This is a genomic window from Streptomyces sp. NPDC052042 (assembly GCF_044548345.1).
Classification (GTDB): Bacteria; Actinomycetota; Actinomycetes; order Streptomycetales; family Streptomycetaceae; genus Streptomyces.
Map to the genome: position 1 here is coordinate 1 of NZ_JBIUBU010000025.1, position 57,195 is coordinate 57,195.

Genomic DNA, 57,195 nt, shown 5'->3' on the forward strand with positions numbered 1-57,195 from the left:
GGTAGATGCCCGCATCGAGCTCGGCCCGGATCCCGGGCCAGTGCACCAGCAGCCACGGACGAAGCTCCGCCGTGGTCATGCCGTCCACCCCGGGAACACCCCGGTTCACTTCGACGCGGTTGAGCGCCGCGAGCAGATTCTTCTTCGAGAGCATCCGCTCCCACAACGAGGACTCCTGTTCGCGGTGAACGTCTCCCGCGGGGCGCGCCGACCGGCCACTACGCACCGCCGTGGGCTCTGCCGGATGCACCGGCTCCTCCCCCCCGCGGCCCCGCCGAAGCGGATTTCCTGCGGTCCACGTGACCGGCACGAGCAACCACCACATCACCCGTTCCACTCGATGTTCGGCCCTTCCCAGCCCGCCGCACGACGGCAGCCATCCCGACTGGTACTACGACCTCTGCTGACTTCTGCCCGGTCAGCCCGCACCTTCCAGCGCGGACCGTCGGCGCGGCGACATCTTCAGCACAACCGACACCCGAACAGATCTCCCCAGGTAAGAACGATCACTGTCCCTGGATTCCCGCCGCGTTTACGCACTGGCCTTCTTGGCAGTGACGGGCTTCGCCTTACCGTGCAGGCTCACCCGACCAGCACGCCTCATACGCGGTTCGTGTTCCTCGGTACCCAGGTCTCGCCTCGGGCTTCCTCCAGACCCCACCTCACGATGACGCCCTTGCCTCCAGCTCGGGGTTAGCACCACCTCTTCCCCCAGGGGACTTCCACCCCCAAGCAATCGCCCATGCTGGGCGCACACGGTGGCGGGCGGGCCCGTGGTTCGGGCCCGCCCGGCACGTCGGTTCCGTCCTCGCCCGCGGAGGACCGCGGACCGCTCACCGGGGGCGCACCCGAGGTCTCGCACCGGTGACACGTCACGGATCCGTCACCGGCGGCAGGCCGCGGGCCCTTCGCCGGTGACGTGCCGTGTGCCGCTCACCGATGGGCGGGGAACTCCACCACCTGCTGGTACGTGGGGCGGTTCTGCCAGTGGATGGTCTTCTGGGAGATCCCGCCGAGCGGCCGGTGGACGATCGCGTCCGCGCACCACTGGTCGCCGGCCTTGCACGTGTCGTCGCCCGGGTAGACCTGCGCGGCCGGCTGTGCCGCAGCCTCCTTCAGCGAGGTCAGCAGCGCGTCCCGGCAGCCGCCGAGGTCACCGCCGCCGCAGTACGTGCGGGCCAGCGGGCCCTTGACCGGCTGTCCGAGAACCGTGCGCAGGTCCTTGTCCACGAAGCCCCACCAGCCGTACTGGAACGCCGAACCGCTGTGCGCGCCACTGGCCCCATGACTGGCCGCCGGGGACTCGTCGGTGGCGAGGGCTGCGGTCAACGCCTGGTAGAGGTCGTCACCGAGACCGGGCCTGAACTCGGCCTCGACCAGCCGGGGCCACCATGCGTCCATGACGCGGATCGCGTCGGCGTGGGCGTAGACGTGCGAACCGGCGCCGTTCTCCGCGCGCCGCGCACCGGCCGCCCGCCACGACTCCAACTGCTGTACGACACCGTTTAGTCCGGGGTCGGTCACCGGCCGGGACCGGATCACCTTCAGCAGCTCGGGCAGCAGTTGCTCACCGCGCAGGTCGGTGACGGCGGCCTCGGCCATGGCGCGAGTGAGGGAGGCCCGGGTCACCCCGCCCTCCGCGACCAGCTTCGCCACCCGGTCGTCCAGCAGATCGCCCCGGTGCACGGCGCCGAACCCGAAGCCCGCGGCGGAGTACCCCTCGGCCTGCTTGTTGTTCCAGGAGATGTAGTAGTCCTGGCCGCTGGAGTTCGGGTGCTCGGCGAACGAGGTGTACGCGGCGGTGTTGGCGGCCGGGTCGTAGTCCTTCCACTCGTAGGCCCGCTCGGCCTTCACCGGAAGCGCCGGGTCGACGCCCGCCGCGCGCACCGGGTTCATGCCGCTGTTGTAGTACGCGGCGGTGCGGGAGTCCGCGTAGAACCAGTTGAACGCGTAGTCGATGTTGCTCGCCGCGCGCTGGAACGAGGCGGCGTCCTTGACGTAGCCCGGGTCGTTGAACATCTGGAAGCCGGTGATCGAGTCGGCCTCGTGGCGGTAGGTGCTGCGCAGCGAGGTGTACGCGACGGGCTTCCCGTCGACGGTGGCCCGGTGGGTGACGATGCCGTAGTGCGTGCGCCGGACCTGCATCCGGTAGGAGCCCTTGGCGGTGGAGTCGGCGACGGTCGGCTTCCAGGAGTTGGTGCGCTCCAGCGTCTCCATGGCGGTGCAGGTGCCCCGGTAGAGGTAGTGCGTGGAGTCCTTGGAGGGCGCGGAGCCGTCGGGCTCGCACAGTTCGATGGCGTAGGTGTCGGTGATGTCCTGGCCGGCCGAGGTGGCGCTCCAGGCGTAGTCCTGGCCGCGGCCCATCTGGACGTACATGCCGACGCCCGCGAAGGAGACGCCCCGGGCGCTGATGCCCGGTCCCTGGAGCTCCTGGAGCATCATCAGCTGCGGGGCGAAGTAGCCGGTCTGCGGGCCGAAGACGGCGATCGGGTTTCCGCCGGCGGTGTGCGCGCCGGAGACCAGCAGCGCGTTGGACATGCCGCGCTGCTGGGCGCCGGGGCCGGAACCGGGCAGCGCCCCTTCGGGGATGACGCCGTCGTCGTAGATGCCCTGAGCCTTCTTGAGGTTCGCCGGGGCCTTGACGGGGGCCTTGCGGTCGGTGCCCGCCGAACCGGTGCGGTCGTGGACGAGCGGTTCGACGGTGACGGATCCGGCGTCGGGCAGCGCGGTGCCGCGCGCCTTGCCGGGCTTGTCCGCGTACGGGAACGCGGTGCCGTCGTGGACGGTGAGGACCGTCTCGGGGTCGTTGCGCTGGCGGAACGACTCCCAGACCTTGGTCCCCTCGGCCACCCCGTACTTCTGCTGGGCGGCGAGCAGCGACAGCGCCGCCTGTACCTCGCCGCCGCCACCACCGCCGAACTGGCCGCCGACCACGGAGGCGATCGAGATCAGATCGGTCAGCTTGAACGGCTGTATCTCGCCGACGTTGGTGATGGCGTCGATCTTCCCGGTGAGCACGTACTCGCCGGGGAAGTACCGGCCGTTCTTGGCCTTCTCGCGGTACGCGTTGATGCCGTCGACATACGCCTGGGCGTCCGCCATGGCCTGTTCGCCGCGGGGGCCCTCGTGGGTCCGGATGTATGCGACCTGGGCCTCGAGGTCGGCCTCGGTGTACGGGGCCATCGGCCAGAACTGCTGCTCCAGGCCCTGGTTGGCGAGCGCACCGCCGGCGAACGAGGTGAGCTGACCGCGCCCGATGTGCCGGAACAGGTCCATCAGCCAGAGCCGGTCCTGCCCGGCGGCGTACCCGGCGCCGAACTCGGTGCCGTAACGGGTGGTGCCCTTGATGTGCGGGACACCGGTGGCCCTGTCCCGGGTGATGGTGACGTCGGCGCGCGGCGAGATGACGGACTCGACCCGGTCCTTCGGCACGCCGAACGAGGCGTCGTTGAAGAAGTCGGTCAGCTTCTTGTCGGTGAGCGCGGTGTGACCGGCCACCAGGCCGTTGTAGCGGTCGAGCTGGTCGTCGCTGTGGGCGGGGTGCGTACCGAACGCCTTGTTGCCGAGGATCTCGACGAGCGTGGCGTTGCCGTTCTCTCCGGGCGTCAGAATGTCGTCGCACTGCGCCCGGCAGTAGTCGTTGACGGGTTCGGGTTCCGCCGCCGCGGCGCCGGGCTGCGGTGTCGCGGCCAGCAGCGTGGTGCCGAGGGCGAGGACCGCCGCCGCGGCGGCGGCTCTGGACATGACAGTGCGTGGGGGCATGCGCGCTCCTCCTGGTGGCCGTTGGGCCGGAGGTTACCGACGGTATGGACCGTCGGTAAGGTGAACAACGGTCACCTTCCCCGAATCGCCACATGCCGTGCGGGTCGCTCGATGTGACGCTCGCTCATCTCACTTTCCGGACACTCTTGCCGGTCGCGGGATCGCATTCGGGTGCCCGTTCGTCTAACCGTTGACGCCGAAGTACGAGCGACGGAGGTGAGGGCGCAGTGGCCGGATTCCGGAGTCTTGCGAGACAGGTACGCGATCCCGGTAACGACTTGGCACTGCGGCGGTATTCGCTGCGCAAGTGCCTGGAACGGTTCGCCCCTTACGGGCACCGGGCGACCTGGGACCATCTGTGCACCCGGCACGGGATCGAACCGGAGGACCGTTCCCCCGATCCGGCGGGGCTGGTGGGCGCGCTGGACGAGCTGGAGGCGGCCCGGGCCGTCTGGCTCGGCTACGAGACGTCCTTCGCAGCCCGCCGCAGACGCGAGAAGCACGACGGGCTGCGCAGGCCCGCCACGTTCGGCGACTGGCACCGGCGCGCCTGGGGCGGGTACGGAGTCGCCCGCTGCGCTGATCCGGCCGCCCATCCCTCGGCCCCGCTCGCCGAGGTGCTCGGCCGGCTGATCGCGGCCCTGGACACGGGTCCGGGCACGGCCTGCCCGGTGTGCGGATGCGACGACCTGGAATGGCGGCCGGATCCGGTGCGCGAGGAGTGGACCGGCCCGGTCTGCTCGGGGTGCGGCATCCTGGTGCCCCGGCCGGTGCTCACCCCGGGGGCGCTGGCGAGGTCGCGGGGCGCGCGTCGACGGGATCTCGCCTCGGCGGCGTGAACCGCGCCCGCGGGTGATCCTCCGCGGCCCGCCCTTCCACGCCCCTTCTACACCCCGTCCTTCCGTTCCCCATCCTTCCGCTCCCCGTCCTTCCGTTCCCCGTCCTTCCGTTCCCCGTCCTTCCGTTCCCCGTCCTTCCGTTCCCCGTCCTTCCGTTCCCCGTCCTTGCCCGTCCCGCCACCCGTACGGCGCTCCGGCATCAGGCGCGAGCCGCTCATCCACTGGCCGGAGACGTCGTTCGGATTGGAGAGCACACAGGTCTCCAACGACAGGCAGCCACAGCCGATACAGTCGGTGAGATGGTCCCGCAGCCGCCCCAACTGCTCGATGCGCTCGTCCAGTTCGGAGCGCCAGGCGGCCGAGAGCCGCGCCCAGTCGTCACGGTTCGGGGTGCGCTCGTCGGGCAGTTCGGCCAGGGCATCCCTGATGGTGGCGAGCGGGATGCCCACCCGCTGCGCCGCACGCACGAACGCGACCCTGCGCAGCGCGTCCCTGGTGTAGCGGCGCTGGTTGCCGCTGGTGCGACGGCTCCTTATCAGCCCCTTGGCCTCGTAGAAGTGCAGGGCGGAGACGGCGGCTCCGCTGCGCGCGGCGAGCTGACCGACCGTGAGTTCCTGAAAGGTCTGTGGAATCTGGGGCACTCCCCCAACCCTACGTGGCCGCCCTGACGGCGGTCCGTCGTTGACAGGAACGCACCCGCCAACCATGCTGAGCAAGCGCTTGGACAGAACGGAGTGGAGGGTGCCGCCCACCGGCCCGGCTTCCTTCCACGGGCGCGCGGTCCAGGGGCGCGCGACACCGTACGGCCGAGAGCGGGAAGGCAGGACCAGGGACATGGCGGAGCCGAGGATCTTCACGTCCGCGCAGGAGCTGCGTGACGCGGTGGGAGAGCAACTGGGGTACAGCGACTGGCTGGAGGTCGAGCAGAAGAGGATCGACCTCTTCGCCGACGCCACCGGCGACCACCAGTGGATCCACGTGGACCCGGAGCGGGCCGCGAGCGGGCCGTTCGGCACGACGATCGCGCACGGCTACCTCACGCTCTCCCTGCTGCCGGCCCTGGTGCCTCAGGTCATGCGGGTCGAGGGCATGAAGATGGGGATCAACTACGGCACGGACAAGGTCCGCTTCCCGTCCATCGTGCCCGTCGGCTCCCGGCTGCGCGCGACCGCCGTGCTGCGGAACGTCGAGGAGGCCGGGGGCGGCGTGCAGGTCACGGCCCTCGTGACGGTCGAGCGGGAGGACGGCGACAAGCCGGTGTGCGTGGCCGAATCGGTGTCGCGCTACTACTTCTGACGCCCGCGGGCTCCCGGCCGGTCACGGACTTTCCGGCGGTTCCCGGGCGCCGTGCCGTCCACCGGCTCCCGGCCGCTCATGTGCCCCGGCCGTCCACGGCCGCCGAAGCCGGTCCGCCGGCTTCGGCCCGCCGGGACCGCCTCCCCTTCGCGGCCGGAGGCCCCCGAGCCGCCCGCCGCGGGCCTCCGGCCGCACGCGCCGCCCCGGCCGGACGGCACCCCGCCGCCCGCTACCGCGCGGCGCCGACCATGCGCAGCACGAGACCGGCGTAGAGTTCACCGACCTCGTCCGGCGTCCGGCTGCCCCGCGTGTTGAACCAGCGCGCCACGTCGATGCAGAGCGAGAGCACCGCGAGGGTGGTGCCCGGGACATCGGGGACGTCGAACTCCCTCGCCTCCACGCCCTCGTTGATGATCCGCCGCACCACCGCGTCGGTCCTGCGGCGCAGCCCCACGATCTCGGCGCGGCGCTCCTCGCCGAGCGCGTCGAGTTCGTACTGGACCACACGGGCCGTGGTGTGCTGCTCGGCGTGCCAGCGCACGAAGGACCGTACGGCCTCGGCCAGCCGCTCGGCGGCGGTGCCGTCCCCGTCGGCGGCGGCCTCCAGGACGGACAGGGCCCGGTCGTGGCCGATCCTGCTGATGCGGTGGAGCAGCTCTTCCTTCGTCTTGTAGTGGATGTAGAGCGCGGCGGGGCTCATCCCGGCCCGGCCGGCGATGTCGCGGGTGGTGGTGGCGTGGTAGCCGCGCTCGGCGAAGGCGTCCACGGCGGCGACGAGGAGCCGCCTGGCCGCCTCGGGCGTCACCTCGGCCCACGGCGCGCCGTCGCCGTGGGTCTCCTCCGCCGTGCTCATGATCACTCGCCCCTCTCGTCAGCAGGACGAACACCATACCGCGAAGCTGAGCAAGCGCTTAGCCTCCCTCCCGCCGGGAACCCGGTCCGCAAGGCCCCGGGGCGCCGGCGCTCCGGACGGCAAGGGTCCCGGGACACCGGGCCCCGCCGGCGCCTCGTGACCACCAAGGCTCCGGACCGCAGGGGCGCCGCAGAGCTGTCGGGCGTTCCGGCATCGCGCCCGGCGCACGCTCAGAACGCGGAGACCCCCGTGAGCGCGCGGCCAATGATGAGCTTCTGGATCTGACTGGTCCCCTCGTAGAGGGTCATGACTCGGGCGTCGCGCAGCAGCTTGCCGACCGGGTACTCGTCGATGTAACCGTAGCCGCCGAAGACCTGGAGGGCGTTGTTGGCGGCCCGGACGGCGGCCTCGGAGGCGAAGAGCTTCGCCTTGGAGGCGGCGGTGGCGAACTCCTCGCCGCGGTCGATGAGATCGGCCACCCGCCAGGTCAGCAGCCGGGCCGCGTCGACGTCCACCGCGATGTCGCTGATCAGCTCCTGGACGAGCTGGTGGCTCGCGATCGGCCTGCCGAACTGCTCGCGCTCGCCCGCATAGCCCACGGCGGCGTCGAGCGCCGCCCGCGCGATCCCGACGCATCCCGCCGCGACCGACATCCGCCCCTTGGCCAGGGCGGACATCGCGATCGAGAAGCCCTTGCCCTCCGGGCCCAGGAGTGCCGGGGCGGGGACGCGCACGTCTTCCAGAACCAGCTCGGCGGTGGCCTGGCCGCGCAGGCCGAGCTTGCCGTGGATGGCGCGGCGCACGAGGCCGGGGGTGTCGGCGGGCACCAGGAAGGCGGATATGCCGCGGTGGCCGGGGGCGTCGCCGGTGCGGGCGAAGAGCAGCACCACATCGGCCCAGGTGCCGTTGGTGATGAACATCTTGCTGCCGTTGATGACGTAGGTGTCGCCGTCCCGCACGGCCCTGGTGGCCAGGTTCGCCGCGTCCGAGCCGGAGCCCGGCTCGGTGAGGCCGAAACAGCCGACCGCCTCACCCGATGCGAGCCCCGGCAGCCAGCGCCGCTTCTGCTCCTCGTCGCCCCAGGCCGCGATCGTCTTGGCGACCAGCCCGAGGGAGACGGAGACGATGCCGCGGACCGAGGAGTCGCCCCGGCCCAGCTCCTCGGTGACCAGGCAGTAGGAGAGGTGGTCCCCGCCCGAGCCGCCGTACTCCTCGGGGACGGTGAGCCCGAGGAAACCGACGGAACCGAGTTTCTTCACGATCGACTTGTCGACGTTCTCGGACCGGTCCCAGTCCACGACGTGCGGAGCGACCTCCCGGGCGACGAAGTCCTCGGCGAGCCGCCGGACGGCTTCCTGCTCCTTGCTGAGCGTCAGGTCCATGCCTCGCCCTCCCTCTTTAATTAGCACTGCTAGTTTCGGGTTGGCAGCCCTACTATGTGCCGCATGGCCCGACCGCGCAAGCCTCTTCTCAGCAGGGACCGCATCGTCGAGGCGGCGAGCGCGCTCGTGGACGCCGAGGGGCTCGACGCCGTCTCCACCCGTCGGCTCGCCGCCGAACTCGGCGTCAGCGGCCCCTCGCTCTACAACCACTTCCGCACCAAGGACGAGATCCTGGACGCCGTCGCGGACGCCGTGTCCGCCCAGGTCGACCTGTCGATGTTCGACGCGTCGGACACCCGCGACTGGTTCACCGCCCTGCACGACTGGGCCCTCTCCTACCGCGCGGCGCTCGCCGAGCACCCGCAGATCGTCCCGCTGCTCGCACGGGGACCGGGGCGCCGCCCGGCGGGTCTGCGGGTCGCCGACGCGGTGTTCGGGGCGATGGTCAGGGCCGGCTGGCCACCCGCCCAGGCGACGCACATCGGCGCCCTGATGCGCTACTTCGTCACCGGCTCGGCCCTCGGCTCGTTCGCGGGCGGCTTCGTCGACGACGTGACGGCGTACGACCCCGCCGAGTATCCACACCTGGGCCAGGCACATCTGCTGGCGGAGCACCGCCGGCAGGTCGACGAGGGCGCGTTCGAGACCGGGTTGCGGGCGCTGCTCGACGGGCTCTCGCTCCAGCACGAGCGACTGGCCCGCGCCGGGACGCTTCGGCCGGCGCCGAAACGTCCCTGACGCATCCTGGAACACATGACACGCACGGCACGCGGGGCATGGACGGCACGCGGGGAACGCCCCGACCCCGCCGCGCCCCGGCCGCGCGCCGCATGGCCGACACTGTCGCCTGTCCTGCCGCGGGGTCGGCGTGGGCTGCGGGGCCCGCGGGGGCTACGGGAAGACGACGAGCGCGCGACCGCCCCTGCCCGCGACCATGTCGGCGAAGGCGGCGGGGATGCCGTCGAGACCGATCCGCCCGGTGACCATCGCGGAGAGGTCGAACCGGCCCGCCCGGATGTGCTCGGCCAGGACCGGCAGATCGCGGGCGGGGTCGCTGTTGCCGTAGACGCAACCGCTCAGCGAACGGCCCCAGTGGAAGATCTCCAGGGCGTTGAAGGACACCAGTTGGTCCTTGCCGCCGATGCCGACGACCGTGGTGCGTCCGCCGCGCCGGGTGGAGTCCCAGGCGGCGCGGATGGTCGCGGGGCGTCCGACGCACTCGATCGCCACGTCGGCGCCCAGTCCTCCGGTGAGGCGCCGGACCGTGCGCGCGGTGGTGTCCGAGGCGATCACGAAGTCGGTGGCGCCCGCCCGCCGGGCCAGTTCCTCCTTCTCCGGGGACACGTCCACGGCGACGATTTTCGCGGCCCCTGCGATCCGGGCCGACTGGAGCACGGCGAGGCCGACGCCTCCGACGCCGAGGACGGCGACGGTCTCCCCGGCGCGGACCCGGGCGCTGTGGTGCACCGCGCCGTACCCGGTCAGGACCGCGCAGCCGAGCAGCGCGGCGTCGGTGAGCGGCACACCGTCCGGGGCGGGCAGCACGCAGTTCACGGGGACGACGGTCTCCTGGGCGAACGCGGCCACGTTCAGGCCGGGATGGAGTTCGGTGCCGTCGGCGGTACGGGCGTGGATGCCGGACGCGCCGGTCAGGGCCTCGGCGCAGAGCCAGACCTCGCCGATCCCGCAGTGATGGCAACTCCCGCAGGATGGAGCCCAGTTCAGCACCACACCATCACCGGGCGCGAGATGGGCAACGCCTTCGCCGACCGCGACCACGGTGCCCGCCCCCTCGTGCCCGAGCACGGCGGGAACGGGCACCCGCATGGTGCCGTCGGACAGTGAGAGGTCGGAGTGGCAGACGCCCGCGGCGGCCAGTCTGACCCTCACCCGGCCGGGACCGGGCTCCGGGAGTTCGATGTCGGTGACCTCCAAGGGGGCTCCGATTGCGGGGAGGACGGCGGCACGGACCACGAAGGCGCTCCTTGACGGTCGCTGGGAATCGGGGTGGGCGGGGCGGATGAGCACCAGGACGGAAGAAGGACAGGAGAAGGACAAGCGTAGGGACGAGGGGAAGGGGCGGACGAGGGGGCGGCGCCCCCAACGGCCGGACCGGGACGGTCGAAGGGCCGGACCGTCTCCGGCGCGGGGCGCCGTTCGCCCGTGGGACACCGGGCGGGACGGGCCGGGCACGACGCGGGAGGCGTACAGGAGCCTCGGCGCGCCGCGACCGGACGGGCCCGATCCCCTCAGAACTGGAGGGACTTGGTCTGGAGGTACTCGGCGAGCCCGTGCACGCCGAGTTCGCGCCCGACGCCCGACTGCTTGTACCCGCCGAACGGGGCGAGCGGGTTGAACCGCCCGCCGTTGATGTCGACCTGCCCGGTGTCCATCCGGCGGGCGAACGCCACCGCCTCGGCGTCGTCGCCCGCCCAGACCGCGCCCGCGAGCCCGTACACGGTGCCGTTGGCGATGCGCAGGGCGTCGTCCTCGTCCTCGTAGCGGATGACCGAGAGGACGGGTCCGAAAATCTCCTCCTGGGCGATGGTCATCTCCGGGGTGACCTCGGCGAACACGGTGGGACTGACGAAATAGCCGCGCTCACGCGGGGCTTCGGGGCCGCCGACGACGAGGCGCGCACCCTCGGCGACGCCCTTCTCGATGTAACCGCGCACCCGCGCGCGCTGCTCGGCGTTGACGAGAGGGCCGATGCGGTCGGCGTATGTGGCCGCGGCCTCCGCGGCGAGCGCGACCGCCTCCTCGTAACGGGAGGTGTGCACGAGCATGCGGGTCCAGGCGCTGCACGTCTGGCCGGAGTTGCCCATGACGTTCGCGACGCCTGCGGCGACGGCCTTGGCGAGGTCGGCGCTCGGCAGGATGACGTTGGCGGACTTTCCGCCGAGTTCGAGGGCGACGCGCTTGATCGCGGCACCGGCCGTGGCGCCGATCCGCCTGCCGACGGCGGTCGAGCCGGTGAAGGAGACCAGGTCGACGCCGGGGTGCTCGACCAGTGCCTGTCCCGCGACCGGGCCGAGGCCGGTGACCAGGTTGAACACCCCTGCGGGCAGGCCCGCTTCATGGACGGCCTCCGCGAAGAGCCGGGCGGTCAGCGGGGTGTCCTCGGCGGGTTTGAGGACGATCGTGCAGCCCGCCGCGAGCGCGGGCGCGACCTTGGCGACGATCTGGTGCAGCGGGTAGTTCCACGGCGTGATGGCCCCGACGACACCGACCGGTTCGGCGTGGACGACGGAGTTGCCGACCTTCTCCTCGAAGGGGTGCGAGGCGGCGAGTTCGGCGTACGAGCCCGCCACCAGGATCGGCAGGCCCGCGTGGACCACCTGCGAGAACCGTGGCGGCGCGCCGAGTTCGGCGGTGACGGTCGCCGCGATCTCGTCCTTCCGGGCCGCGAGCGCATCGCGCAGGGCGGCGATCCTCGCGGCGCGCTCGGCGGGCGGGGTGGCCGCCCAGGCGGGAAGCGCCTCGCGCGCGACGGCCACGGCGGCGTCCACGTCCTCGGCGGTGCCCGCGGGGACATGGGCGATGACCTGTTCCTCCACCGGGTCGACGACCGCGATGGTCTCCGTGCCGGCGGCGGGCCGCCACGCGCCGCCGATGTACATGCCGTCGTGGGCCTTCATCACGATCCTCCCGGGGTGCCGCGGTCGCGGCTCGGCCGTGCGTTCCGCACCCCAATCTAGTGCCGCATCAAGCAACGTTCGCCCCGTCGCGACGCCCGGCACGCCCTCTCGCCGCACCGGCCGAAAACCCGAGTACGTCCAGTACGAGGGCTTCCGGCCGGCACACCGAGAGCACACACCGGACGCGCTCCTTGACAGGCAAACGTTGCCTGCCGCGGCACTAGCCGTGACCGGCCATGTCTGCCCGGAAGGAGCGTTGTCCGGTGCGCGCGACCGCATGGCGGCCGGAAGCCCTCGAACGGGGTCTCCCCTGCTCGAACGAAGTCGAGAGCCCGGAAAGGGCTACGTGGGCCTTTGGCCGACGCCGCGAGCGTGCGTGCCGGACGACGCGACGGGGCGAACGTTGCCGGGAGCGGCACCGGTGCCGTGGCCCGGAAGGTCCGCCGGGTGGCTCGCGCCGCCCGGTGCGGTGCACCGCAGGGTGGAGCACCGCCCCGCTTCCGGGCGCGGCTCCCCCCGACCCGTCCGGCCGGACCGCCCCGGCCGACGGTCCGCGAGGGGCGGCCCCGGTCAGCCGAGACCGACGGGCTCCGTGCCGGGGGTCCCGATCCCGGGGCTGCCGGACCCCGGGTTCTCGGCCCCGGGATCCTGGAACTGGGTGCGGTACAGCTCCTCGTACCGCCCTCCGGCCGCGAGGAGTTCGTCGTGGGTGCCCCGCTCCGTGATCCGCCCGTCCTCCACCACCAGGATGAGATCGGCGGACCGCACGGTGGACAGGCGGTGGGCGATCACGACGGCGGTGCGTCCGGCGAGAGCCTCGGCGAGGGCCTCCTGGACGGCGGCCTCGGACGTGTTGTCCAGGTGGGCGGTGGCCTCGTCGAGGATGACGACGCGCTGGCGGGCCAGGAGTAGCCGGGCGATGGTCAGCCGCTGGCGTTCGCCGCCGGAGAGCCGGTAGCCGCGTTCGCCGACGACGGTGTCCAGTCCGTCGGGCAGCGAGGCGACCAGTCCGTCCAGGCGCGCGCGGCGCAGCGCGCCCCAGAGGTCCTCCTCGGTGGCCCCGGGCCGGGCGAGCAGCAGGTTGGAGCGGACCGACTCGTGGAAGAGGTGGCCGTCCTGGGTGACCATGCCGAGGGTGTCGCGCAGGCTCTCGGCGGAGAGGTCGCGTACGTCGACGCCGCCGACGCGCACCGCGCCCGCGTCCACGTCGTAGAGCCGGGGCAGCAGTTGCGCGATGGTCGACTTGCCCGCACCGGACGAACCGACGAGCGCCACCGTCTGTCCCGGTTCGGCGCGGAACGAGATCCCGCGCAGCACCTCTCCGCCTTCCCGGCCGTCGAGGACCGCGACGTCCTCCAGTGAGGCGAGGGAGACCTTGTCGGCGGACGGGTAGCCGAACCGCACCCCGTCGAACTCCACGGACACCGGACCCTCGGGGACCGCCCGCGCGTCCGGCTTCCGGCCGATGAGCGGTTCGAGGTCGAGGATCTCGAAGACCCGCTCGAAGCTGACGAGGGCGCTCATCACCTCCAGGCGCGCCCCGGCGAGCGCGGTGAGCGGCGCGTAGAGGCGGGTCAGCAGCAGGGCCAGCGCGACGACCGCGCCCGCGTCCAGTTGCCCGCGCAGCGCGTAGTGGCCGCCGAGGCCGTAGACCAGGGCGAGCGCCAGCGCCGACACGAGGGTGAGCGCGGTGATGAAGGCGGACTGGGCCATGGCGGTGCGGACTCCGATGTCGCGGACCCGGCCCGCCCTGGCGGCGAATTCGGCGGACTCGTCGGCGGGCCGCCCGAACAGCTTGACCAGGGTGGCGCCGGGCGCGGAGAAACGCTCGGTCATCCGCGTCCCCATCGCGGCGTTGTGGGCCGCGGCCTCCCGCTGGAGCCTGGCCATCCGGGCGCCCATGCGCCGTGCGGGCAGCACGAACACCGGCAGCAGCAACAACGCCAGGACGGTGATCCGCCAGGAGAGGGAGAGCATGACGCCGAGGGTGAGCAGCAGCGTCACGGTGTTGCCGACGACGCCGGACAGCGTGTTGCTGAAGGCGCGCTGGGCCCCGATGACGTCGTTGTTGAGCCGGCTGACGAGAGCGCCGGTGCGGGTGCGGGTGAAGAACGCGACCGGCATGCGCTGCACATGGTCGAAGACGGCGGTGCGCAGATCGAGGATCAGTCCTTCGCCGAGGTTCGCCGAGAGCCGGCGTCCGACCAGCGCGAGCGCCGCCTCCACGAGCGCGATCGCGGCGATGAGCAGGGACAGGCGTGTGACGGTGCCGGTGTCCTCGCCGGTCACGATGGCGTCGACGACACGTCCGGCGAGGACCGGGGTGGCGACCGCGAGCAGCGCCGTCGCCACGCTCACGACCAGAAAGAGGGCGACCCTGCGGCGGTGCGGGCGGGCGAACGCGGCGACGCGCCGCAGAATGGCGCGGTCGAAGGGGCGCCGGTCCGCTTGCGCGTTCATGACGTTGTGGAGCTGTGCCCACGCGGTGGTTTCCATGCTCATGGCGGAAACGTACGACCTCCAGCGGACTTGAGGTCAACGCCCGGCCGTACGGCGCCCGTCGCCGCTCCGAGGCGCATCCACGGTGTTTCGGTCCGGTCCGCGCGGCGCCTGCCGGACCGCGCCCCGGCAGGGCCCAGCGGCCTCGGTGCCTCGGGGCCCCGAGGCACCCCGGTCCGGGCCCGGCAGGCCCCCTCATGAGGCGCCCCGGAGCGGGCCCGTCCAGTGGCTCGGACCGGGCCCGCGCGGCGGCCCGGACCGCGCCCTCACGGTCAGTCCAGGAGCCGCGCGAGATACGCCCGGAGCAGGACCCTGGTCTCGGCGATGACGGCCTCGTCCCCCGACGGGTCGGTGCGGAACGCGAGGCGGAGAAGGGCGTCCGCGGCCTCGACGCAGATCAGGACCGTCCGGTGCGGATCCGCGCCGGGAAGCGGGCCGAGGTAGCGGGAGAGAAGCACGGCGAGACGGGCGGCCACCCGGTGGTTGGCGTCGTCGGCCGGGCCGGCCTCGGGGGCGGGGGCGCCGCCGAAGTCGACGAGGGAGAAACCGGCCACCAGGTACTCGTCCAGGACGGCGTCGATGGCGCTGCGCCAGTCGCTCGCCGGGATGGCGGCGAGCCGGGCGGCGACGCGTTCGGCGTAACCGTCCACCAGGTTGCGCCGGGCGAGCGCGTCGGCCAGCGCGCGCTTGTTGGACAACAAAGTGTGTAAAACACCTATACCAGGTGTGTACCGTCACTCGGCGACGGTCCCCGCGCACGCGGGGATGGTCCGCTGCACACGGCGGAGTCCGGGAAGGTGCTCGCATGGTCCCCGCGCAAGCGGGGATGGTCCCCGCGCACGCGGGGTTTCGCCTCTTCCCGCAGCGCGCGGGGAGGGGCTTTTTCGCGCGTCCGGGGTCAGCCCTTACGAGCTGCCCCCTCCGGCCACACCACATCCACGGGCAGCCCCGCGGCCAGGGCCGCCTCGACCGTGTCGGCTGTCCCCCCACCCTTCCCCGACGGAGGGCATCCGTCCCACACAGCAACAAGGCGATCGGCCCGCCGCAGCAGCTCGGCATTGGCAGCCTCGTACGCCCCCCGGTGGGCAGTCTCATGAGAGAGGACCAAGACGTCCTCGGCGGCCCCGACCAGACGGTCAAAGACCGGCGCGTGATCAGGCTTGACCTTGTTCTGTCGGTAGTCCTGGGAGGGGATGACGACAGTCAGACGCCCACCAGCCGCAAGGACGGCCTCGGCGAACAAAGAGTCAGCGCCCTTGGCGATGCAGGAGACGCCGACAAGATCGGAACTGTACTTCGTAAGCAGGCCGGCCAGGGCTGCGCGGACTACAGGAACGGCGTCCTCCGTCAGATCCATGTGCCCGGTCACCGCAAGGGTTGTCACGTCGCTCTCCTTCAAGTCGACAGCAGGTCGCGGATACTATCCCGCGCCGCACGCACAGAGCGTGAGGCGCTGTGGCCCACCGTGTACGGGTAGAGACGCTTGAGCTGCGACCGGACACGCGCCGATTGGGTACCCCTGGCCGCCTCGACCGCGCGGACCGCTTCGGCCGCGCCGCCCACCACGTCGTTCGCCAGGAAGTGGCACTCGGCGAGGCCGATGCGGTCCAAAGCATGGGATCGACCGGCCTCCGCACCACGCGGAGACAGAGCTGTCCGAATCTCGGCGGCAGCCTGGTCCGCGTACGTACGTGGATCGCTGAGAGCAAGGTCGAGCAGACGCCCGCCGGTCACCCCCGCAAGCTCGGCTTCGCCGAAGTAGGCAATCCGTGACGCTCAAGGTGTACGAGGTCGACCGGTACGGGCGGACGGTGCGCATAGTCCGCCCGAAAGCCGAGGTCAAACCGCTCAAAGCCCCGCCGCCGACGGACGCCTACCCGGCCTGCGAGTGCGACCGGTGCAGCACGCGCCGCGAGCCGTCCGGCCGGCCGGTGGTGGCGGGTGCGGCCCGGTGACGCGGCGCACCTGGCAAGAGCCGGTGATCGAACTGCCGCACTGCGACCTTCCCGAGGATCCGGCCCCGGTCGGCGGCTGCGATGTCTGCGCCGCCCTGGCCGACCAGCGGGCGACGGCGCGGCAGATAGACGACTCGTCGAGGGCGACGGACTGCAACATCGAGATGCGGCAGCACCCGCACCGTCGGGGGAAGCGATGACCGTCACCCGACACCGGTTCGTGAAGCACGGCATCGGCACTGCCCCGGGCAGCACGCGGATGATGTCGGCCTCGTGCCTCACCCCCCGACTGCGGGTGGACCCTCGCCGCTACCGCCGACGAGGACGCGGGCGGCGCTGCGTGCATGACCCACGCGGCCATGGCCCCCGGGCACTCCCGGTTCCGCCGTCAGTGGGCCGACGAAGCCGAGGTGCGACCGGTGGAGGGCACGTGAGCGCGCGGGCGGTAGCCGTCGTCGCCCATGCCGCGTGGGTGCTGACCATCGCACTCCTGGTCGGCCGCGGGGCGCACGCCCGTAGCCCCTGAGACTCCCGCTCCGGGCCCGGTGGGGACCGTCATACCGGAGCGGGCCCCGCTGCCCGTGCGGCGGGGCGGGGCGCGGCGGCCCCGGCCGAGCACCAACCCCCCGTGTGCCGGCCGGGCCCGCCGACGAGACGACGGCAAGCACCCTCCGCAGAGACCCCATGCACGAACCCCCGCAATGCCCCCGCTGCCCGGACCGCCCCGCAGTCTGGCGAGACACCACCCACACCACCCCGGCGCTTGGCATTGGTATTGCACCGGATGCGAGGGGAGATGGGCCCCCACGGCAACCGGCAGATGAACAGATGAGCAGGGCCGCCGCAGGAGAGATGTGCGGGGACCCTCTCACGCGTTTCCGCAGATCAGCCGGTAGGGGTTTTACACGCGTTGTACGAGAAGAACCGGTAGACGGAGCCGATGGGCACCCCGGCCCGGACCGCGACGGCCCGGGTGGAGAGCTGCTCGTACCCGGCCTCGTCGAGGAGTTCGGCGCAGGCGTCGAGTATCCGGGCGAGGCGTTCGGCGCTGCGCCGCTGGACCGGGACCCGGCGGAGGTGGCTATTGGCTGGGGGCACGGGCTCCATGATGCCGCCCACCGCTCCGGTGAGGGGCTCCTGTGCCGCAGGTGGTGCGCCTCCGGAGGTCCTCCCCGTTCCGTGGCCCGTGTCCGCCGTCATTCACCTCGGGGTATGTCACCGAGTGGCGTTGACGCGCCACGATCCGATTCCTACGGTAGTCCATAGGATTTCTTCTCACCGGGAGCGCGCATGAGTGGCATCGAGCAGGCGAGGAAGACGGCACAGGGGCTTGAGCATTCGCCCGGCTTCGGCAACGAACACAGCTCGGAGGCGGTTCCGGGGGCCCTGCCGCACGGTCGCAACTCGCCCCAGCGCGCCCCCCTCGGGCTCTACGCGGAGCAGCTCAGCGGCTCGGCCTTCACCGAACCGCGGGTGCACAACCGCCGCTCCTGGCTCTACCGGATCCGCCCCTCGGCCGCGCATCCCCCGTTCGTCCGCATGGGCGACGGCGCGATCCGCACGGCCCCGTTCACGGAGACCGTGCCCGACCCCAACCGGCTGCGCTGGGATCCGCTGCCCGAGCCTCCGGCCGGGACGGACTTCCTGGCCGGCCTGTGGACCCTCGGTGGCAACGGCGACGCGGCACAGCGCGCCGGCATGGCCGTACACCTTTACCACGCCAACGCGTCCATGACGGACCGGGTGTTCAGCGACGCGGACGGCGAGCTGCTGATCGTCCCGGAACGCGGCGGTCTGCTGCTCCGTACCGAACTGGGCCTGCTGCGCGCCGAGCCGGGGCATGTCGCGCTGATCCCTCGCGGGGTCCGCTTCCGGGTGGAGCTGCTCGACACCACGGCTCGCGGCTACGTCTGCGAGAACTACGGCCGTCCGTTCGTCCTCCCCGATCTCGGCCCGATCGGCGCCAACGGCCTGGCGAACGCGCGGGACTTCCTCGCGCCCGTCGCCGCGTACGAGGACGACGACCGCCCGGTGGAAGTGGTCAACAAGTTCTGCGGGAACCTCTGGTCCGCGACCTACGACCACTCGCCGCTCGACGTGGTCGCCTGGCACGGCAACTACACCCCGTACGTCTACGACCTGCATCGTTTCAACGTCATCGGGTCGATCAGCTACGACCACCCCGACCCGTCGATCTTCACGGTGCTGACCTCGCCGTCCGACACCCCCGGTCTGGCGGGCGTCGACTTCGTCGTCTTCGCGCCGCGCTGGCTGGTCGGCGAGGACACCTTCCGGCCGCCGTACTTCCACCGCAATGTGATGAGCGAGTACATGGGTCTGATCGAGGGCGCGTACGACGCGAAGACGGCCGGGAAGGGTGGATTCGTGCCGGGCGGCGGCTCGCTGCACAACATGATGTCGGCGCACGGTCCGGACCGGGAGACCTTCGACCGGGCGAGCACGGCGGAGCTGAAGCCACAGAAGATCGACGACGGCCTCGCTTTCATGTTCGAGACCCGCTGGCCGGTGACGGCGACCGCGCAGGCGGCCGGAGCCGACCATCTGCAGCACGGCTACGACGACGTGTGGCAGGGTCTGAGCCGCAACTTCAGGCCGTAGGCGACGACAGCCACCCCGCGGCCCACGCGTCGTCGCGTCCGCAGTGTCGCAGTACGGAGAGACCAGGTGACTCAGGTGCACCAGAAGCCCAGGACGCCGCCGGGGCCGGCCTTCGCCCCCGACTCGCTGGTCCTGAACCGCAAACTGCCGCTGTGGTACCAGGTCTCGCAGTCGCTGCGCGCCTCGATACTGGGGCGCGCGGCGGACGCCTCGGAGCGGCTGCCGACCGAGGAGCAGCTCGCGGCGCACTACGGCGTCAGCGTGCTGACGATGCGCCAGGCGCTCAAGGAGCTGGAGAACGAGGGGCTGATCAGCAGGCACCGGCGGCGCGGCACGTTCATCGAACCGCGCGCCCGCCGGGTGTCCCCGGTCCGGCTGCTGGGCTCGATCGACGCGATCGTGGCCCAGCAGTCGGGCGAACTGACCTCGGTCCTGGACCACGGCCCGACGGCCGTGCCGTGCGAGCTCGGCGAGTACTTCCCCGACTGCGCGGAGGTGGTCGGATACCGCAGGCTGCGGCGCGACGAGGACAGCGGTGAGCCCACCAACTGGGCGGAGAACGCGGTGCATCCCGAGGTGGCGTCCCGGCTCGACGTCACCGACCTCGAACGCTGGCCGATGACCAAGGTGCTGCGCGACCGCGTCGGCGTCCGGATCGCCCGGATCACCGACACGGTGGAGGCACGCCTCGCCGACCCGGTCACCGCCGAACTCCTCCAGGTGCCGCTGCTCAGCCCGATCCTCTTCTACACCGGGGTGACGTACGAGGAGAGCGGCCGAGTGGTGGACGTGGCCCGGATCCGCTACCGGGGAGACCGCTTCGCCTTCTCGGTCACGGTGGAGGCGCACTGACGTTCCCCCACACCGCCGTGCCCCGCCCTCTCCGGGAACGCCCACGGCCGGGCCCGTACCGGGTGCACGCCCGCGCCGGGCCCACCCGTGTCGGGCCCACCCGTGTCGGACCTACCCATGGCGGACCTGCCCATGGCGGGCACACGGCCGTGCCCGGCACACGGCTGTGCCGGGTGCGCCGGCGCCGGACCCGCGGCCGTGCCGGGCAGGCGGCACCGGCCGCGCCCCGGCGGGCACGGCTACGATGCCGGGGCAGGCAGGCAGGCGGACGTGGCGACGGGGAGGACGACACGGTGGCAGCACGGGCGGCGGGCGGCTCCGGTGGCACCCGGGGGGACGGCGCCCCGCTCCTCGACGACCTGATGCCCTGGTCCGTACAGCCGTTGCGCACCGGACGCCCCTGGGTGACCGCCCCCGACGCCGCCTCGCTGAGGGCGCGCTGGGAACGGTTGGTGAAGGCCCCCGGGGACGAGCGCGAGCGGCTGTTCCGGGTCACCCGTTCACGTGATCCCCGCAGCCGGGTGGCGGCGCTGCCGGGGCAGTCCACCGGCACCGGTCCGTTCGACCGCGAGGACGGGCCATGCCCGGAACCGGTACGCATCGCTCACGGCCCGTTCGACGAGCAGTGGCTGATCCCCGACCACCGGCTGATCGACGCCGCCCGCCCCGAGCTGTGGCGGGTGGCCGACGGGGAGCAGTTCTTCGTCGTCGAGCACGGGTACCTCCCGCAGGACACGGGCCCCGCGCTGTCCGTGACGGCGCTGCTGCCGGACGGCCATGCGCCCGCGGGCCGCCCGGGCCGGATCCGGCCGCTGTACCGGCGCCCCGGCGGCCTCGAACCCAATCTGGCCCCCGGGCTGCTCACCCTGCTGCGCAGCCGGCACGGGGACTCGGTCACGCCACGGTCCGTGCTGGCGTGGATCGCGGCGGCGGCCCGCCACTCCCCCACCGGATGCGTGGTGCCGCTGCCCGCCGACACGGCGCGCTGGTCGGCGGGGGTGGAGCTGGGGCAGGAGCTGCTGCGGCTGCAGTTGCGTGGTGCCCGGGGCGGGGAGCGCCCCCGGCTGCCGGGCGGGCGGCGGCCCTATGTGCGGGCCTCGGTGCCGCCCGTGCCGACCGCCCCGGAGTACGACCCGGTGGGCGAGGCGCTCCTGCTGGGCACGGGCCGTATCGCACCGGTGCCGGCCGGGGCGTGGGAGTTCCGGGTGGGCGGGGTCCGGATGCTGGATCTCTGGTTCGGGCGCCGCATGGCAGCCGGGATGAGCGGCGCCGAGGGCGCGGAGGGCGCGAAGAGCGCGGAGGGCGCGCAGGACGCGGACGGCCTGGAGGCGATCCAGCCGCGCGTCTGGCCTCAGGAGTGGACCTCGGAGCTGCTGGAACTGATCACGGTGCTGGCCCTGCTCGCCGGACTCCGGCCCCGGCAGGAGGAACTGGCCGAGGGTCCGCACCTCACGGCGGACGAGCTCCGGGCCGCGGGCGTGCTGCCCGTCCCGGACGCGGCCCGCCGACCCGCTTCCGTGCTCGACCACCGCGAGGAAGGCCCGGACGGGCAGTTCGCACTGCTGTGACCGGCATCCGCGAGGACACGGTGCAGGGACACGAGGCGGCATCACCGGGCCGAACCACCGGGCGGACGGTTCCGGGTCCTCGTGGCCACCGCTGACCGCCGCTGACCGCCGCTGACCGCGCCGAGCATCGGCTCGTACAGGTCCTTCTCACGCAGCGCTTGGCTGTGGACGCGGCTGATGAGCGGCATCGTACGGCGGCCTGGCTCCGCCGCCATCTACCGCATGGACACCGTGCCGAAGCCCTCCGCATCGGCGATACGTACCGCCGCCGCGGTGCCCGCCCTGCTGACCGCGATCCACCGCCCGTGCCGACGCTTGGCGGATACACCAAAGCGCCGCTGCGGGCCCCGGGGATGACGGGAGGGCTGCAGCGGCGCATGGCCGGTACGGAACGGTCGTCCGATCGGCCCGGGCACGGCCGACGAGCGGTGGTGACGGCGTCGGGTCAGTGGCGGCTGCCGAAGAGCGAGCGGCGCAGTCGGTTCAGCGGCGCGATGAGCAAGACCCGCGCACTCCGGCTCCTACGGCTGTGTCCGGCCTCGCGCGAGGTCAGCTCACGCATCAGCAGCGTCGCCTCGGCGGCCTCCCGCCGCGGCACGGCGGGGCCGCCGAGCACCGCGAGATGGCGGTCGAGGCGCGAACTGGTCGCGCTGCTCCCGCAGGTGATGGCAGGCACACGCGGCCTGCTGCGGATCGATATCTGTTCCATGTCACTCCCCACCCGTACGAGGGCACCCGGCCCGGGCAGGCTAACCCTATCCTCCCGCGATGACACTCGTGTATCCCGCCTGCGGAATCGGACGCGTCGTCCGGCGGTTGACGAACGCTCTCCGTGTCCGGTCGGCCCCGGGGCCGACCGGACACGGAGAGCGGCTGCCGCGCCCTTTACCGGCGTGAAGCCGGACGGAGCCCCCTGCGCACGGGGGCTCCCGCCCGCCGGACCGGCCGGCGGGTCCGGCGTTCCGTCACCGCCGCTCAGGCCGCGGAGTTGAGAACGGGCAAGTAGCCGCCGGACTGCCCGGCCGCCGTGGGATGGTAGGACTCACCGATGTTGAGCCAGTTGACACTGTGCAGCCAGGCGTCCCCGGAGCAGATCTCGTGTCCGCCGAACCTGCCCGCGACATCGGCGAAGGTGAACCCGTGGTCGGCGGCGCGCTTCGCGGTCGTCGCGTTGAGGTAGTCGGCGGCGTCGTTGATCGCGGACCGCACCTTGTCACTCAGACCGACGACACAACTGCCACCGACCTTGTAGAAGCGCGGGTAACCGAGGACCACCACACGGGCGGACGGCGCCTTGGCACGGATCGCCGAGTACACCGAGTCCAGGTTGCCGGGCAGGGTCGTGCCGACATAGCTGCGGGCCGTGGCGATCCGGTTGAGACAGGTGGCCTCGGACTGGAGGACACAGGTGGTCATCACATCGGCGAAGCCCGCATCGTTGCCGCCGATGGAGAGGGAGACGAGGTCGGTCGAGGAGTTCAGCGGCCCGAGCTGACCGGACGTCACATCCCCGGTGCGGGCGCCCGAGCAGGCGGTGAAGGCGAAGGACGAGGGCGCGTGGGAGGCGGCCCAGAGTGCGGGGTACGCCTTGGTGCTGCGCTTGCAGGATCCGCTGGCGCTGTCGTAGCTCCCGGCCCCGACGCCCGAGGAGTACGAATCGCCGAGGGCGACGTAGTCGACGCCCTGGGCGGACGGTGCGGCGGAGGCGGTGGCTGCTCCGGTCAACGCGAGGACGGCACCGAGCAGAAGCGAGGACGAGAATGCCGCGAGTCTGGACACCTTCATGGAACCTCCCTTGGACCGACCGGCAGGATCTCCGCCTTGGTCTGCCGTGTCCGTGGTAGCAGCATCGGCAACCACTTTGGAAGTGTGCATGCCAAGTTGCTCCAAGGAGTACCCCGATGCGCCCCCTTGATGCCGTGTCACTCCCCCGGTACCGCCGCCGGACACGCGTGGAAACACGACGAAACCCGATGCGCCGGGCGCCCCCTTGCCGGATCATGGGCGCCATGGCCGCCACCCCTGAGTCCGCACTGCCGATCCGGCTCACCGTCGACGACAACGATTCGCCGTCCGATGTCGTGGACGCGCTGTTCCTCGGCCGCTTCGCGAGGGGTGATCAGCCCTACTCGCACAGCACCTCCCTCGACCGGGTCAAAGCCGATGCCACCCTGCTGCCTCCGGCCGCCACGGTGCTGCGCGCCGCCCGGGACGACGACCGCGGCGCCACGCTCGCCGAGGGCGAGGGCTGGACCCTGCTCGTCTCCCGGTGGAACCACGGCGCCGACGTCACGGTCACCGCGACCAGCCCGGAACTGGCGCGCGAGATCCTCGACCGGGCGACGGACGGCGTACGGGACGACCCCGAACCCCAGCCCGAGAACGTGACGATGGGGTTCTGGTACGTGTCACCGCGCCGCGGCCCGTACCGCACCACCCGGCAGATCGCCGCCGGGGCCTGGGAGGAGGTCCGCGGCAACTACACGACTCCGGTGGCCGATGCCCTGGACCGGCTGATGAAGGTCACCCCCGACGACATCGCGGGCCGGCTGCTCCTGCTGCACGGCCCGCCCGGCACCGGCAAGACGTCCGCGCTGCGCACGCTCGCGCGTTCCTGGCGGGACTGGTGCCAGGTGGACTGCGTGCTCGACCCGGAGCGGCTCTTCAACGACGTCGGCTATCTGATGGACATCGCGATCGGCGAGGACGAGGGCACGGCGAAGGGCCGCTGGCGGCTGCTGCTCCTGGAGGACTGCGACGAACTGATCCGCGGCGAGGCCAAGCACACGGCGGGGCAGGCGCTCTCCCGTCTGCTGAACCTCACCGACGGGCTGCTGGGCCAGGGCCGCAACGTGCTGGTGGGCGTCACCACCAACGAGGCCCTCGAACGGCTCCACCCGGCCGTGGTCCGGCCCGGCCGCTGCCTCGCCAGGATCGAGGTGGGCCCGCTGACCCGCCCGGAGGCGGTGCGCTGGCTGGGCTCGGAGGAGGGGCTCGGCCGCGAGGGCGCCACGCTCGCCGAGTTGTACGCGCTGCGCCGCGGCAGCGGTCCCGCGTCGGTGCCGAAGCAGGATTCCGGAGCGGACGCGGGCCTCTACCTCTGACCCCGGCGGCCGGGCAGGCCCGGCCGCGGGCCGCGCCGGGCCGCCTCCCGCCCGAGCGCGCACGGTTCCGGGCCCGCGCACGGTTCCGGGCCCGCGCACGGGACGCTCCCGGGACGCGGGGGCCGACCGGACGCGGGGGCCGACGCGGCAACCGACCCGCAGGGGGCGATGCGCGCTCCGGCTCAGCCGTCCCCGTACGCCGCTCGCACCGCGTCCTCGGCCAGGGACAGCGCCTCGGCGCGCGACAGGCCCAGCCGCCGCGCCTGCTCGGCGTACTCCCGTGCGGACACCGCCGCGTGACGATCCGCCGCCTCACCGGCCGCGGCGACGAACGTGCCGTTGCGCCCCCGTGTCTCGATCACCCCGTCGGCCTCCAGCACCCGGTACGCCTTAGCGACGGTGTTCGCGGCGAGGCCGAGCTCCTCGGCGAAGCCGCGTACGGTCGGAAGCCTGAAACCGACGGGCAGCGCGCCGGAGCGGGCCAGTTCGGAGATCTGCGTGCGCAGTTGCTCGTAAGGGGCGGTGCCCGATTCCGGGTCGATGGCGATCTTGAGAGTCACCCGTCGATTGTCCCACCGCCGCACCCTGTCACAGGAAAATCAGGAGCGGTTCGCGCGGGCCCGCGCGTAACGTTCCGGCCCATGACCGTCCTCGTTCGCGACCTCCTGCCCTCCGACGCCGTGGCCTGGGCCCGGATCCGGCACGCCGCGGTGCCCTACATGGTGACCACTCCCGAGCAGGTCGTCTTCGATCTCGCCGCCGCCCGCCCCGACGAGCACTACCGGCTGCTCGTGGCCGAGCAGGACGGGGAGGTCATCGCGACCGCCCAGGTCGGTCTCAGCCCCGACAGCTCCGAACCCGGACAGGCTTTCTGCAACCCGTACACGCATCCCGAGCGCACGGGGCGCGGGGCGGGCGGGCTGCTGCTGCGAACGGCGGAGGAGCACGTGGCGCGGGAAGGGGCACGCGCGATCTACTCATGGGTGCTCGACACCCCGTCGAACCGCGCCTTCGCAGAGAAGCGCGGCTATGCGCCCAGCCGTTCGGCGCACTTCCTCCGCCTCGATCTGACGAACGGTTCGCTGCCGCCGCGTCCGGGCGTCCCGGCGGGCGTCGAACTGCGCAGCGGCGCGGACTTCGCGGACGACCCGCGCCCGCTCTTCGTGGCGGACGCCGAGACCACGGCCGACGAGCCGAGCGACATCCCGTGCGAACCGGCCGACTACGAGGACTGGCTCCGGCAGATCTGGAACCATCCCGGGCTCGACCACGCACTCACCTCGGTCGTGCTGGTGGACGGAGAGGTGGCGGCGTTCTCCGCGGCGCGGACCGACGGCCGGACCGGCTACATGTCGGCGATGACCGGCACCCGGCGCGCGCACCGCGGCCGGGGACTGGCGAAGCTCGCCAAGCACGACTCGCTGCGCCGGGCGCGCGCGGCCGGATACACCGACGCGTACACCGGCAATGACGCGGACAACGGTCCGATGCTGGCGATCAACCGCTGGTTCGGCTACGAGATCTGTGCCTCGGAGGTGCGGTATGTCCGTGAGCTCGGCTGAGTCCTCGCTCGTGGTCGTCCTGGTGAAGGCCGGCCGGACCAAGATCAGGTACCCGGCGCGTCTGGTCCGTGACGACGGCACCCGGATCACGGTGCGGGCGCCCTGGGCGGCGCCGGGGGTCCGCGACTTCGGCTTCGTGCGGTTCGAGCCCGGGGACGTGTTCACCGAGCACTACTGGCGCGACAGCTGGTTCGCCGTGAAGGAGGTCCGGACCGCGGCGGGCGGACTCAAGGGCTGGTACTGCGACATCACGCGCCCCGCCGTGCTGCGGAACGGGGAGCTGGTGGTGGAGGACCTCGATCTCGACCTGTGGGTGTCGGCGGACGGTTCGTCGGTGCTGCGGCTGGACGAGGACGAGTTCGAGGCGAGCGGTCTGGCCGGGCGCGATCCGGCGGCGGCCGACGCGGCCCGTCGGGCACTGGACGAGCTGGAGCTGCTGGCCCGCACGGACGGCCTGGACCGCGCCTTCGAGTACGGACCGGCCGAAGCGGATGAATCGGATGGATCGGGCTGATCGGACGGGGCCGGCCGCTGATACCGGGCCAACTTCCAAGAACCGGGCTTCCGCGATGACCAGCTCAATTAGGGTGCTGAGGCCAGTTCCCCACCCGGTGACCTGAGAAGGAAAACACGGATATGCCCACTGAGACGTTCGAGTTTCAGGTGGAAGCGCGCCAGCTTCTGCAGATGATGATCCACTCGATCTACTCGAACAAGGACGTGTTCCTGCGCGAACTTGTTTCCAACGCCTCCGACGCACTCGACAAACTGCGGCTGGAGGCGTTGCGCGACGACTCGCTCGGCGCGGACGTCTCCGACCTCCACATCGGCATCGAGGCCGACCGGCAGGCCCGTACGCTGACCGTGCGGGACAACGGCATCGGAATGTCTCACGACGAAGTGGTCCAGCTCATCGGGACGATCGCGAATTCGGGCACCGCGAAGTTCCTGCGGGACCTCGAGGAGGCCAAGGATTCCGATGACGCCACGGCGGCCGAAGGGCTGATCGGCCAGTTCGGAGTCGGGTTCTACTCCAGCTTCATGGTGGCCGACGAGGTCACGCTGCTGACCCGGCGCGCGGGCGAGGCCCAGGGCACCCGCTGGACGTCGTCCGGCGAGGGCACGTACACGGTCGAGACCGTCGGCGGTGCGCCCCAGGGCACCTCGGTCACGCTCCGGCTCAAGCCGGAGGACACCGAGGACCAGCTCCACGACTACGCCTCCCCGTGGAAGATCAGGGAGATCGTCAAGCGGTACTCGGACTTCATCACCTGGCCCATTCGGATGGTCCCGGAGGCCGCCGCCGACGCGAAGGACGCCGAGGAGGGCTCCGACGCCCCGCGCGAGCCCGAGACCCTCAACTCGATGAAGGCCCTGTGGGCGCGCTCGCGCGACGAGGTCTCGGACGACGAGTACCACGAGCTGTACAAGCACATCAGCCACGACTGGATCAACCCGCTCGAAACCATCCGGCTCCAGGCCGAAGGCACCTTCGAGTACCAGGCGCTGCTCTTCATCCCGTCGCACGCGCCCCAGGACCTGTTCATGCAGGGGTACAAGCGCGGCATCCAGCTCTATGTGAAGCGCGTCTTCATCATGGACGACTGCGAAGCGCTGATGCCGCCGTACCTGCGGTTCGTCAAGGGCGTCGTCGACGCGCAGGACCTGTCGCTCAACGTGTCGCGCGAGATCCTCCAGCAGGACCGCCAGATCCAGATGATGCACCGCCGGCTGGCGAAGAAGGTGCTGTCGACGGTCAAGGACATGATGTCCTCCGACCCGGAGCGCTACGCCACGTTCTGGCGGGAGTTCGGCCGCGTGGTCAAGGAGGGGCTGCTCAGCGACTTCGAGAACCGCGAAGCCATCCTCAAGATCGCCTCCTTCGCCACGACCCACGACGAGGAGGCGCCGACCACGCTTCCGCAGTACGTGGAGCGGATGAAGGAGGGCCAGGAGCACATCTACTACCTCACCGGCGAGTCCCGGCAGGCCATCGAGAACTCCCCGCACATGGAGGCGTTCCGGGCCAAGGGCATCGAGGTGCTGCTGCTGACCGACCCGGTCGACGAGGTGTGGGTCGAGGCGGAACCCGAGTTCGACGGCAAGAAGCTGTGGTCCGTCGCCAAGGGCGAGATCGACCTCGGCACCGAGGAGGAGAGGAAGGATGCCGCGTCGGAGCGGGAGAACCGCCGGCAGGAGTACGCGGACCTGCTCTCCTGGATGACGGAGCGGCTCGGTGAGACCGTCAAGGAGGTGCGCCTCTCCTCGCGCCTCACCGTCTCGCCCGCCTGCGTCGTCTCGGACGCGCACGATGTGACGCCCGCGCTGCAGAACATGTACCGGGCCATGGGCCAGCCCGTCCCGGAGGTCAAGCGGATCCTCGAACTCAACCCGGAGCACCCGCTGGTCGGCGGACTCAACCGGGCCTACGTCGAGCGCGCCGAGAAGGACACCACCGGTCTGGAGGAGACGGCCGAACTCCTCCACGACCTGGCGCTGCTGGCCGAGGGCGGGGAGCTGGGCGACCCGTCGCGCTTCGTGAAGCTGATGGCCGACCGTCTCGAACGCACCCTGTGAGCGAAGGCCCGCCATGCCGCGGGCCGGGGGCCGCGCCCCCGGCCCCGGCGGCCGGCCGCTCCGAGAGGACGGCCGGCCGGCGGGCCCGGAGAGGGGCGCTTCTCTGAGCGCCCCTCAGTCCCGGCGCCGCTCCCCCGCGCCGGGACCCGGATCCGGCTCCCGCGGTGCCGGGTGGGCCCGCCCGAGCCCCGCGACCAGCTCCACCTCGTACCCCGCCGCGTCCTCCAGGTAGGCGGCGACGTGCTGATCCCCGCCCGCGTGCGGGTAGCGGTCCGGGAAGAGCTGCCGCCAGCCGTGTTCCGGGGCCTCGGCCACCAGGGCGTCGAGGACGGCCCGGTCCCGGACGTGGAACGCCAGGTGGTTGAGGCCGGGGCGGCACCGGTCGTGCGTCCCCCCGGTCAGATCGGGCGACCGCTCGACCACCACGTAGCTGTCGCCGCGTCGCCAGCTCCGCCCGTGTTCCCAGTGCTGGTAAGGGACATGGCCCAGCTTTCCGAGCAGCCAGCCCCATCCCCGCTCGGCCGTCTCCAGGTCGGGCACCCACAGCTCGATGTGGTGCACCCCTCCGGTGCCCGTCCCTCCGGCCGGCAGCGGGACGGCGCGGCGGACACCGCGCGGCTGGTACGCCACGGGGTCGCCGTCCTCGTGCCAGTGGATCAGGAAGCGCTCTCCCGCCCGGTAGCCGTCGAGCCCCGCCCGGCCGTAGGCGACCATGTCGTCCGGGAGCGCGTCCAGCGGGAACCACGCCAGCTCGGAGCACCTGTCCGGTTCGCGGTTGTACGGCGGGCGGGCCGGATCGTACTCCGCCTCGAAGAACCACCCGGTCCTGGGATTGCCGCCGGGGCCCCGGTGCTGCATGACCAGGGCGACCCGCGGCTCGTCCGGGCCGAGCTCGACGCCGGTCTCCTCGGCCGCCTCGCGGATCAGCGCCTCGCGGACGTCCTCGCCGTCCTCGACGTGCCCGGACGGGCAGTGCAGCAGCCCGTCCGCGTATCCCGTGCCGGCCCGGCGGGCGAGCAGGACGTCGGGGCCGCGGCGCAGGATCAGGTGCACGTCGATGACCTCGGTGTGCCGCCGCGGCGGTTCGGCGCGGGCCACCAGCGCGTAGCGCTCGTCGCCGACCGGCCCGCCCCACAGGTCCGGGTCGCCGGAGAGCCGTTCGTGGTGGACACGTTCGGTGAACCCGGAGAGCAGCCCGGTCAGTCGCTCCGCGGGAAGACCGCTCCCACCCCATACGCCCTCGATCAGCACCAGCCGCCCACCGGGCCGCAGCAGGGCGAACCACTGGCGCAGGGCCGCCGCGGGATCGGGCAGCAGCCACAGCACGTGCCGGACCAGGATCACATCGAACCGCTGCCCGCCGACCGGGGGCCGGACCGCGTCGCCGAGGAGCACTTCGGTGCCGGTCCCGGCGAGCTTGGCCCGGGCCTGCTCCACCATGCGCGGCGACCGGTCGACCGCGGTGACCCGGTGCCCCTGCCCGGCGGCGAGCAGTGCGAGGCTTCCGGTGCCGCACCCCAGGTCGAGCACCTCGGAACGCGCGCCGGGCAGCCAGCCCTCCAGCCGCCGGGCCCAGGCATGCCGGACCACCGGGTCGAGCAGCCCGTGGTCGGGTCCCTCGTCGAAGGAGTCGGCCGCGGCATCCCAGTCGATCGTCGTCATGGGTCGATCGTGCCATCCGCCACCGACGACGGCGCCGGGCCGGCGACCGTGACCCACGGTGCGGGAGCCCCCGCCCGTGACGCCCGGGGGCTCCCCGGGGCTGTCCCGTCATCCGGGGTGGATCTGCGCGCGGCGCCGGACGTGGTGCGGCGCAAGGCGGCGGAGCGCCCGCAGACCGGATGCCTGCGGACGTTCCGACAGCGCGGCGAGGTGCCGCGGCTGTCGGCGGGCGCCCACCGGGGACGACGGGACGGCTCTCAGCCGAGAGCCGAGGCGCAGGTGGTCGGTGTGGCGCGGGCGGGGTCGAGGGCGTTCGCCACCTCGTGGTAGGCGATCCGGTCGACGGTGCCGATCGCCACGTGCCCGGAGAGGTCGAGCGGGCACAGGTCCTGGAGCAAGACGTTGCGGACGCTCGGACCGTCCAGGAACTGTGTGCGGTACGGGGTCACGACCTCGTCGTACCGGGTCGCGATGACCGTGTACCGCACTCCGGGCACGGTGTCGCCGCCCGCGTTCAGCTTGGTCAGGAAGGGGGAGCCGGCCACCTGGTCGGCGAGGGCGGGGGTGTTGGTGTTCAGCAGGTGCTCCACGCCGGGGAAGTACGGCAGGAGTTTCGTCAGGCCGAGGAGGGTGGTGCCGTGGTTGTCGGGGGCGATCCCGATCAGGGCGTTCACCTTGGCGGCGCCGCCGAGGAACTTCAGGTAGTGGTGCGGCATCATCCCGCCCTGGGAGTGGCCCACGAGGTCGACCTCAGGAGCACCGGTGGCGGCGAGCACCTTGTCGACGAAGGCGGCGAGCTGACCGGCCGACTCGTCGATCGGGCCGAGGCCGTAGAAGACCGGCACACCCGGCAGTTGACCATAGTCGAGCGAGTAGACGCAGTACCCGCGGTTGACCAGGTAGGGGGCGAGGACCAGCCAGTTGTCGATCGCGTTCCCGAAGGTTCCGTGGACCAGGACGACGGGCCGGGGATGGGCCGGGGAGGGCTTGCAGGAGTAGTCGTTCCAGCCGCGGGACGTGGCCGTGGCGGACGCGGTGGTGGCGGACGCGGCCGTGGGGGCGGCGGCGGAAGCGGTGGCCATGGGGGTGGCGGCCACCGCAAGGGCGAGGAGCAGTGCGGCGAGGGTTCTCCGCGCGCGGGGGACGCGCGGCGCGCGGATCCGGGGCAGCATCGTGTGGTCTCCTTGCGGCTCAAGGGAGTTGCGGTGTGTGTACGCCCTGCGGCCCGGACCACAAGTTCTGACGTCTGACCTTCCGTGTACTCAGGCCAAATTACCCACGGGTAGGGAGCATGGGAAGTTACGCGTCGGTAAAAACTGATGGTTCGCCAATACGACGGAAGCGCGGGAGCCCTCAAGGATCCGCGAGGCTTCCCGGCATCACGGCTCGCGGACCGTACTTGTCCCGCAGCCGGTCCGCCACCGCCTCGATCCGGCGTGCTCGTTCGTCCGCCGGGTCGAACGACAGCTGATGGGCGGCCCGTTCGGCGTCCGTCAGCCCCTCCGCGCGCAGGGCGATGCCCCGGACCCGGGCCCGTTGCAGTCCGAGCGAGTCATGGATCCGGTACGCGAGCCCGGTGAGGGCCGCGGAGTGGGCGGTGGGTTCGGGGAGCGTACGGGTGCGGCTCAGGGTGGCGTACCCGGTCCGGGCGGCATGGCGCACGAGGACCGTGAGCCCCCGGCACACCTGCCCGTCCCCGCGCATCCGTGCTCCCAGTTCCTCGGTGAGCGACAGAAGCGCGCGCCGTTGCCGCTCCTGGTCCAACTCGTCGCGCGGGAAAGTCCGTTCGACGGTGATCGACCGGGCGGTCGCGTCGGGCGCGACCGCGGTGCGGTCGATGCCGCGCGACCGCTCCCACAGGTCCCGCCCAGTCCGCGCGCCGACGATCCGTTGCAGGGTGCCGAGCGGGGTCGCCGCGATCCGGCCGATGGAGTCGAGCCCGTACCCGCGCAGGGTGCGGGCCGTCGCCGCCCCGACGCCGTCCAGCGCCGTGACCGGCTCGACGGCGAGGAAGCCGGCTCCCGTGCCCCGGGGCACCACGAAGGTCGTTCCGGGTGCCGCCCGGCGGGCCGCCGCCCGGGCCAGCATCGGGTTCTCCCCCGCTCCGATCGCGCAGTCCACGCCGTGCAGGGCGAGCGCCCGGACCCGGATCACCGAGGCCAGCCCCCTCGCATCCCGGCCGAAGCAGCGCAGCGCGCCGCGCACATCGGCGAGCGCCCCGTCGGGACGGACCGCCTCGACCACCGGGGTGAACGTGCCGAGCAAGGCGAGCAGTTCCTCGTAACAGACGGCGTCCGGCGGCTCGCCGCCGACCGTGCGGAACCGCAGGTACAGAATGCCCGGCACCTCGGTCGCCGGTGTTCCCGGCGCGTCGCGATCGGTGGTCATCCCGCGCTCCCGGGGCTTCGGTGCCAGAGCTTCCGGCCGGTGGGGACGCCTTCGCCGGGTGGCTGGAGGTCGGACCAGGGGTTCATCTCGTACCCGGTGGGCATCCGGATGCGACGGCCCTCGCCGTCGGGCGCGCGGGTCCCGGTGGCGGGCTCCTCGAACGAGGGCTTCCCGGCCGGAGGTTCCCCGGACGGCGGCTTCCCGGACGGGGGCGCCTCGGCCAGTCGGGCGGCGACCGCGTCGAGCCCGCCGGTACGCCGCAGTTCGGCCAGCTCCGCCAGGTTCCAGGCGGCCGAACCGACCACGCTCAGGCTCCGCGGTCCGCGCCGCTGCACCACTCCGCGCACCAGCAGCAGCCAGGAGTGGAAGACGGTGTGCGCGCAGGCGGCGTGGCTGTCGTCGAAGAAGGCCAGGTCGACCAGGCCGGTGCCGTCGTCCAGGGTGGTGAAGACGACCCGGCGGCCGGAGCGGACCGGCGGGGTCTGGGTGGCCGCCTTGGCGCCCGCGACCAGCACGGTCTGCCCGTGCCGCGCCTCGCGCAGCCGCTTGGCGGAGACCGCGCCGAGCTCCTTCAGGAACGCGTGGTGATCGTCCATCAGATGATGGGAGACGTCCATGCTCAGCACACCCAGCTCGGCGCTGAGGCGTTCGGCCTCGTTGAGGTCGGGCAGCCCGAGGGAACCGGTCCGGTGTCCCCCGCCGAGCGGGAGCTGTGTACCCGCACCGCCGGGGCCGCCGCCCCGCTGGGCGTGGTGCAGCTCGGACAGGTGCAGCAGCAGATCGCGGCGGTTGGCACCGAACGCGTCCAGCGCGCCCACCTGGGCCAGTCGTTCGGCGACCGGCCGAGGCGGCCTGGCCCGCTGCCAGAAGTCCAGCAGCGAGGTGTAGGGCGCTCCGGCCTCGATCCGGGCCGCCTCGGCCCGGCCGATGCCGTGGACGTCCGCGAGCGCGAGCCGCACGCCCCAGACCCCGGCCCCTCCTTCACCATCAGACACCAGTTCGATTCGATGGGTGGTCGCCGAGCGGTTCACGTCCAGCCCCAGCACCGGCACCCCGCGCCGCCGCGCGTCGGCGAGCAGCAGCCGTTTCGGGTACATCCCCGGGTCATGGGTGAGCAGCCCGGCGTAGAAGGCCGCCGGATGGTGCGCCTTGAGCCATGCGGACTGGTACGTCGGCACGGCGAAGGCGACCGCGTGCGCCTTGCAGAAGCCGTAGCTGCCGAACGCCTCGATGATCTCCCAGGTCCGGGCGATCACTTCGGCGCCGTACTTCCGCTCCGCCGCCCGCTGCGCGAACCACACCCTGATCCGGGCCTGCGCGTCGGGGTCGGACAGTCCGCGCCGCACCCGGTCGGCCTCGTCCCGGCCGCAGCCGGTCATGATGTCGAGGATCTCGATGACCTGCTCGTGGAAGACGACCACCCCGTATGTCTCGCGCAGCGGCCCCTCCAGATCGGGATGCGGGTAACGGGCGGGTGCCCGGCCGTGACGGGCCTCGATGAACGGCCGCACCATGTCGGCGGCGACCGGGCCGGGGCGGAAGAGCGAGATGTCGACCACCAGGTCGTGGAAGCCGGCGGGCTGGAGCCTGCCGACCAGATCGCGCTGACCCGGCGACTCGATCTGGAAGCAGCCCAGCGTCTCGGCGCTCCTGATCAGCCGGTACGTCTCCGGGTCGCCCGGCGGCAGGGCGTCCAGGTCCACGTCCCGTCCCGAGGCCCGCTTGACCTCGGCGACCGCGTGCGCCATCGCCGACTGCATCCGTACGCCCAGGACGTCGAGTTTGAGCAGCCCCAGGTCCTCCACGTCCTCCTTGTCGAACTGCGCCATCGGGAAGTGTTCCCCGCTGGTGGGCACGACGGGCACCCGGCGCCGCAGGGAGGCGTCCGAGAGAAGCACTCCGCACGGGTGCATGGCGATACCGCGCGGCAGGGCGTCCAGCGCCTCGACCAGTTCCCAAAGCCGCCCGTAGCGGTCCTTCTCCCGTGCCACGTCGCGCAGTTCGGGGAGTTCCGCCATGGCCGCGCGGGCGTCGCGGGCCCGGATGTGCGGGAACGCCTTGGCGAGCCGGTCGGTCTCGGCCGGATGCATGGAGAGCGCGGCGCCGACGTCCCGGATGGCGTGCCGCACCCGGTAGGTCTCGGGCATGGCGACGGTCGCGACCCGTTCGACGCCGAAACGTTCGATGATCGCGCGGTAGACGTCGAGCCTGCGGGCGGACTCGACGTCGATGTCGATGTCGGGCAGCACGGCACGGCGCTTGGAGAGGAAGCGCTCCATCAGCAGCCCGTGTTCGACCGGGTCGGCGTGCGCCATCCCGAGGAGGTGGTTGACGAGGGAGCCCGCCCCGGAGCCCCGGGCGGCCACCCTCACCTTCATCGCCCGTACGTCATCGACGACCTGAGCAACCGTCAGGAAGTAGGAGGCGAAACCGTGGTAGGCGATGATGTCCAGCTCCCGATGCATCCGCTCCCAGTAGTCGCGCCTGCGGTCGTAGCCGTGCAGCACCATTCCGGCGGCGGCGCGGGAGGCCAGCACCCGCTGGGCGGTGCGGTGCCCGGCTCCGACGAGGTGCGGTTCGGGGAAGTGGACGGTGCCGAGGCCGAGGTCGTCCCCGGGGTCGACGACGCAGGCATCGGCGGTGCGCCGGGTCTCCGCGAGCAGCCGCGCCCCGGCGCCCTGGCCGAGCCCGGCGGCGGAGGCGATCCGCTCGGCCGTCTCGGCCATCGCACGGGGGCCCTTCAGCCAGCGCTCGCCACTGTCCAGCGGGGCGCGGCGGGGATCGACGGGGACCAGTCGGCGTGCCGCGTCCAGCACGTCGGCGACCGGGCCCTGCCCGGGGTCGGCGTACCGGACGGCGTTGGTCAGCACGGCCCGCACCCCCTGCTCGGCGGCGAAGCCGACGGTGCGGGCGGCGAGCCGCAGCGATCCGGGGCCGGTGCCCTCGCGCCCGTGGTGGACGGCTTCGAGGCGCAGGTCGTCGCCGTGGATCTCCCGCCAGGCGGCGAGCAGGGCGGCGGCCCGGTCCGGACGGCCGGCGGCCAGCGCCCTGCCGACGTCGGAGGCGGGTCCGAGCAGGACGACGAGCCCCTCGCCGGGCAGCGCGGACCGGTCGACCAGGGTCTGTCCGGCCCCCGTACCGGCGCCCGCGGCACCGGCGACGGCATTTGAGGCCCCGGCGTGCGCGGCGGTCACGAGACGGCACAGCTCCGCCCAGCCCCGGGCACCGTCCCGGGCGAGGAAGGTGCCCCGGGGAGCCGATTCATCGACGAAGGCACCACCGCGGACCGGGGTCCGCAGCCGATGCGCACCCCCGCCCGCTCTCGTATGCTCCGCCCCCGCGGTCCCCGCCGCGGCTCCCACCGCGAGCTCCACCCCGAAGACCGGTCGCACCCCGGCCCGCTCGCACGCCTTGGCGAAACGGATCGTCCCCGCGAGCGTGTCGCGGTCGGTCAGCGCGAGAGCGTCCATCCCCCGCTCAGCGGCGCGCTCCACCAGCCGCTCCGGGTGCGAGGCCCCGTACCGCAGGGAGAATCCGGAAACGGTATGCAGATGCGTGAACCCGGGCATCCGCACCTCCTGGACCGATCCGTACTCACCACCCCCTCATCTCCACCATAAACCAGGTTTCGAACATCCGTACGATATACGAGGCGGCCAGGACCGGCGAGGCGTTCAGGAGTGACCGGCAGGCACGCCCCACGCCCCCGCCCATACCCCCTTCACCCGTTCGGCCCAATCCCGCCTGCACCAACGGCCGACACCCCGAACCATTGGGGGAATGAATTTCGTCGACGAAGTGAAGAACGCCGTCACCCCCCGGGCCGCCCTGCTCGTCATCGGCGTGCTCGCACTGCAACTGCTGTTCATCACTTCCTACGTCGGGGCCCTGCACAAGCCGAAACCGACGGACGTCCCCTTCGGGCTCGTCGCGCCCCGGCAGCTGTCCGCGCAGCTCCTGACCGAACTGAAGAACCTTCCGGGCGGCCCGCTGGACCCCCGTGCGGTCGCCGACGAGGCCACCGCGCGTGAGCAGATCCTGAACCGCGAGATCGACGGCGCCCTGGTCTTCGACCCCACCGGCACCACCGACACCGTCCTTGTCGCCTCCGGCGGGGGCACCGCCATGGCCGACACCCTGACCAAGATCCTCACGAAGGCGGAGCAGGCCCAGCAGCGCACGGTGCGGTCCGTGGACCTGGCCCCCGCGTCCGACCAGGACTTCAACGGGATCTCCTCCTTCTACCTGGTGGTGGGCTGGTGCGTGGGCGGCTATCTCTGCGCCTCGATCCTGGCGATCAGCGCCGGCGCCAAGCCCGCCAACCGGCGGCGCGCACTGGTCCGGACCGGTGTCATGGCGCTGTACTCCGTACTGGGCGGGATCGGTGGCGCACTCATCACCGGCCCGGTCCTCGGCGCGCTGCCCGGAAGCTTCTGGGGCCTGTCGGGGCTGGGAGCACTGACCGTCTTCGCGGTCGGCATGCTGACCCTCGCCCTCCAGGCGCTCACCGGCATCGTCGGCATCGGCCTGGCCGTCCTGGTCGTGGTGATCGCGGGCAATCCGAGCGCCGGCGGCGCCTTCCCGCTGCCGATGCTCCCGGACTTCTGGCGGGCGATCGGCCCCGCGCTGCCGCCCGGGGCGGCCACCTGGGTGGCCCGCTCGATCGCCTACTTCAAGGGCAACGCGATCGCCGGACCGCTCCTGGTGCTGTCCGCCTGGGCGGTGGTGGGCACGCTGGTCACCTTCCTGATCGCCCTGCGCCGCACCCCGCAGGATCTCGCCGACGCCCGACCGCCGTTCGGCTCAGTGGTCGACTGATCCGCTTCCCCCTGGTTCGGTGCCCGGCCGGTCCCCTCGCGCTTCGTCGGCCACCCGGACCCCGCACCGCCCGCGAAGACCCCGAGCCCTTCCGAGGGACCTCACCCGTTCCGCGCCGGGTGGCCCGGACTCCGGCGGCGAACGGTGGCCGCGCGCACCGGGCGGCCCACCGGAACGGACGGCGCGGCGGACCGCGGTCTGGGCGATTCGGCTGAAGTACCGCACACATGAGTGATCGAGGCGGGCCGGGTGGGAAACCGTGTCCGGAAAGTCCGCGCGTATTGCCGACAGGACGGAGAACGGGTCATGGCCACCACGGCCGGCACAGCCACGGAGGAGCCGAGCAGCCTCCGGTTGCCGGGCCTCGTCCTCGGCGTGGGGCTCGGCGGGTTCCTCGACGGCATCCTGCTGCACCAGCTCCTGCAGTGGCACCACATGCTCAGCAGCACCAACCACGACCGCATCGGGGTGAAGTACTACAACCCGAGAACGGTGTCCGGGCTGCAGATGAACACCCTGTGGGACGGCATCTTCCACGCCGTGTGCTGGATCGCCGTCCTGCTGGGCCTGGCCATCCTGTACTCCCGGGTCACCCACAACCGGCGGGCGGTATGGACCTCACGGGTCCTGTGGGGCTGGATCCTGGCAGGCTGGGGCCTGTTCAACCTGGTCGAGGGGATCCTGGACCACCAGATCCTGGGCATCCACCACGTCCACGGCGGCCCCCACCAGGCATGGTGGGACGCCGGCTTCCTCGTCCTGGGCGCCCTGCTCGTCGTCTGCGGCTACCTGCTCCAGCGCAGCGGCCGGCCCTTCGTCCCCGACGCCCCGCGCGGCACCGAGCGGACCGAGGTCCGCACCTGATGGGCGAGACGCACCTCGCACACCACGGAGCGGGCGCGAGCGGGTCGGGGACGGCACTGACCTTACTGGTCCTGCTCACCGCCGCGGTCGGCTATCTGCTCGCCGCGCGCCTGGCCCGGCGCCGCAACCCCGCCCAGGGCTGGTCCCCCTGGCGGGCGGCCTCCTTCCTGGGCGGGCTGGCCCTGCTCGCCGTCGCCCTGCTGCCGCCGCTGGCCCCGGCCGCGCACGGTGACTTCCGCGGGCACATGGCCCAGCACATGCTCATCGGCATGTACGCGCCGACGGCACTGGCGCTGGCGGCGCCGGTGACCCTCCTGCTGCGCACCCTGCCGCCGGCCCGGGCCCGGCGGATGACGGCGGTACTGCACAGTCCGCTCATGCGGCTTCCGACACATCCCGCGGTGGCACTGGCACTCAGCACTGGCACCCTGGGGCTGCTGTACTTCACCCCGCTGTACAACACCGCCGCGGCCCACCCCGCGGGGCACTGGCTGATGCACGCCCACTTCCTGGTTTCCGGATACCTGTTCGCCTCCGTCATCGCCGGGCCCGATCCCCTTCCCGCCCGGCCCGGTGCGCGGGCCCGGCTGGTGTACCTGGGCGTCGCGATCGCCGTCCACGCCCTGGTCGCCCAGGCCGTGTACGGCGGGATCTTCGTCGACGTCCACGCTCCCGTCGACCACGTCCGGCAGGCCGCGGAGCTCATGTACTACGGCGGGGACATCGCCGAGTTGCTGCTTGCCGCCGCCCTGGTCGCCACCTGGCGGCCCGAGCGCCGCACCGCAGCGGCCTTGCCGCCGCCCGCACGCCCGAAGCCGGTGGCGGCGGGAGCGCACTGAGCCGACGGCCGGCTTCCGGCGCCCGCCGAGCCTCACCTCGGGTACTGTCCGCATGTTCGAATCAGGCTCCGGGGTGAGGGGCCACACGTGGGAGGGGTGTGTCATGAGTGGTACGGGGTCGGCGGACGGTACGTGGAAGCCGAGCGACGCGGAGGGCGGGGAGCTCTCGGGCCGGTGGTGGACGTGGGCCCTGTCCGCCCCCGACGACCATGACCCGGTGAAGGACACCACGGGCGAGTACGCCGACTGGAACCAGCCGGACGACCTCTGGTTCCTGGCCGGCACATACGGCGGTCGCGTGGTGCGGCGCTGCGCGGTCCCCTCGGACCGGCCGCTCCTCTTCCCCGTGCTCAACATGCAGCACCCCAGGTCGTACTCCAGGGTGCCGCTGTCCATGGCCGTGGCGGAGGCCACCGCGTCGCTCAACGGCATTTTGCTGCCGCTGCGGGAGTTCACCGCGTCGTTCATGACGGAGTCGACCCAGCGCTACACCTGGGGGCTCTGGGGAGGCGTCGCGCCCCTGCTCCCCGGAGAGTACGTGCTGGAGATCAGGGCCAGGGCCACGAACGGCTTCTGGGTCGACACGACCTACCACCTGGAGTCGAAGGCCGCCTGATCCCGGGCGCTCCACGGCCGGGCCGGCCGTGGGACCGGGACTCGGCTCTCCGGGGCCACGCTTCCGCCCGGACGCCGCCGGGGCGATCCTGCGAGTCGCCCCGGACTCATGGACGGCATGCGTCACGTTCGCACGCGAAGAGCGACCCGGTGCGGGAGGGCGACCCCGGCGGGGAATCGAACGCAACAACGGTTTCACCCCCGTCGACCGAGGTCACACCGGCGGCCCACGCCCGCGACCGCGCTCCCCCGATGATTCATCCGTTTCTCAACACGCCGTCCCGGTAAGGGCTCTGATGAGCCATCATCGATTGGGGCGGGAAGCCGGGCACGCCGTGCCCGCACCACACGGAGGAGGCACGGAGTGCGAAGTCGGGTGCGCGCGGAGGACGGGCGGCATCTGATGGTGGAGCGTCTGGGCGATCCGCACGGCAGACCGGTCTTCCTGCTGCACGGAATGCCCGGCAGCAGGCTCGGCCCGGCCCCGCGCGGCATGGTGCTGTACCAGCGCAAGACGCAGCTGATCGCCTACGACCGGCCGGGCTACGGACACTCCGACCGGCTGCCGGGCCGCTGCGTCGCCGACGCCGTGCAGGACGTGCGGGCCATCGCGGACCATCTCGGCCTCGAACGGTTCGCCGTGGTGGGCCGGTCCGGGGGCGCGCCGCACGCGCTGGCCTGCGCGGCGCTGATGCCCGAGCGGGTGACCCGTACCGCCGCGCTGGTCGGGCTGGCTCCCTGGGGTGCCGACGGACTCGACTGGTTCGAGGGGATGGCCGCTTCCAACGTGCTGGCGTACTCCACCGCGGCGACCGATCCGGACGGGCTCGCGAAGTCGTTCATCTCGCGGTCCGCGGTGATCAGGAAGAACCCGGTCCGGCTCATCGACGACCTGCGGCGCGAGCTGACCGACTCCGACCGGATGGTGGTCAACGACGCCGGGGTCCGCACCATGCTGCTGCGCAACTACCGTGAGGGACTGCGCACTTCGGCGTGGGGATGGATCGACGACGCGATCGCGTTCAGCCGCCCATGGGGGTTCGATCCCGCGGACATCCCGGGTCCGGTGATGCTGTGGCACGGAGAGAAGGACGTGTTCTCGCCGGTCGGCCACTCCCGCTGGCTGGCCGAGCACATCCCGAACGCGACCGTGGTGGTGGAGCCGTCGGCCGCACACTTCGACGCCCTGCACGCCCTGCCCCGTGTTCTCAACTGGCTGCTGGAACCGGTCGACGGATGAGAACGGAGCGGTGGGGGCGTCCCGCCGCCGCAGGACGCCCCCACCGTTCACATCCGGGTCTCACACCTGCACCGGTTCCAGCTCGCGCTCGAACCGGTACTCGTTCCGGGCGATCCGGGTCATCGGGTGGTCCTCCCCGAGCTGCCGGGCCAGCTCGTCGCCGGTCTCCGCCCGCAACCGCACCGCCTCCTCCGGACGCCCCATCGCATCGAGCGTGACCGCCATGTTCGACATCATGGCCAGGGTCTCCGGGTGATGCGCCCCGAGTACGTCCCTGAGCTGTCCGGCCAGCTCCCGCTCGGTCCTCAGCACCAGCTCCAGATCGCCCCGTTCGGCCACGGCGTTGGCGAGGTTCATCACGCAGAACAGGGTGTTGGGGTGCTCCCGCCCGTGCACCCCCCGCATCGCCGCGACCACCCGGGTCAGCACCTGCTGCGACTCCTCCACCGCGCCGGCCCCCAGCTGGTAGATGGCGAGGTTGTTCAGCGCGGCCAGAGTGGTGGGGTGGTTCTCCCCCGGCACGTTCATGTACTGGTCGACGACCTGCTGCGCGGTGTCCCTGGCCTCGACGGTCTCGCCCGCCGCGTACAGGTCGGCCGCCATGTTGAGGTCGCAGGCGAGCCACTCCGGGTTGGCGGCCGTGTACTTGGCCTGGTAGCGGGCGAGCGTGGCCACCGTGAGCCGGCGGGCTTCCTCCAGTCTGCCCGCCCTGCGCAGCGAGACCGCCAGGCTCTTCGCCGCGCTCAGGGTGCCGGGGAAGGCGCGCCCGAGCGTGGCCTTGTAGCTGTCGTACGTGCGGCCGAGGATGGTGACGGAGTCCTCGTACCGCCCCACGTCCCGCAGGTCACGGGCCAGGTTCATGGCCGAGGACAGGCTGTACGGGTGCTCCTCCCCCAGCACCTTGATCCTCCCGTCGAAGACGTCCTGGTCGATCTCCCGGGCCCGGGCGTACTGACCGACGGTCCGCAGGATGAACGCCAGGTTGTTCGCCGCCGCCAGGGTCCTGGGGTGCGACTCGTGGAAGATCTGGTTGAACCCCTCGGTGGCCTCGGTCGCCAGCTCGATCGCCCTGGTGTAGTCGCCCAGCGTGCCGAGGTCCGTCGCCAGCCCGCTGATGCTCATGTACGTGTGCGGGTGCTCCGGGCCCAGCACCTCCTGCTGCACCGCCAGGGTGGTCTCGTCCAGCTCCCGCGCCTCCACGTAACGGCCGCGCGAACGGTAGATGTTGGCGAGGTGGAAGCAGAGGTAGAGGTACTGGATGTCCCGCTCGCCCAGGGTCTCCTTCCACATGGCGCGCAGTTCCTCGCACAGGGCCCCCGCCGTCCGGAACTCACCGCGCTTCCAGAGGTAGCGGACCCGGTCGATCAGCAGCCTGCGGGCCTCCGGCTCCTCGCAGTTGCGGGCGTCGGAGGGGGCCAGGTGCGGCCAGATGGTCGCGAACTGCGACCAGGTGGCGGGGTTGTCGATGGGTTCGTCGTCATCCGGCCGGGCACCCGCGAGGATGCGGTGCACGGCGTGCTGGGCGTCCCGCCGCTCCTCCTCGCTGAGCTGTGCCCGGATCACGGCCTGGACGAGGCGGTGCACCTGAATGGAGTTGGACACCTGGTCGACCTTGGCGAGGGCGAAGCGGCCGATCTCCCGGATGACCCGGCCCAGCACCAGCTTCTCCTGGAGCGAGGGATCGTACGGCTTCAGCGCCTCGATCATCTCCTTGCTGTAGAGAAGGTTGCTGGAGATCGGTTCCGGGGCGAAGAAGGCACAGAGCTGGAGCAGCCGCACCGCGGCGGGCGAGCGCTCCTTGAGCCGTTCGATGGAGATGTTCCAGGTCGCGGCGACCGGCTGCGGGTAACCGGCCGGCTGGTTGAGGGCCAGGACCTCGGTGGCCTGCTGGGCCAGCTGTTCGAGATACGTGCCGACCGGGGTGGCGGTCTCCGCGATCCAGGCGGCCGCCTGCTCGACGGCGAGCGGCAGGTCGCCGACCGCGGTGGCCACCTGGTCGGCGTCCTCGGCGCTCAGTCCCGGGGCCCGGCGCTGGAGGTGCTCGACGGACTCCTCGCGCAGGAAGACGTCGACCGGCAGCGCGTCACCGTGCTGCGACCACGACTGGTTCCGCGAGGTGACCAGGATGTGCCCGGAACCACCCTGCGGGAAGTACCGCCTGAGCTGCTCGGGGTCGTCGGCGTTGTCGAAGACCAGCAGCCAGCGGTCCGTGGGCACGCCCCGCCGCAGCAGGTCCACCGCCTCGCGTGAGGCGGCCACCATGTCGTCGCCGCCCTGGGCACCGATCCTCGCGGCCAGCTCCGCGAGCGAGGCCACCACGTCGTCGGGCTGCTCCGACGATATCCACCAGACCAGGTCGTAGTCGGCCATGAAGCGGTGCACGTACTCCAGCGCGACCTGGGTCTTGCCGACGCCACCGAGCCCGTACAGGGTCTGCGGCTGCGGCAGCACCACGGCCATGCCGCCGCCCAGCTGGTCGCGCATCCGCTCCAGGACCAGGGAACGGCCGGTGAAGCCGGGGTTGCGCGGCGGCGCGTTCCAGATCCTGGGGACGGTGCCCGGGAAACGCGGTCCGGGCGCCACCCCGTCGGTGAGCTGGACCGGGCGGTCCAGGGCGCGCAGCAGGGCCGCGGTGGCCTGCACCTCGTCGAGCCGGAAGAGGTCCACGGGGTTGCGGTCGAGGTAGGGCGCCGTCAGCCGTACGTCGCCGACCCTGACCGGCAGCAGATGGCGCCGGCCGCCGCCGGGGTCCTCGGCGGTGGCCCGGTTCCAGGCGCTCACGGCGCGCTGCGACTTGAGGTACGCGTTGGAGAGCAGCACCATGGTGCGGGCCGAGTTGTCCGCGGCCAGCACCATGGTGCGGGCCGAGTCGTCCCCGGCCGTCCGCTCCGCGGCCTCCCGCTCGGCGGACATGTCGCGCGGCACGACCCGGAACCCGGCCCGGGTGAGCACGGACTCGATCCAGTCGGCCCACATCCGGTTCTCGGCCACGTAGTTGAGGAAGAGATCGGCGGGCAGGGCCGGCCTGCGCCGGGTGAACGCGTCCCGGATGCGCAGCCGCACCTCCTCGGCGACCGTCGGCATCGAGGTGATCCGCCGGTCGGTGATGAAGCCGGTGAGTCGTTCGAAGGCGGAGAGCAGCGAGTTGCTGAGACCGGCCTCGTCACCGAAGGTGGCGAGGGTCTCCTCGTACGCGTAGTAGGGGCGGTAGGGGATCTCCACCGCGCCCCAGTAGGCGGTGAGTTCGTCGCCGGACAGATCGCGTGGCAGCCGGTCGAACTTCAGCCGGGCCAGGGCCCTTCCGGCGTCCGCCTTCTCCTTCTCGCCCTCGTCGATGCGCATCGGGACGGGGTAGATGGCGATGGGGCGGCCGGTGTAGCGCTCGGAGATCTGCCGGGCGACGGAGGCGGCGCCGTCGATGGACTGGTCGCTGAGGGTGAAGCAGTCGACGAGGACGTCGGGCAGGTGGACGGTGCAGATGTCGGCGATGTCGCTGAGGCCGGTCCGGCTGTCGATGAGGACGTAGTCGTAATGGGCCTTCATGTCGTCGCGCAGGGCGTCGAAGAAGTGGCCGCCGCCGAGCCGGTCGTAGAAGTTGTCCCAGTCGAAGGTGGAGACGGTCGCGGAGTACTCACGGTTCTGGCGGCCCGCGGAGACGAAGTCGAGGGTGCCGCCGTGCGGGAACTCCCAGCCGAGCGTCTCGGGGGTGAGGGAGACGGCGTGCGGCTGGATGCGGGCGTAGTCGCGGTGCCAGTCGTCGGGGCGCTGGGCGGGACTGGTCGCGGCCCACGCGTACTCGGTGATCAGGTCGATGACACCGGTGGTGGCGCCGAGGGTCGAGGGGTCGAGGAACGGGTGGAAGAACCGGTGGAGCCCGGGTGCCTCCAGGTCCCAGTCGACGGCCAGTACCCGTTGCCCGTTGGCGGCGAGTATCCAGGCGGTGTTGGCGAGGGCCATGGTGCGCCCTGTGCCGCCCTTGTACGAGTAGAAGGTGACGATGCGCCCGTCACGGCCGGCCGTCATCCGCGTCCTCCCCATCCATCGCAGGGTCGAGTGTCTCGGGGATGTGGTTCGTCTGTGCCATCGGCCCCATCAATCGGGTCCGTTCGGTGTGCCCGCCGCCGGCGGGCGGGTAGACCGCCGCGTGCCGCAGATACTGCTGGGCAGCCGCCTCCACCACCTGCGGCAGGAGTTGCCCGAACGCCTCCATGCTGGGCACGCCCTTGGCGGCGGCCCGGCAGAAGGCCCGGCCCTGGCTCATCTTGGCCGGCATGGTCTCTTCGAGCTTCTCGGTCAGTTCGGCCTCGGCCGCGCGGCTCTGCTCGTCCTCCCGGTTCCACGGCACGACCATCGTCACCCAGGGGCGGTTCTCGGCGTCGAAGGCGGCGAGCCGTCGGCGCCGTTCCTCGTCCTGGAGGGCCCAGCGGTCGACGAGCAGGATCTCCGGCCTGCTGGGCGTGTGCTTGTCCTCCGCATGACCGGCCTCCTCGTCGAACGAGGAGACGGTCGCCTGGTAGTTGAGGGAGCGGACCAGGTCCTCGGTGACATAGGCCAGCGGGCGGACGGAGGTCGGGTGGTAGGGGTTCCAGTCCTGTGGGGTGTCGCCGTAGTAGTCGGAACTGCGCCCGTCGGGCAGGTCGTGCCGGGTGGGCGCGGCTATGGTCACCTGCATCGGGCGGGGGGCGAGCGTGCTGTTGGGCGGGCCGAAGGCGCTGGGGGCCATGCGGTAGTCGACCGGGCGTCCGGTTCCGAGCTGAATGGTGTCCGCCACGTTGACTATGCGCTTGGCGAGTTCGTACACCGCGCGCTCGTACTCCTGGGCGAAGAGCCTGAGTTTGATGAGGCCGTACAGACCGTCGCTGACGTAGCGATCCCCGAAATCACGGTGGTTGAACTGCAACCGCTCGGCAGGACCCGGGAGTTGGCTCGGCGGGACCGGCACCCAGAGCGCGGGGACGATCGCCTCGGCGCGTTGGTTGGACCGGGCGCGATGGTGGATGGCGCGTTGCGCGAAGGCGTACCACTCCTTGCCGCACATCTCGCTGGCGAAATAGCGCGGCGAGAAGAGCGGAACGAACACGCGGCAGGTGGCGAGCACTTCGCCCAGTCGCTCCGACCAGCCCTCGCCGGCGCCTATCTCCCGGTCGATGAACCCGGCGGACGCACCGGCGGGCAGATCGGTCATGGCCATCACATGACCGCAGAGGTCGTGGAAGAGCCGCTCGACCCACATGTCGGGGTCCGTTCCGCTGCCGTACCCCGGTGTGTGGGCATAGCTCAGGAAGAAGTACGGCCGATGGTCCGCCGCTCGCTGTTGGGTTGTTGCGTGCACACGACCCCCGTCCTGTGTGAGCACCCGCATCCGCGAGGCGAGATGAATGCGAGCGAATTCATCATTCCGGAGCGGACGTTGCTCCACCCCCATGGCGTTCGGTCATTCAACGCCGGTTTCCGGCCATAGGTTCCCGGACCCAGCAGATCTTTTCCTTGATCGAATTCGGTCTGGGCCCCTTTCTTCCACTTGCCCCGTGTGTACCGGCACCACGCAGGTTCACGAAGCCAAACGGAATATCAACTTCGAAATCCCTCAGATCTCTTTTCGCATCAGATCCAACAGCCTTTTCCCATGGACGGTGAGTTCTGCACTCCCCTCCAGCATGTCAAGTGCTTCCGGCACACCTTCCAGCCAATATGCCCCGAAAGCCCCCAACACGATCCGTTCATAGGTCTCGAACAGCAACCGGGAAAATGGAACGGCGCCTTCCTGCCAGGGCATTCGATGGTCCCAGGAGCCGTCTGCCGCGTAAAGATCCGTGACATCGCAGAGCGCCCGCAATTCGGCACGCCGAAATCCGCGGAGCAGCCCGAACGCCAGTTCCTCGGGGTCTCCTTCCAGGGGGATTCCCATGGCGCCGTGCCCGTGCCGTCCGACGGCGGACTCCGCCGGAGCCAGCCCGGTCAGCGGGGTGAGGGTGGTGAGGAAGGCCGCCATCCCCCGGGCACGTCCGGGCGCCTTCGCCCCGATCACCGCCCATGCCTCCCCGACCCTGGCGGCCAGACCGTCGGCGGCGCGGTCGTCGAGCGCTGGCGCGACGGGCGCGGAGAAGCAGTCCCGGAACGGGTCGAGGTCGTCGAGCACCACGCCGGGAGCCGTACCGGGGGCCGCACCCGGCAGCGGACCGGGCACCGGGAGCCTGCGCAGCGGCCGCCAGCCGGCCGCTGCCTCCCGCGGCCGTACGACGTCCAGCCCGGCGGGCGCACCGGGCCCCTCGGGCCGTACGGCGAAGCCGCCTTCCGCGCCCCGTACCAGGGCCGTGCCGCACTCGTCCGCGTCACCGATCCGCGCCTCGCCGAGGCCGGGCAGGAAGAGCCGGCCGCCCGAGAACGCCACCCGCACGGGCAGATCCAGACCCGCCCGTACAACGGCCGCCGCGAGGTACGCCGGCAGCCGTCGCGCCACCCGCACGGCCCCGGGCCGCTCGCGCACCAGCTCCAGCGCGTGCAGCAGCCAGCTGCGGGTGTACGGCCCGGCCAGCACCTCGTCCAGGGCGCGGGCCCCTTCCTCGGACGCCTCGACCGCGGCGGCCAGCTCCCAGGCGGCCGACCACTCCTCGCCACCACGCCGCCCGATGTCGGCGTTCAGCCGGGCCAGGAGGGTGCGGGTGAGGTCCTGCTGGGCTGCGTCCAGTTCGGCGGGATCGGTCACCGCGGGCGCGACGAGGGACTGTGCCGTGCGCGCCTCGACGCCCCGCACCAGGACCTCCAGGTCGGCGCAGTACACGGACGGGTTGTCGAACGGGCCCGTCGGCCCCGCGGGGTCGTAGCGGTGGGTGTAGAGGCCGCCTCCGCACGAGCGGACGACCGGGCAGCGCCGGCAGATCCCGCTGACCCCGGCCAGCCCGAGCTGCCGGGCCCGCACACCGGGGTGGGCGGCCACCTCGTCGAAGGTGTGGTCGAAGACGTCGAAACCGGTGGCCGCCGCGCCCTCGTAGGCGCTCTTGAGCGAGTCGACCTGCTCCAGCCGGCCGTCGGTCTCCACCACCACGAGGTCGGTGGGGGCGAGCCCCAGCGATTCGGTGAGGCTGGGGCCGCCGCTCAGAGTGGACAGCACCGAGGAGAAGATGCGCACCGGCACCGGGCGTCCCCGCTCCTCCCAGTGGTCGAAGACCGTGAGGAGCCAGTCGGCGTAGGCGGTGGGCGATCCGTCCGGGCGAAGCGGGGGTTCCTGCCATGTGGCGTGCGGCAGCAGGAAGTCGATGAGCGGGGGTTCGAGTTCGACGAGCGCGTCGAGGACCGCGCGCGGGTCGTTCCGGACGTCGACCGTGCAGAGCAGACCGAGGTAGAGGTGGCGGTAGCGCTCCTGCCGGAGCAGCTCGACGGCCTTGAGGACCAGGGGGTGGCTGCTGCGTCCGTCGGCGTAGCGGCGGTGCCGGTCGTTGGCGGCCCGGTCGCCGTCGAGGGAGATGCCGACCCTGACACCGAACTCGTCGAAGAGGTCGAGATAGCGCGGGCTGAGCTGGATTCCGTTGGTGTGGATACGGAGGTCGAGTTCCGCGATGCCGTCGAAGGCGGAGGCGAGCGCCTCGCAGACGTGCCGGAGTCGGGCGGGGCCCGCCAGCAGGGGCTCCCCTCCGTGCAGGATCACTGACACGGAGGGCAACGCATGCGCTGCGGCATGCTCGGCCAGGCGCTGAGCTGTCTGGAAGATGACGTCGTCAGAGATTGTTCTGGGGCGGGTACGCCAACTCTGATCTGCATGTTCGTAGACGTAGCAGTGATCGCAGGCGAGATCGCACCTGCTGTGCACTTTGAGCACAAATTCGCGGAATGGGACCAGGGGTCCTGTCATTCCCTCAGTCTAGCCAGCATGCGGCGCGATTCAGAGCGCGGAACTGAAGGTCGACGCCTGGGTGTGGCGGTCTGCCGGGGCCGAGAACACACGGCCGAGCTTACGGTTGGCTTCTGCGCCGCGGGTGTCGATCTCGGTGAGCGACATACGGCCCTTCTTCGCGACAGCGAAGGCACGAGGGGATTCTGAGGTCTTCACGGCCATCCTTGAGGGGAGCGTTCCGGATCATGAACAAAGCAGCCGGTTTCCGCATAATCACAGTGCCCGGCGGAATGACTTTACTCCCCTCAACCGGCTTCGCAACCGCGGAGATCCACTCGTCACGCAAGTGGCATACAGCACGCCTCATGCACCCCGGGGAGCACCCTCGTACACCCCCGCGACCATCAGAAATGCGAGAGTGGAACGGATATACGGGTCGGCACGCCCCCACCGGGGATCACCCGCCGCCCCGGCAGCGCCACCGGCGGGCAGAAGCCCGCTCCGCGCGGGGCCGTACGCTCTTCGGTCACGCCGTTCACAGGGGTGGCTGCGGTCACGGCGGACAGGGCGTCCCGGCGGCCGACGGGGGCTCGGGCGCCCGTAGACCCTTCATGCAGTCCATGACCCGCTCGTGGGTGTCGCCCACGACGTCCGTGATCCTGGCCCGCACGTACAGGGACTGGACCTGCGCGACGAAGTTCTCCGAGAACGCGCCCACCAGCACCGTCTCATGGCTTCCGGCCCCCACCAGGGGGAACCCCGCCCCGAAGTCGACGAGCCGGAAGTCCTCACCGGCGACCAGACCCGCCGCGGCCAGTTCCCCGGAGGCGGCGGCGACGCTGCTCCACGGGGCGTCCGCGAGGTCGTGCGCCCCCCTCATCACCACCCTGCAGTCCCAGGACTCGACGAGGGCGAGATGCTGGCCGCCGTTCATGACCCCGACCCGCCACGCCGTCGTGTCCGCCGCGAGTTCGCCGGTCACCCAGGCGGCCCTCCAGCCCACATACGGGCGCACCGTGCGGGCGTACTGCGCGCGGGCCAGGACGGCCCCCGCCGCGACGGCGAGGACGCTTCCCAGCACGTCGCCGTCGAGGAGTTGCAATCGCCAGGGCCACTCGGCCCGCGCCCCGGGCGACATATTGGCCCGGACCACCTCCCAGACCAGCACCGCCACCAGCAGGGCGAGGAGGACCAGCGGCACCGCGAACAGCAAGGGGCTCCGGCGAATCCGGCGCTGGGTGTCCGGTATCGGTTCCGCGTCCCCGTGATCTGCCTGGCTCATCCTCGAACTCCCCCGCAACGACGGACACCGGCCGACGCGTCATCGGCAACAGACCTTAAAATATTGCCAGTTGACCCACCAGCCCACAACAACCCGCGTCGCGCGAGAGGGCACGGACGGGTCGGAACGGAGCACGGCGGGTCCGAAAAGGGCCGTTGCCGCGACCGGTACCGTTGCCGCGCCCGATGGCTGCACCTACCCTCATGCCCCCACGACCGCAGAACGTCTCCACAGCCGCAGACGGGGAGTGACCATGACGGCGATTCCGGGACCGCTCCAGAGCATGGTGTTCAGGAACGCTGACCTGCCGGAGCTCTTCCACCACACGGACACGATCGCCGTCGCGAGCCAGCGGGAGGCCGTGAACACCACCCGCGTCCAGCTGATCCTGCTGGTCCTGGGCACGGTACCGGCGGCGCTGCCCTGGCGTGCCGAGCCCGGCGGAGTGTTCCAACTCATCGATGCCCTGAGTGTGTTGGCCTACACGGGTGTCCTGGTCACGGCATTCGTCGCGACCCGGCGCCGTGCGAAGTCGCACTGGCAGCTCAACCGCTCGGCGGCGGAGTTCATCAAGTCGATGTGCTGGCGCTACTCGGTGCACGGGGCGCCTTTCGACACCAGCGTCCCGCACCCCGAGGCGGTGTTCGCCAACCGCCTGGAGGAGGGACTTCAGGAACTGCGCAAGGTGGGCTGGGCCGATCCCCGCGAACTGACGACGGATTCGGGCGGGCTGATCACCGCGTCCATGCGGGAGTTGCGGAAAAAGGCGTTCACCGTGCGCAAGGAGACGTATGTGCGCGACCGGCTGATCGAGCAGCGCACGTGGTACCGCAGACGCCAGGAGGTGTCACGGCGGGCCACCCTGCTCTGGTCGAGCACGATCGCCGTACTGACCGCGCTGGCCCTGCTGTTCGCCCTGCTGCGGACGTTCTCCGTCATGCAGTCCTTCGCCCTGACCGGGGTCCTGTCGGCCGCCGCGGCGGCCTGTCTGGCGTGGAGCGAGATCCGCCGTCACCACCCGCTGATCTCGGCCCACTCCCTGGTGGAGGAGGACCTGGAGTCGATGCAGGTGGCGATGGAGACCACGCTGACCGAGCGGCAGTGGCCGCGTGCGGTGTTCGAGACCGAGCGCATCGTCTCCCCGCAGCACACCGACTGGCTCGCTCGCCACCAGATGTGACGGATGGCCGGCGCCACGGGGAGCGGGCCGGAACGAGGCGTCCGTCGGGCCGCCGCCGGACGCGAGGGCCAAGGGCCGCGCCGGAGTTCAGCCGCGCTCCACGCCCTCGCGCCAGATCACGGTGACCGGGCGGCCCAGCCTGCGGGCGTACATCACGATGTCTCCCGTTCCGCCGAGACCGCGGGCGGGCCTGCCGTCCCACACGGCGAGGAGCCGGTCGCAGTGGTCGGCGATGTAGGCGCCCGCCGCGTAGTACGCCTCGTCGGTGGAGTGCGGGAAGTCCAGCCGGACCTCGCGGGCCGCGCGCTTCTTGAGGGCGCGGTAGCGTGCGAGTTCGGCCGCGTCGGCGAAGGAGGACTCGTAGTCGCCGCTCGGGATGACCGCGGTCAGTTCCGCGCCACGGGCCAGGGCGAGGTCGGCGAAGAGCTGATCCGCTCCCACCGCCAGGCTGGAGAGCGCCTCCAGGGAGCCCTCCAAGCCGCACAGGGCCGCCTCCAGCCCTGCCAGCACATGCGCGTGGGCCTCCCGGGGAATGCTGCGATGACCGGTCACTCCGATGCGATTCACGGATACGCGCCCCCTGAGCTGTCTGCCGGGGGTTCCCGGAGTGACTTCTCCGGGAGGCACAGCATCCGCCCCCGTTTGCTCCTGCATGACCGACCTGCCCCACATCCTCTCAAAAGGCATGGGGGGAGCGGGAGTCCCCGCCCGGCATTCGGGCAGGGACTCCGCTCTTTTTCAGGGGTCACCCGAGGACAGGACCGTCTGGCGTTCGAACATCGGTCACGGGCGCGAAGAGGCATGCGGGGCCGGGAGGGCACCGGCCCCCGCGCGGTCAGTAGACGCTGACCCCGTACGCGCTGAGCGCCTTGGTGACCGGCTGGAAGTACGTGGTGCCGCCGGAGGAGCAGTTGCCGCTGCCGCCGGAGGTGAGCCCGATCGCCTTGGTGCCGGAGTAGAGCGGGCCGCCGGAGTCGCCGGGTTCCGCGCACACATTGGTCTTGATCATGCCGTACACGATGTCCCCGTTGCCGTAGTTCACCGTGGCGTTGAGGCCCGTGACGGAACCACTGTGGATACCCGTGGTGGAGCCGCGGCGGGTGACGGCCATGCCCACCGTGGCGTCGGCCGCGCCGGTGATGTCGACGTTGCCCACGGTGCCGTCGTGCGGGACCGAGGCGTTGTCGTACCGCACGAGGCCGTAGTCGTTCGTCGGGAAGCTGGAGCCGACCGTCGGACCGATGCGGGTCGTCTGCGAGGAGCTGGTGTACCAGGGCGGGTTGCCGTCGGTGCAGTGCCCTGCGGTCAGGAAGTAGTAGGTGCTGCCGCTGCGGACGTTGAAGCCGAGCGAGCAGCGCCAGCCGGGTGCGTGGATCGCGTCGCCGCCGGAGAGCAGCTTGCTGAGCTTTCCGGAGGTGCGCTCGATCCGCAGGGCACCCGCGTTCGCCCCGGCGGTCCGCTTGATCCGCTCGATCTCGGCCTGCGAGACCGTGCGGTCCGCGGTGACCACCAGCGCGCCGGTCTGCGGGTCGACGTTCCAGGCGGTGCCCGCCACGTCGGCCTTGAGCACGGCGTCGCTCGCGGCGGCGATCCGGCCGGCGCTGAACGTGGCGGTGGAGTCGGCCTGGGCGCTGGGAACCGTGAGGGCGGCGACGGCGACGAGGCCCGCGGCGACGGCGACGGCCCGTCCGCGTCTGGTGACGGTGCGGTTGAGGGGGGTGGTGCGCTTGATCCTCACTTTTCGTTCCTCCCGAGGGAAGTCGGGGGCCCGCCTGTGGGGTGGTCGGGCCCGTGAGGCGCAGTCGTTCGCACGGCGGCCCACCGAGGAGCAAACATGCCGTGTTCCTGACAAGCGCTGCACGGGAGTATTCAAGGCCTCAACTTCTCGCGCAAGGGGGCCGGTTTGACCTCGTCCCGATCCGGCCGGACACCGACGGATCGGGACGACCCCACCGCGAAGAAGTCTCAGCAGTCGCAGCAGTCGCAGGACTCGCAGCAGTCCCCGCAGTTGCAGCAGCAGTCGCACCCCTCGCAGCAGTCCCCGCAGTTGCACTGCCGGCACAGCCCCTCGCGGCGCTGACCGGTCCACGGGTCCTCGAAGGTGCCGCAGCACATCTGGCAGGTGCAGGCCAGCCCCATCCACACCAGACAGCCCGCGATCAGCCCGCGCCGGTCGCGCGGCGGCCCCGGCGGGGGCAGCGGCGGGCCGCCGGGACCACCGGGGCCCGGGGCGTACGGGTTGCCCGGACTCGGGGCGTAGGGGTTGCCGGGCGGCGGCCCATAGGATCCGGCCGGCCCGGTGACCGGCGACGGGAGGGTGCCGTCCGGGAGCGTGCCGCGGAGGGACCCGTACCCGGCCGCGCCGTCGGCCGCGCCCTCGGTCCGGTGCCCGCACGCCGTGGTGCCGAAGGCCCGGTTCACGGACTGCCGGAGCTCATGGACCAGCAGCACATGGACCAGACTGCCGTCGGTGAAGTCGGCGTCGCGCAGTGCCAGCCGTACGCCGCGCACGGCGTCGTCGCACAGTCGCCGGGCCTCGGCCCGTGAGACGCCGGTCGCGGTGAGCGGGTTCCACGCACCCGACGCCGCGTCAGCCTCCTGGTCCTCCACGGCGTCCAGCAGATGCGCCAGGCGCCCGAAGAGCCGGCCCGCCTCCGCCAGCGGCTCCGCGTTGTCCGGCCGGCCGGCGAGTACCGCGGTGTGGGCGAAGGCCGCGGCGGTGGCGGTCTCGGTCGGCTCGGTGACCGTGAGCAGCGGCGTCCCGGGGCCGGCGAGCAGTTCGATGCCGCTCTGCCGGTCGACCGCGTCGACGAGCAGCGCCGTGTCGAAGCCGAGTTGCGCCCCGGTGCGCGCGCCCGCGCGGTCCCACCCGGCGGCGACCCGGCGCGCGGCGGCGGCGACCGGACGGCGCCTCATCCAGCCGTCTCCGTCCGCGACATGATCCCGCACCTTCGCGGAGGCCAGCACCAGCGAGACGGCGGCGGCCAGCCGGGCCCCCTCGCCCCGGGCCACCGGCGCGGTCCGCATGGCGCGCAGCGGACAGGGCCCCGCGGTGCGGCGCCATCCGGTGGTGCGCTCGGACTGAGCTTCCGTCAGGACCGAGACGATCAGGCCGTCATAGTTGGTGACGACGCGGGCGAACTGCCCGTGGTCCTTCCGAAGTGCGAGGCAGAGCCCGCAGAGATGGGCCATCCACTCGGTCCGCATCCCTTCGGACAGTCGATGGACACACGGCCTGACTATTCCGAACACGACGATCCCCCGAGTGTCGTCCGCTGCTGTCGCACCGGACTCGTACCTGTGCGCGACGTGCATCGTAATCGAGCCATTCGTTCACCCGGACGTGCTTCCCGTCACCCACATGGACCGGTGCATCACATTTTCTTTCTTTCGGACTATCAATACGGGACATTCCCTGACGAACCGCCACATCTTCTGCACCAGTACCGTCACGAATCCCCTGCGCGCCGACTATCCACTTGGCGCACGATCCGCATCATGGACGACCATAGGGATACGAAAGAGATGCGGAGCAACACGGAACCGCGTGAGAGGAGGCGTCCATGGGATCGGTGCGCAGGGCGAGTGCCTGGCTGGGCCTCGTAGAGGACAACGACGAGCGGTACTACGACGACGACGAGTACGCCGAGGTCGCGCACACCGGGACGGGTCAGGCGTGGGTGACCGACCCCCGGGTGCAGACGGCCCCCGCGAAGGCCGAGGCGACGGACCGCCGGATCGCCACCGTCACCCCGGACAGCTTCCGGGACGCCCGGGCCGTCGGGGAGCTGTTCCGGGACGGCGTACCGGTGATCGTCAACCTCACGGCCATGGACCCCGCCGACGCCAAGCGCGTCGTGGACTTCGCCGCCGGACTGACCTTCGGCCTGCGCGGTTCGATCGAGCGGGTGGCCACCCGCGTCTTCCTGCTGACCCCGGCCGACACCCGGGTGCTCAGCGGCGAAGCCGTCGGCCGGCCGGCCGACGGCTTCTTCAACCAGAGCTGATCAGGGCGCTCCCCGACCCGTCCTACCGGAACGCGTCGAGACCGGTGAGCGCCTTGCCCAGCACCAACTGGTGCATCTCCACGGTCCCCTCGTAGGTGAGGACCGACTCCAGATTCGTCGCGTGGCGCATCACGGGGTACTCCAGCGAGATCCCGTTGGCGCCGAGGATCGTGCGTGCGGTGCGGCAGATCTCGATCGCCTCCCGCACGTTGTTGAGCTTCCCGAAGCTGACCTGCTCCGGGCGGAGCGTACCCGCGTCCATCCGCCGCCCCAGATGGTGGGCGAGCAGAATGCCCTTGTGCAGTTCCACGGCCATGTCCGCGAGCTTGGCCTGGGTGAGCTGGAAGCCGCCGATCGGCCTGCCGAACTGCTCCCGCGTCCGCGCGTAGTCCAGCGCCGCCTCGAAACTGGCGCGGGCCGCGCCCATGGCCCCCCAGACGATGCCGTAGCGGGCGTGGCCGAGGCAGCTGAGCGGACCGCGCAGCCCGATGACCCCGGGCAGCACGGCATCCGCCGGCAGCCGCACCTCGTCGAGGACGAGTTCGCTGGTGACCGAGGCCCGCAGGGACCACTTGTGCCTGATCTCGGGCGCGGAGAAGCCCGGAGTGCCGGCCGGGACGACGAACCCCCGGATCCCCGCGCCCTCAGCGCCCTCGTCGGTGCGCGCCCAGACGACGGCGACCCCGGCGACCGAGCCGTTGGTGATCCACATCTTGCGGCCGTTGAGCACCCAGTCGCCCCCGCTCCCGCGCCTGGCGTACGTCCGCATTCCGGCCGGGTCGGATCCGTGGTCCGGCTCGGTGAGACCGAAACAGCCAATGGTCTCGCCTGCGGCCATGCCCGGCAGCCACCGCTGGCGCTGCTCCTCGGAGCCGTAGCGGTGGATGGCGTACATGGCGAGCGAGCCCTGCACGGAGACCAGCGAGCGGATCCCCGAGTCCGCGGCCTCGAGTTCGAGGCAGGCCAGCCCGTACTGGACGGCGGTGGCGCCCGCGCAGCCGTACCCGTCCAGGGACATCCCGAGGGCGCCGAGCGATCCGAGCTCGCGGGCCAGCTCACGGATGCCCGGCAGCTCGCCCTTCTCGTACCACTCGGCGATGTGCGGCAGGACCCGGTCGGCGGCCCAGTCGCGGACGGTGCCGCGGATGGCCAGCTCCTCGGTGCCGAGCAGGTCGTCCACACCGATGGGGTCGGCGGGGTCGAAGGGCGGGAGCTTCGAGGACGGGGTGGTGGACATGGGAGTGCCTCCGGGCGGCTCGCGCGTTGTCGGGGCCGGACGGCACGCGCGGCGTCGCGGAGCCGGGCGCGCACCCGGCCGGTCCCGCTTCCGCATCATGGACCGGCCGGAAACCAGCGGTGTCGGTCACGACGTCGTGCCGACGTTACGGCTCAGTGTCCCGCCCGTCCAGAGCCGGCCGCCTGCGCCGTCCGGCGGTGGGCCGGCCTCGGCAGCGGGCGCCGCGCGGGGCCCGGGAGGGGCGCCCGGCGCGCTTCGGGGACCTCGGGGGACGGCTCGTCCGCCTCTTCGGCCCGCTCCGGTGCGCGGGACACCGGGTCCTCGGGCGCGGGGGCCGGGGCGTCCGGTCCGGGAGCCGCTTCCTCCGCCTTCCGGGGCAGCCGCAGCGCGGCAAGTGCGCCGAACAGCAGCAGGGCCGCGCTGACCAGCAGCGTGACGTGCAGCCCGGTGATGAAGGCGCCGGAGGCCGTGTTCCGCAGCGTCTCTCCCAGCGAGCCGCCGAGCCGGTCCGCCACCTGGTACGCCTCACCGAGGGAGTGCGCGGCGGCCTCGCCGTCGGCGGCGGAGACGCCCTTGCCGGGCAGCTTCGCGAGTCCGGGGGCGTACGCGGCGTTCATGACGCTGCCGAGCAGGGCGATCCCCATGCCCGCGCCGAGCTGGTAGGAGGTCTCGCCGATCGCCGCCGCGCCGCCCGCCCGGTCGGCGGGGGCGTCGCTGAGCATGGAC

General features: G+C 71.9%; 46 protein-coding genes and 3 pseudogenes (1 of these 49 only partly in view). 20 read left to right on the forward strand and 29 right to left on the reverse strand.

Annotation, left to right across the window (positions count from 1 at the left end; all coding sequences use genetic code 11):
* Positions 1-250, reverse strand: a pseudogene (locus ACIHCL_RS29895) (hypothetical protein); the annotation flags it as partial.
* A gap of 683 nt (positions 251-933) precedes the next feature.
* Positions 934-3,762 carry a penicillin acylase family protein gene (locus ACIHCL_RS29900; protein WP_399866765.1) on the reverse strand — a complete coding sequence of 943 codons (2,829 nt, stop codon included), beginning with the start codon at positions 3,760-3,762 and terminating at the stop codon, positions 934-936.
* A gap of 227 nt (positions 3,763-3,989) precedes the next feature.
* Between ACIHCL_RS29900 and ACIHCL_RS29905 the strand changes: the two genes are divergently transcribed.
* Positions 3,990-4,601 carry a hypothetical protein gene (locus ACIHCL_RS29905; RefSeq protein ID WP_399866767.1) on the forward strand — a complete coding sequence of 204 codons (612 nt, stop codon included), beginning with the start codon at positions 3,990-3,992 and terminating at the stop codon, positions 4,599-4,601.
* Between the two features lie 47 nt (positions 4,602-4,648).
* On the opposite strand, the gene soxR is transcribed toward ACIHCL_RS29905, so the two are convergent.
* Positions 4,649-5,242: a redox-sensitive transcriptional activator SoxR gene (gene soxR / locus ACIHCL_RS29910; RefSeq protein ID WP_399866769.1), complete on the reverse strand. Its 594-nt coding sequence runs from the start codon at positions 5,240-5,242 to the stop codon at positions 4,649-4,651.
* A gap of 193 nt (positions 5,243-5,435) precedes the next feature.
* Between soxR and ACIHCL_RS29915 the strand changes: the two genes are divergently transcribed.
* Positions 5,436-5,897: a MaoC family dehydratase gene (locus tag ACIHCL_RS29915; RefSeq protein WP_399866771.1), complete on the forward strand. Its 462-nt coding sequence runs from the start codon at positions 5,436-5,438 to the stop codon at positions 5,895-5,897.
* Between the two features lie 229 nt (positions 5,898-6,126).
* Here ACIHCL_RS29915 and ACIHCL_RS29920 read toward each other — a convergent pair whose 3' ends face one another.
* On the reverse strand, positions 6,127-6,750 hold the full coding sequence (locus tag ACIHCL_RS29920; RefSeq protein ID WP_399866773.1) for a TetR/AcrR family transcriptional regulator: 624 nt from the start codon (positions 6,748-6,750) through the stop codon (positions 6,127-6,129).
* Positions 6,751-6,980: 230 nt separating this feature from the next.
* A complete protein-coding gene (locus ACIHCL_RS29925) occupies positions 6,981-8,132 on the reverse strand; it encodes an acyl-CoA dehydrogenase family protein (RefSeq protein WP_399866775.1) in 1,152 nt (383 codons plus the stop codon).
* A gap of 63 nt (positions 8,133-8,195) precedes the next feature.
* On the opposite strand from ACIHCL_RS29925, the gene ACIHCL_RS29930 reads away from it, so the two are divergent.
* Positions 8,196-8,870 carry a TetR/AcrR family transcriptional regulator gene (locus ACIHCL_RS29930; RefSeq protein WP_399866778.1) on the forward strand — a complete coding sequence of 225 codons (675 nt, stop codon included), beginning with the start codon at positions 8,196-8,198 and terminating at the stop codon, positions 8,868-8,870.
* Between the two features lie 153 nt (positions 8,871-9,023).
* Here ACIHCL_RS29930 and ACIHCL_RS29935 read toward each other — a convergent pair whose 3' ends face one another.
* From ACIHCL_RS29935 to ACIHCL_RS29955, 5 genes and pseudogenes are all read right to left on the reverse strand, one after another.
* Positions 9,024-10,106, reverse strand: coding sequence for a Zn-dependent alcohol dehydrogenase (locus tag ACIHCL_RS29935; RefSeq protein ID WP_399866780.1), 1,083 nt, complete (start codon positions 10,104-10,106; stop codon positions 9,024-9,026).
* A gap of 275 nt (positions 10,107-10,381) precedes the next feature.
* Positions 10,382-11,770, reverse strand: coding sequence for an aldehyde dehydrogenase family protein (locus ACIHCL_RS29940; RefSeq protein WP_399866782.1), 1,389 nt, complete (start codon positions 11,768-11,770; stop codon positions 10,382-10,384).
* Between the two features lie 570 nt (positions 11,771-12,340).
* On the reverse strand, positions 12,341-14,272 hold the full coding sequence (locus tag ACIHCL_RS29945) for an ABC transporter ATP-binding protein (RefSeq protein WP_399866785.1): 1,932 nt from the start codon (positions 14,270-14,272) through the stop codon (positions 12,341-12,343).
* Between the two features lie 269 nt (positions 14,273-14,541).
* A pseudogene (locus ACIHCL_RS29950) lies at positions 14,542-14,988 on the reverse strand (TetR/AcrR family transcriptional regulator); the annotation flags it as partial.
* A gap of 179 nt (positions 14,989-15,167) precedes the next feature.
* A complete protein-coding gene (locus tag ACIHCL_RS29955; RefSeq protein ID WP_399866924.1) occupies positions 15,168-15,653 on the reverse strand; it encodes a hypothetical protein in 486 nt (161 codons plus the stop codon).
* A gap of 125 nt (positions 15,654-15,778) precedes the next feature.
* On the opposite strand from ACIHCL_RS29955, the gene ACIHCL_RS29960 reads away from it, so the two are divergent.
* Genes ACIHCL_RS29960 through ACIHCL_RS29970 form a run of 3 tightly spaced genes read left to right on the forward strand, consistent with a single transcriptional unit; the run spans position 15,779 to position 16,424 of the window.
* A complete protein-coding gene (locus ACIHCL_RS29960; RefSeq protein ID WP_399866787.1) occupies positions 15,779-16,042 on the forward strand; it encodes a hypothetical protein in 264 nt (87 codons plus the stop codon).
* Positions 16,039-16,224, forward strand: a complete 186-nt coding sequence (locus ACIHCL_RS29965) for a hypothetical protein (RefSeq protein ID WP_399866789.1) — start codon at positions 16,039-16,041, stop codon at positions 16,222-16,224. Before ACIHCL_RS29960 ends, ACIHCL_RS29965 begins: the two co-directional genes overlap by 4 nt.
* Positions 16,221-16,424, forward strand: coding sequence for a hypothetical protein (locus ACIHCL_RS29970; protein ID WP_399866792.1), 204 nt, complete (start codon positions 16,221-16,223; stop codon positions 16,422-16,424). The genes ACIHCL_RS29965 and ACIHCL_RS29970 overlap by 4 nt, the downstream gene beginning before the upstream one ends.
* A 715-nt stretch (positions 16,425-17,139) precedes the next feature.
* Here ACIHCL_RS29970 and ACIHCL_RS29975 read toward each other — a convergent pair.
* A pseudogene (locus ACIHCL_RS29975) lies at positions 17,140-17,331 on the reverse strand (TetR/AcrR family transcriptional regulator); the annotation flags it as partial.
* Between the two features lie 183 nt (positions 17,332-17,514).
* Between ACIHCL_RS29975 and hmgA the strand changes: the two are divergent.
* The 3 genes from hmgA to ACIHCL_RS29990 all read left to right on the forward strand — a co-directional run bounded on the left by hmgA (position 17,515) and on the right by ACIHCL_RS29990 (position 21,263).
* Complete coding sequence (gene hmgA / locus ACIHCL_RS29980; RefSeq protein ID WP_399866794.1) at positions 17,515-18,843, forward strand: homogentisate 1,2-dioxygenase; 1,329 nt, start codon at positions 17,515-17,517, stop codon at positions 18,841-18,843.
* Between the two features lie 66 nt (positions 18,844-18,909).
* Entirely contained in the window at positions 18,910-19,695 is a 786-nt protein-coding gene (locus tag ACIHCL_RS29985; protein WP_399866796.1) for a GntR family transcriptional regulator, read from the forward strand.
* Positions 19,696-19,988: 293 nt separating this feature from the next.
* Positions 19,989-21,263, forward strand: coding sequence for a type ISP restriction/modification enzyme (locus ACIHCL_RS29990; protein WP_399866799.1), 1,275 nt, complete (start codon positions 19,989-19,991; stop codon positions 21,261-21,263).
* A gap of 41 nt (positions 21,264-21,304) precedes the next feature.
* On the opposite strand, the gene ACIHCL_RS29995 is transcribed toward ACIHCL_RS29990, so the two are convergent.
* The 3 genes from ACIHCL_RS29995 to ACIHCL_RS30005 all read right to left on the reverse strand — a co-directional run bounded on the left by ACIHCL_RS29995 (position 21,305) and on the right by ACIHCL_RS30005 (position 23,048).
* Positions 21,305-21,451: a hypothetical protein gene (locus tag ACIHCL_RS29995; protein WP_399866802.1), complete on the reverse strand. Its 147-nt coding sequence runs from the start codon at positions 21,449-21,451 to the stop codon at positions 21,305-21,307.
* A gap of 257 nt (positions 21,452-21,708) precedes the next feature.
* Complete coding sequence (locus ACIHCL_RS30000) at positions 21,709-21,972, reverse strand: hypothetical protein (RefSeq protein WP_399866805.1); 264 nt, start codon at positions 21,970-21,972, stop codon at positions 21,709-21,711.
* Positions 21,973-22,238: 266 nt separating this feature from the next.
* Positions 22,239-23,048 carry an SGNH/GDSL hydrolase family protein gene (locus tag ACIHCL_RS30005; protein ID WP_399866806.1) on the reverse strand — a complete coding sequence of 270 codons (810 nt, stop codon included), beginning with the start codon at positions 23,046-23,048 and terminating at the stop codon, positions 22,239-22,241.
* A gap of 188 nt (positions 23,049-23,236) precedes the next feature.
* On the opposite strand from ACIHCL_RS30005, the gene ACIHCL_RS30010 reads away from it, so the two are divergent.
* Positions 23,237-24,367: a DUF5925 domain-containing protein gene (locus ACIHCL_RS30010; RefSeq protein WP_399866926.1), complete on the forward strand. Its 1,131-nt coding sequence runs from the start codon at positions 23,237-23,239 to the stop codon at positions 24,365-24,367.
* 182 nt (positions 24,368-24,549) lie between these two features.
* On the opposite strand, the gene ACIHCL_RS30015 is transcribed toward ACIHCL_RS30010, so the two are convergent.
* The gene (locus ACIHCL_RS30015) at positions 24,550-24,927 is read right to left on the reverse strand and encodes a GntR family transcriptional regulator (protein ID WP_399866808.1); all 378 of its coding nucleotides are present in this window, start codon (positions 24,925-24,927) and stop codon (positions 24,550-24,552) included.
* Positions 24,928-25,008: 81 nt separating this feature from the next.
* On the opposite strand from ACIHCL_RS30015, the gene ACIHCL_RS30020 reads away from it, so the two are divergent.
* The 3 genes from ACIHCL_RS30020 to htpG all read left to right on the forward strand — a co-directional run bounded on the left by ACIHCL_RS30020 (position 25,009) and on the right by htpG (position 28,506).
* Entirely contained in the window at positions 25,009-25,929 is a 921-nt protein-coding gene (locus ACIHCL_RS30020) for a GNAT family N-acetyltransferase (protein ID WP_399866811.1), read from the forward strand.
* Positions 25,910-26,443, forward strand: a complete 534-nt coding sequence (locus ACIHCL_RS30025; protein WP_399866812.1) for a DUF402 domain-containing protein — start codon at positions 25,910-25,912, stop codon at positions 26,441-26,443. Before ACIHCL_RS30020 ends, ACIHCL_RS30025 begins: the two co-directional genes overlap by 20 nt.
* Positions 26,444-26,565: 122 nt before the next feature.
* Positions 26,566-28,506, forward strand: coding sequence for a molecular chaperone HtpG (gene htpG / locus ACIHCL_RS30030; RefSeq protein WP_399866814.1), 1,941 nt, complete (start codon positions 26,566-26,568; stop codon positions 28,504-28,506).
* A gap of 114 nt (positions 28,507-28,620) precedes the next feature.
* Here the strand turns inward: htpG and ACIHCL_RS30035 are convergent, their stop codons facing one another.
* The 4 genes from ACIHCL_RS30035 to ACIHCL_RS30050 all read right to left on the reverse strand — a co-directional run bounded on the left by ACIHCL_RS30035 (position 28,621) and on the right by ACIHCL_RS30050 (position 36,125).
* A complete protein-coding gene (locus ACIHCL_RS30035; protein ID WP_399866815.1) occupies positions 28,621-30,168 on the reverse strand; it encodes a trifunctional class I SAM-dependent methyltransferase/NUDIX hydrolase/VOC family protein in 1,548 nt (515 codons plus the stop codon).
* Positions 30,169-30,425: 257 nt separating this feature from the next.
* Positions 30,426-31,340, reverse strand: coding sequence for an esterase/lipase family protein (locus ACIHCL_RS30040; RefSeq protein ID WP_399866816.1), 915 nt, complete (start codon positions 31,338-31,340; stop codon positions 30,426-30,428).
* A gap of 181 nt (positions 31,341-31,521) precedes the next feature.
* Positions 31,522-32,556 carry a DNA polymerase thumb domain-containing protein gene (locus tag ACIHCL_RS30045; RefSeq protein ID WP_399866817.1) on the reverse strand — a complete coding sequence of 345 codons (1,035 nt, stop codon included), beginning with the start codon at positions 32,554-32,556 and terminating at the stop codon, positions 31,522-31,524.
* Complete coding sequence (locus ACIHCL_RS30050) at positions 32,553-36,125, reverse strand: DNA polymerase III subunit alpha (RefSeq protein ID WP_399866820.1); 3,573 nt, start codon at positions 36,123-36,125, stop codon at positions 32,553-32,555. Before ACIHCL_RS30050 ends, ACIHCL_RS30045 begins: the two co-directional genes overlap by 4 nt.
* Before the next feature lie 211 nt (positions 36,126-36,336).
* On the opposite strand from ACIHCL_RS30050, the gene ACIHCL_RS30055 reads away from it, so the two are divergent.
* The 5 genes from ACIHCL_RS30055 to ACIHCL_RS30075 all read left to right on the forward strand — a co-directional run bounded on the left by ACIHCL_RS30055 (position 36,337) and on the right by ACIHCL_RS30075 (position 40,932).
* On the forward strand, positions 36,337-37,374 hold the full coding sequence (locus ACIHCL_RS30055) for a DUF3533 domain-containing protein (protein WP_399866823.1): 1,038 nt from the start codon (positions 36,337-36,339) through the stop codon (positions 37,372-37,374).
* 306 nt (positions 37,375-37,680) lie between these two features.
* Positions 37,681-38,238, forward strand: coding sequence for a DUF2243 domain-containing protein (locus ACIHCL_RS30060; RefSeq protein ID WP_399866826.1), 558 nt, complete (start codon positions 37,681-37,683; stop codon positions 38,236-38,238).
* Positions 38,238-39,077: a cytochrome c oxidase assembly protein gene (locus ACIHCL_RS30065; protein ID WP_399866828.1), complete on the forward strand. Its 840-nt coding sequence runs from the start codon at positions 38,238-38,240 to the stop codon at positions 39,075-39,077. Before ACIHCL_RS30060 ends, ACIHCL_RS30065 begins: the two co-directional genes overlap by 1 nt.
* A gap of 103 nt (positions 39,078-39,180) precedes the next feature.
* Positions 39,181-39,693 carry a hypothetical protein gene (locus tag ACIHCL_RS30070; protein ID WP_399866829.1) on the forward strand — a complete coding sequence of 171 codons (513 nt, stop codon included), beginning with the start codon at positions 39,181-39,183 and terminating at the stop codon, positions 39,691-39,693.
* Positions 39,694-40,056: 363 nt separating this feature from the next.
* Positions 40,057-40,932 (forward strand): alpha/beta fold hydrolase, encoded by an 876-nt coding sequence (locus ACIHCL_RS30075; RefSeq protein ID WP_399866830.1) that lies wholly within the window; start codon positions 40,057-40,059, stop codon positions 40,930-40,932.
* A 60-nt stretch (positions 40,933-40,992) separates the two neighbouring features.
* Here ACIHCL_RS30075 and fxsT read toward each other — a convergent pair whose 3' ends face one another.
* The 5 genes from fxsT to ACIHCL_RS30100 all read right to left on the reverse strand — a co-directional run bounded on the left by fxsT (position 40,993) and on the right by ACIHCL_RS30100 (position 50,045).
* Positions 40,993-44,955: an FxSxx-COOH system tetratricopeptide repeat protein gene (gene fxsT, locus ACIHCL_RS30080; RefSeq protein ID WP_399866832.1), complete on the reverse strand. Its 3,963-nt coding sequence runs from the start codon at positions 44,953-44,955 to the stop codon at positions 40,993-40,995.
* Complete coding sequence (gene fsxC / locus ACIHCL_RS30085) at positions 44,939-46,294, reverse strand: FxsC protein (protein ID WP_399866833.1); 1,356 nt, start codon at positions 46,292-46,294, stop codon at positions 44,939-44,941. Before fsxC ends, fxsT begins: the two co-directional genes overlap by 17 nt.
* Before the next feature lie 225 nt (positions 46,295-46,519).
* Positions 46,520-48,781 (reverse strand): radical SAM/SPASM protein FxsBH, inactivated beta-hydroxylase extension form, encoded by a 2,262-nt coding sequence (gene fxsBH / locus ACIHCL_RS30090; protein WP_399866835.1) that lies wholly within the window; start codon positions 48,779-48,781, stop codon positions 46,520-46,522.
* 30 nt (positions 48,782-48,811) lie between these two features.
* Entirely contained in the window at positions 48,812-48,928 is a 117-nt protein-coding gene (locus ACIHCL_RS30095) for a hypothetical protein (RefSeq protein WP_399866837.1), read from the reverse strand.
* Between the two features lie 388 nt (positions 48,929-49,316).
* A complete protein-coding gene (locus tag ACIHCL_RS30100) occupies positions 49,317-50,045 on the reverse strand; it encodes a hypothetical protein (protein WP_399866840.1) in 729 nt (242 codons plus the stop codon).
* 283 nt (positions 50,046-50,328) lie between these two features.
* Here ACIHCL_RS30100 and ACIHCL_RS30105 point away from each other — a divergent pair, with 283 nt between their 5' ends.
* Complete coding sequence (locus ACIHCL_RS30105; RefSeq protein ID WP_399866929.1) at positions 50,329-51,225, forward strand: DUF4231 domain-containing protein; 897 nt, start codon at positions 50,329-50,331, stop codon at positions 51,223-51,225.
* Positions 51,226-51,312: 87 nt separating this feature from the next.
* Here the strand turns inward: ACIHCL_RS30105 and ACIHCL_RS30110 are convergent, their stop codons facing one another.
* The 3 genes from ACIHCL_RS30110 to ACIHCL_RS30120 form a co-directional block, all read right to left on the reverse strand.
* Complete coding sequence (locus tag ACIHCL_RS30110) at positions 51,313-51,792, reverse strand: hypothetical protein (protein ID WP_399866843.1); 480 nt, start codon at positions 51,790-51,792, stop codon at positions 51,313-51,315.
* A 268-nt stretch (positions 51,793-52,060) separates the two neighbouring features.
* Entirely contained in the window at positions 52,061-52,963 is a 903-nt protein-coding gene (locus tag ACIHCL_RS30115) for a S1 family peptidase (protein ID WP_399866845.1), read from the reverse strand.
* Between the two features lie 227 nt (positions 52,964-53,190).
* The gene (locus ACIHCL_RS30120) at positions 53,191-54,432 is read right to left on the reverse strand and encodes a DUF5685 family protein (protein WP_399866848.1); all 1,242 of its coding nucleotides are present in this window, start codon (positions 54,430-54,432) and stop codon (positions 53,191-53,193) included.
* 356 nt (positions 54,433-54,788) lie between these two features.
* Between ACIHCL_RS30120 and ACIHCL_RS30125 the strand changes: the two genes are divergently transcribed.
* Positions 54,789-55,232, forward strand: coding sequence for a cell division protein SepF (locus tag ACIHCL_RS30125; protein WP_399866851.1), 444 nt, complete (start codon positions 54,789-54,791; stop codon positions 55,230-55,232).
* A gap of 22 nt (positions 55,233-55,254) precedes the next feature.
* Here the strand turns inward: ACIHCL_RS30125 and ACIHCL_RS30130 are convergent, their stop codons facing one another.
* Both ACIHCL_RS30130 and ACIHCL_RS30135 read right to left on the reverse strand, forming a co-directional pair.
* Positions 55,255-56,469, reverse strand: a complete 1,215-nt coding sequence (locus ACIHCL_RS30130) for an acyl-CoA dehydrogenase family protein (RefSeq protein WP_399866854.1) — start codon at positions 56,467-56,469, stop codon at positions 55,255-55,257.
* Positions 56,470-56,621: 152 nt separating this feature from the next.
* Positions 56,622-57,195, reverse strand: the 3' end of a protein-coding gene (locus tag ACIHCL_RS30135; protein WP_399866857.1) for an MFS transporter. 1,172 nt of this gene lie beyond the right edge of the window; 574 of the gene's 1,746 nt are visible here — the last part of the coding sequence; its start codon lies off the right edge, out of view; its stop codon occupies positions 56,622-56,624.

Excerpts from the sequence above, each read along its gene's own strand:
- ACIHCL_RS30120 (WP_399866848.1), bottom strand. The coding sequence starts at position 54,432 with ATGCGGACCGAGTGGATGGCCCATCTCTGCGGGCTCTGCCTCGCACTT.
- fxsBH (WP_399866835.1), bottom strand. The coding sequence starts at position 48,781 with ATGACAGGACCCCTGGTCCCATTCCGCGAATTTGTGCTCAAAGTGCAC.
- ACIHCL_RS30020 (WP_399866811.1), top strand. The coding sequence starts at position 25,009 with ATGACCGTCCTCGTTCGCGACCTCCTGCCCTCCGACGCCGTGGCCTGG.
- fsxC (WP_399866833.1), bottom strand. The coding sequence starts at position 46,294 with ATGCGGGTGCTCACACAGGACGGGGGTCGTGTGCACGCAACAACCCAA.
- ACIHCL_RS29940 (WP_399866782.1), bottom strand. The coding sequence starts at position 11,770 with ATGAAGGCCCACGACGGCATGTACATCGGCGGCGCGTGGCGGCCCGCC.
- ACIHCL_RS29915 (WP_399866771.1), top strand. The coding sequence starts at position 5,436 with ATGGCGGAGCCGAGGATCTTCACGTCCGCGCAGGAGCTGCGTGACGCG.
- ACIHCL_RS29995 (WP_399866802.1), bottom strand. The coding sequence starts at position 21,451 with ATGCCGCTCATCAGCCGCGTCCACAGCCAAGCGCTGCGTGAGAAGGAC.
- ACIHCL_RS30100 (WP_399866840.1), bottom strand. The coding sequence starts at position 50,045 with ATGAGCCAGGCAGATCACGGGGACGCGGAACCGATACCGGACACCCAG.
- ACIHCL_RS29900 (WP_399866765.1), bottom strand. The coding sequence starts at position 3,762 with ATGCCCCCACGCACTGTCATGTCCAGAGCCGCCGCCGCGGCGGCGGTC.
- ACIHCL_RS30010 (WP_399866926.1), top strand. The coding sequence starts at position 23,237 with ATGCGCCGGGCGCCCCCTTGCCGGATCATGGGCGCCATGGCCGCCACC.
- ACIHCL_RS30025 (WP_399866812.1), top strand. The coding sequence starts at position 25,910 with ATGTCCGTGAGCTCGGCTGAGTCCTCGCTCGTGGTCGTCCTGGTGAAG.
- ACIHCL_RS30060 (WP_399866826.1), top strand. The coding sequence starts at position 37,681 with ATGGCCACCACGGCCGGCACAGCCACGGAGGAGCCGAGCAGCCTCCGG.
- ACIHCL_RS30095 (WP_399866837.1), bottom strand. The coding sequence starts at position 48,928 with ATGTCGCTCACCGAGATCGACACCCGCGGCGCAGAAGCCAACCGTAAG.
- ACIHCL_RS29945 (WP_399866785.1), bottom strand. The coding sequence starts at position 14,272 with ATGAGCATGGAAACCACCGCGTGGGCACAGCTCCACAACGTCATGAAC.
- ACIHCL_RS29925 (WP_399866775.1), bottom strand. The coding sequence starts at position 8,132 with ATGGACCTGACGCTCAGCAAGGAGCAGGAAGCCGTCCGGCGGCTCGCC.
- ACIHCL_RS30050 (WP_399866820.1), bottom strand. The coding sequence starts at position 36,125 with ATGCCCGGGTTCACGCATCTGCATACCGTTTCCGGATTCTCCCTGCGG.
- htpG (WP_399866814.1), top strand. The coding sequence starts at position 26,566 with ATGCCCACTGAGACGTTCGAGTTTCAGGTGGAAGCGCGCCAGCTTCTG.
- ACIHCL_RS30130 (WP_399866854.1), bottom strand. The coding sequence starts at position 56,469 with ATGTCCACCACCCCGTCCTCGAAGCTCCCGCCCTTCGACCCCGCCGAC.
- ACIHCL_RS30065 (WP_399866828.1), top strand. The coding sequence starts at position 38,238 with ATGGGCGAGACGCACCTCGCACACCACGGAGCGGGCGCGAGCGGGTCG.
- ACIHCL_RS30105 (WP_399866929.1), top strand. The coding sequence starts at position 50,329 with ATGGTGTTCAGGAACGCTGACCTGCCGGAGCTCTTCCACCACACGGAC.
- ACIHCL_RS29920 (WP_399866773.1), bottom strand. The coding sequence starts at position 6,750 with ATGAGCACGGCGGAGGAGACCCACGGCGACGGCGCGCCGTGGGCCGAG.
- ACIHCL_RS30070 (WP_399866829.1), top strand. The coding sequence starts at position 39,181 with ATGAGTGGTACGGGGTCGGCGGACGGTACGTGGAAGCCGAGCGACGCG.
- ACIHCL_RS30040 (WP_399866816.1), bottom strand. The coding sequence starts at position 31,340 with ATGCTGCCCCGGATCCGCGCGCCGCGCGTCCCCCGCGCGCGGAGAACC.
- fxsT (WP_399866832.1), bottom strand. The coding sequence starts at position 44,955 with ATGACGGCCGGCCGTGACGGGCGCATCGTCACCTTCTACTCGTACAAG.
- ACIHCL_RS30035 (WP_399866815.1), bottom strand. The coding sequence starts at position 30,168 with ATGACGACGATCGACTGGGATGCCGCGGCCGACTCCTTCGACGAGGGA.
- ACIHCL_RS30125 (WP_399866851.1), top strand. The coding sequence starts at position 54,789 with ATGGGATCGGTGCGCAGGGCGAGTGCCTGGCTGGGCCTCGTAGAGGAC.
- hmgA (WP_399866794.1), top strand. The coding sequence starts at position 17,515 with ATGAGTGGCATCGAGCAGGCGAGGAAGACGGCACAGGGGCTTGAGCAT.
- ACIHCL_RS30055 (WP_399866823.1), top strand. The coding sequence starts at position 36,337 with ATGAATTTCGTCGACGAAGTGAAGAACGCCGTCACCCCCCGGGCCGCC.
- ACIHCL_RS29930 (WP_399866778.1), top strand. The coding sequence starts at position 8,196 with ATGGCCCGACCGCGCAAGCCTCTTCTCAGCAGGGACCGCATCGTCGAG.
- ACIHCL_RS30005 (WP_399866806.1), bottom strand. The coding sequence starts at position 23,048 with ATGAAGGTGTCCAGACTCGCGGCATTCTCGTCCTCGCTTCTGCTCGGT.
- ACIHCL_RS30045 (WP_399866817.1), bottom strand. The coding sequence starts at position 32,556 with ATGACCACCGATCGCGACGCGCCGGGAACACCGGCGACCGAGGTGCCG.
- ACIHCL_RS30000 (WP_399866805.1), bottom strand. The coding sequence starts at position 21,972 with ATGGAACAGATATCGATCCGCAGCAGGCCGCGTGTGCCTGCCATCACC.